The 53,665-nt window shown below is 70.3% G+C and carries 58 protein-coding genes and 2 pseudogenes (1 of these 60 cut by a window edge); 22 read left to right on the top strand and 38 right to left on the bottom strand.

Going from position 1 to position 53,665, the window contains the following annotated elements; all coding sequences use genetic code 11:
- From ABE505_RS09270 to ABE505_RS09245, 6 genes are all read left to right on the top strand, one after another.
- Positions 1-1,118: the 3' portion of an efflux RND transporter periplasmic adaptor subunit gene (locus ABE505_RS09270; protein ID WP_346443004.1), read on the top strand. It extends 412 nt beyond the left edge of the window; 1,118 of the gene's 1,530 nt are visible here — the last part of the coding sequence; the start codon falls outside the window, past its left edge; its stop codon occupies positions 1,116-1,118.
- Positions 1,115-1,882, top strand: coding sequence for an ABC transporter ATP-binding protein (locus ABE505_RS09265; protein WP_346443002.1), 768 nt, complete (start codon positions 1,115-1,117; stop codon positions 1,880-1,882). Before ABE505_RS09270 ends, ABE505_RS09265 begins: the two co-directional genes overlap by 4 nt.
- Entirely contained in the window at positions 1,879-3,117 is a 1,239-nt protein-coding gene (locus ABE505_RS09260) for an ABC transporter permease (protein WP_346443000.1), read from the top strand. The genes ABE505_RS09265 and ABE505_RS09260 overlap by 4 nt, the downstream gene beginning before the upstream one ends.
- Positions 3,118-3,164: 47 nt before the next feature.
- On the top strand, positions 3,165-3,836 hold the full coding sequence (locus tag ABE505_RS09255; protein WP_346442998.1) for a hypothetical protein: 672 nt from the start codon (positions 3,165-3,167) through the stop codon (positions 3,834-3,836).
- A 19-nt stretch (positions 3,837-3,855) separates the two neighbouring features.
- Positions 3,856-4,233 carry a VOC family protein gene (locus tag ABE505_RS09250; RefSeq protein WP_346442997.1) on the top strand — a complete coding sequence of 126 codons (378 nt, stop codon included), beginning with the start codon at positions 3,856-3,858 and terminating at the stop codon, positions 4,231-4,233.
- A 259-nt stretch (positions 4,234-4,492) separates the two neighbouring features.
- Positions 4,493-5,176 carry a LysM domain-containing protein gene (locus tag ABE505_RS09245; RefSeq protein ID WP_346442995.1) on the top strand — a complete coding sequence of 228 codons (684 nt, stop codon included), beginning with the start codon at positions 4,493-4,495 and terminating at the stop codon, positions 5,174-5,176.
- A gap of 120 nt (positions 5,177-5,296) precedes the next feature.
- Here ABE505_RS09245 and ABE505_RS09240 read toward each other — a convergent pair whose 3' ends face one another.
- Together ABE505_RS09240 and ABE505_RS09235 are read right to left on the bottom strand one after the other, a co-directional pair.
- A complete protein-coding gene (locus ABE505_RS09240; protein WP_346442993.1) occupies positions 5,297-5,815 on the bottom strand; it encodes a hypothetical protein in 519 nt (172 codons plus the stop codon).
- A gap of 70 nt (positions 5,816-5,885) precedes the next feature.
- Complete coding sequence (locus ABE505_RS09235) at positions 5,886-6,584, bottom strand: SGNH/GDSL hydrolase family protein (protein ID WP_346443093.1); 699 nt, start codon at positions 6,582-6,584, stop codon at positions 5,886-5,888.
- 231 nt (positions 6,585-6,815) lie between these two features.
- Between ABE505_RS09235 and ABE505_RS09230 the strand changes: the two genes are divergently transcribed.
- The 5 genes from ABE505_RS09230 to ABE505_RS09210 are packed head-to-tail and all read left to right on the top strand — an operon-like array spanning position 6,816 to position 10,262.
- Entirely contained in the window at positions 6,816-7,196 is a 381-nt protein-coding gene (locus ABE505_RS09230; RefSeq protein WP_346442992.1) for a diacylglycerol kinase, read from the top strand.
- A 52-nt stretch (positions 7,197-7,248) separates the two neighbouring features.
- Complete coding sequence (locus ABE505_RS09225; RefSeq protein WP_346442990.1) at positions 7,249-8,028, top strand: TerC family protein; 780 nt, start codon at positions 7,249-7,251, stop codon at positions 8,026-8,028.
- A gap of 4 nt (positions 8,029-8,032) precedes the next feature.
- Positions 8,033-8,923 (top strand): prolipoprotein diacylglyceryl transferase, encoded by an 891-nt coding sequence (gene lgt, locus ABE505_RS09220; protein ID WP_346442988.1) that lies wholly within the window; start codon positions 8,033-8,035, stop codon positions 8,921-8,923.
- 2 nt (positions 8,924-8,925) lie between these two features.
- A complete protein-coding gene (locus ABE505_RS09215) occupies positions 8,926-9,720 on the top strand; it encodes a thymidylate synthase (protein WP_346442986.1) in 795 nt (264 codons plus the stop codon).
- The gene (locus tag ABE505_RS09210) at positions 9,717-10,262 is read left to right on the top strand and encodes a dihydrofolate reductase (protein WP_346442985.1); all 546 of its coding nucleotides are present in this window, start codon (positions 9,717-9,719) and stop codon (positions 10,260-10,262) included. Before ABE505_RS09215 ends, ABE505_RS09210 begins: the two co-directional genes overlap by 4 nt.
- Here the strand turns inward: ABE505_RS09210 and ABE505_RS09205 are convergent.
- The 11 genes and pseudogenes from ABE505_RS09205 to ABE505_RS09155 all read right to left on the bottom strand — a co-directional run bounded on the left by ABE505_RS09205 (position 10,247) and on the right by ABE505_RS09155 (position 20,278).
- A complete protein-coding gene (locus ABE505_RS09205) occupies positions 10,247-10,864 on the bottom strand; it encodes a DUF1287 domain-containing protein (protein ID WP_346442983.1) in 618 nt (205 codons plus the stop codon). The two genes, ABE505_RS09210 and ABE505_RS09205, sit on opposite strands and share 16 nt — an antisense overlap.
- 2 nt (positions 10,865-10,866) lie before the next feature.
- Positions 10,867-11,697, bottom strand: a pseudogene (locus ABE505_RS09200) (symmetrical bis(5'-nucleosyl)-tetraphosphatase); the annotation flags it as partial.
- Positions 11,697-12,080, bottom strand: coding sequence for a Co2+/Mg2+ efflux protein ApaG (gene apaG / locus ABE505_RS09195; protein ID WP_047137325.1), 384 nt, complete (start codon positions 12,078-12,080; stop codon positions 11,697-11,699). The pseudogene ABE505_RS09200 and the gene apaG, both read right to left, overlap by 1 nt.
- Before the next feature lie 38 nt (positions 12,081-12,118).
- On the bottom strand, positions 12,119-12,928 hold the full coding sequence (rsmA, locus tag ABE505_RS09190; RefSeq protein ID WP_346442980.1) for a 16S rRNA (adenine(1518)-N(6)/adenine(1519)-N(6))-dimethyltransferase RsmA: 810 nt from the start codon (positions 12,926-12,928) through the stop codon (positions 12,119-12,121).
- A gap of 28 nt (positions 12,929-12,956) precedes the next feature.
- Entirely contained in the window at positions 12,957-13,304 is a 348-nt protein-coding gene (locus tag ABE505_RS09185) for a tRNA-binding protein (RefSeq protein WP_346442979.1), read from the bottom strand.
- Complete coding sequence (gene pdxA, locus ABE505_RS09180; RefSeq protein ID WP_346442977.1) at positions 13,301-14,281, bottom strand: 4-hydroxythreonine-4-phosphate dehydrogenase PdxA; 981 nt, start codon at positions 14,279-14,281, stop codon at positions 13,301-13,303. Before pdxA ends, ABE505_RS09185 begins: the two co-directional genes overlap by 4 nt.
- Positions 14,282-14,284: 3 nt before the next feature.
- On the bottom strand, positions 14,285-15,604 hold the full coding sequence (locus ABE505_RS09175) for a peptidylprolyl isomerase (protein WP_346442975.1): 1,320 nt from the start codon (positions 15,602-15,604) through the stop codon (positions 14,285-14,287).
- Positions 15,601-18,078, bottom strand: a complete 2,478-nt coding sequence (gene lptD / locus ABE505_RS09170; protein WP_346442974.1) for an LPS-assembly protein LptD — start codon at positions 18,076-18,078, stop codon at positions 15,601-15,603. The genes ABE505_RS09175 and lptD overlap by 4 nt, the downstream gene beginning before the upstream one ends.
- A 103-nt stretch (positions 18,079-18,181) precedes the next feature.
- Positions 18,182-19,093, bottom strand: coding sequence for a histone deacetylase family protein (locus tag ABE505_RS09165; RefSeq protein WP_346443091.1), 912 nt, complete (start codon positions 19,091-19,093; stop codon positions 18,182-18,184).
- 40 nt (positions 19,094-19,133) lie between these two features.
- Entirely contained in the window at positions 19,134-19,685 is a 552-nt protein-coding gene (locus tag ABE505_RS09160; protein ID WP_346442973.1) for a cob(I)yrinic acid a,c-diamide adenosyltransferase, read from the bottom strand.
- Between the two features lie 5 nt (positions 19,686-19,690).
- Complete coding sequence (locus ABE505_RS09155) at positions 19,691-20,278, bottom strand: hypothetical protein (RefSeq protein ID WP_346442971.1); 588 nt, start codon at positions 20,276-20,278, stop codon at positions 19,691-19,693.
- Between the two features lie 100 nt (positions 20,279-20,378).
- Between ABE505_RS09155 and ubiH the strand changes: the two genes are divergently transcribed.
- The 3 genes from ubiH (at position 20,379) to ABE505_RS09140 (ending at position 23,073) form a co-directional block, all read left to right on the top strand.
- Positions 20,379-21,587, top strand: coding sequence for a 2-octaprenyl-6-methoxyphenyl hydroxylase (gene ubiH / locus ABE505_RS09150; RefSeq protein WP_346442969.1), 1,209 nt, complete (start codon positions 20,379-20,381; stop codon positions 21,585-21,587).
- On the top strand, positions 21,584-22,762 hold the full coding sequence (locus ABE505_RS09145; protein WP_346442967.1) for an FAD-dependent oxidoreductase: 1,179 nt from the start codon (positions 21,584-21,586) through the stop codon (positions 22,760-22,762). The genes ubiH and ABE505_RS09145 overlap by 4 nt, the downstream gene beginning before the upstream one ends.
- Positions 22,763-22,851: 89 nt before the next feature.
- Positions 22,852-23,073 (top strand): hypothetical protein, encoded by a 222-nt coding sequence (locus tag ABE505_RS09140; protein WP_346442965.1) that lies wholly within the window; start codon positions 22,852-22,854, stop codon positions 23,071-23,073.
- A 22-nt stretch (positions 23,074-23,095) separates the two neighbouring features.
- Here the strand turns inward: ABE505_RS09140 and ABE505_RS09135 are convergent, their stop codons facing one another.
- From ABE505_RS09135 to ABE505_RS09105, 7 genes are all read right to left on the bottom strand, one after another.
- The gene (locus tag ABE505_RS09135; RefSeq protein ID WP_346442964.1) at positions 23,096-24,037 is read right to left on the bottom strand and encodes a DUF808 domain-containing protein; all 942 of its coding nucleotides are present in this window, start codon (positions 24,035-24,037) and stop codon (positions 23,096-23,098) included.
- A gap of 78 nt (positions 24,038-24,115) precedes the next feature.
- Positions 24,116-24,454 (bottom strand): hypothetical protein, encoded by a 339-nt coding sequence (locus tag ABE505_RS09130; protein ID WP_346442962.1) that lies wholly within the window; start codon positions 24,452-24,454, stop codon positions 24,116-24,118.
- 21 nt (positions 24,455-24,475) lie between these two features.
- Positions 24,476-25,573, bottom strand: coding sequence for a 23S rRNA (cytidine(2498)-2'-O)-methyltransferase RlmM (rlmM, locus tag ABE505_RS09125; protein ID WP_346442960.1), 1,098 nt, complete (start codon positions 25,571-25,573; stop codon positions 24,476-24,478).
- 1 nt (position 25,574) lies between these two features.
- Positions 25,575-26,135, bottom strand: a complete 561-nt coding sequence (locus tag ABE505_RS09120; RefSeq protein WP_346442958.1) for a nucleoside deaminase — start codon at positions 26,133-26,135, stop codon at positions 25,575-25,577.
- Positions 26,136-26,175: 40 nt separating this feature from the next.
- Positions 26,176-26,553, bottom strand: coding sequence for a hypothetical protein (locus tag ABE505_RS09115; RefSeq protein ID WP_346442956.1), 378 nt, complete (start codon positions 26,551-26,553; stop codon positions 26,176-26,178).
- Between the two features lie 94 nt (positions 26,554-26,647).
- On the bottom strand, positions 26,648-27,199 hold the full coding sequence (locus tag ABE505_RS09110; protein WP_346443089.1) for a CPBP family intramembrane glutamic endopeptidase: 552 nt from the start codon (positions 27,197-27,199) through the stop codon (positions 26,648-26,650).
- Positions 27,200-27,333: 134 nt separating this feature from the next.
- Positions 27,334-29,103 (bottom strand): glutamine--tRNA ligase/YqeY domain fusion protein, encoded by a 1,770-nt coding sequence (locus ABE505_RS09105; RefSeq protein ID WP_346442954.1) that lies wholly within the window; start codon positions 29,101-29,103, stop codon positions 27,334-27,336.
- A gap of 244 nt (positions 29,104-29,347) precedes the next feature.
- Here ABE505_RS09105 and ABE505_RS09100 point away from each other — a divergent pair, with 244 nt between their 5' ends.
- The 3 genes from ABE505_RS09100 (at position 29,348) to msrA (ending at position 33,215) form a co-directional block, all read left to right on the top strand.
- A complete protein-coding gene (locus ABE505_RS09100; protein WP_346442952.1) occupies positions 29,348-31,498 on the top strand; it encodes a diguanylate cyclase in 2,151 nt (716 codons plus the stop codon).
- Between the two features lie 64 nt (positions 31,499-31,562).
- Positions 31,563-32,495 (top strand): DMT family transporter, encoded by a 933-nt coding sequence (locus ABE505_RS09095; RefSeq protein ID WP_346442951.1) that lies wholly within the window; start codon positions 31,563-31,565, stop codon positions 32,493-32,495.
- A 66-nt stretch (positions 32,496-32,561) separates the two neighbouring features.
- Positions 32,562-33,215 (top strand): peptide-methionine (S)-S-oxide reductase MsrA, encoded by a 654-nt coding sequence (msrA, locus tag ABE505_RS09090; protein ID WP_346442949.1) that lies wholly within the window; start codon positions 32,562-32,564, stop codon positions 33,213-33,215.
- Positions 33,216-33,236: 21 nt separating this feature from the next.
- Here the strand turns inward: msrA and ABE505_RS09085 are convergent, their stop codons facing one another.
- The 4 genes from ABE505_RS09085 to ABE505_RS09070 all read right to left on the bottom strand — a co-directional run bounded on the left by ABE505_RS09085 (position 33,237) and on the right by ABE505_RS09070 (position 38,228).
- On the bottom strand, positions 33,237-34,157 hold the full coding sequence (locus ABE505_RS09085) for a LysR substrate-binding domain-containing protein (protein WP_346442948.1): 921 nt from the start codon (positions 34,155-34,157) through the stop codon (positions 33,237-33,239).
- Between the two features lie 94 nt (positions 34,158-34,251).
- Positions 34,252-35,832 carry an alkyl hydroperoxide reductase subunit F gene (gene ahpF / locus ABE505_RS09080; RefSeq protein ID WP_346442946.1) on the bottom strand — a complete coding sequence of 527 codons (1,581 nt, stop codon included), beginning with the start codon at positions 35,830-35,832 and terminating at the stop codon, positions 34,252-34,254.
- Positions 35,833-36,002: 170 nt separating this feature from the next.
- Positions 36,003-36,566, bottom strand: coding sequence for an alkyl hydroperoxide reductase subunit C (ahpC, locus tag ABE505_RS09075; RefSeq protein ID WP_346442944.1), 564 nt, complete (start codon positions 36,564-36,566; stop codon positions 36,003-36,005).
- A 699-nt stretch (positions 36,567-37,265) separates the two neighbouring features.
- The gene (locus ABE505_RS09070; protein WP_346445765.1) at positions 37,266-38,228 is read right to left on the bottom strand and encodes an alpha/beta hydrolase; all 963 of its coding nucleotides are present in this window, start codon (positions 38,226-38,228) and stop codon (positions 37,266-37,268) included.
- On the opposite strand from ABE505_RS09070, the gene prmC reads away from it, so the two are divergent.
- The 3 genes and pseudogenes from prmC to ABE505_RS09055 all read left to right on the top strand — a co-directional run.
- On the top strand, positions 38,227-39,066 hold the full coding sequence (gene prmC / locus ABE505_RS09065) for a peptide chain release factor N(5)-glutamine methyltransferase (protein ID WP_346445764.1): 840 nt from the start codon (positions 38,227-38,229) through the stop codon (positions 39,064-39,066). The genes ABE505_RS09070 and prmC overlap by 2 nt on opposite strands.
- Before the next feature lie 46 nt (positions 39,067-39,112).
- On the top strand, positions 39,113-40,054 hold the full coding sequence (gene pip, locus ABE505_RS09060; protein WP_346445763.1) for a prolyl aminopeptidase: 942 nt from the start codon (positions 39,113-39,115) through the stop codon (positions 40,052-40,054).
- 122 nt (positions 40,055-40,176) lie between these two features.
- A pseudogene (locus ABE505_RS09055) lies at positions 40,177-40,395 on the top strand (alkylphosphonate utilization protein); the annotation flags it as partial.
- 38 nt (positions 40,396-40,433) lie between these two features.
- On the opposite strand, the gene ABE505_RS09050 reads toward ABE505_RS09055, so the two are convergent.
- The 3 genes from ABE505_RS09050 to ABE505_RS09040 are packed head-to-tail and all read right to left on the bottom strand — an operon-like array spanning position 40,434 to position 42,601.
- The gene (locus ABE505_RS09050) at positions 40,434-41,000 is read right to left on the bottom strand and encodes an NUDIX hydrolase (RefSeq protein ID WP_346445761.1); all 567 of its coding nucleotides are present in this window, start codon (positions 40,998-41,000) and stop codon (positions 40,434-40,436) included.
- 54 nt (positions 41,001-41,054) lie between these two features.
- On the bottom strand, positions 41,055-42,011 hold the full coding sequence (locus ABE505_RS09045) for a 5'-3' exonuclease H3TH domain-containing protein (RefSeq protein ID WP_346445759.1): 957 nt from the start codon (positions 42,009-42,011) through the stop codon (positions 41,055-41,057).
- Positions 42,008-42,601 carry a nitroreductase gene (locus ABE505_RS09040; protein ID WP_346445757.1) on the bottom strand — a complete coding sequence of 198 codons (594 nt, stop codon included), beginning with the start codon at positions 42,599-42,601 and terminating at the stop codon, positions 42,008-42,010. The genes ABE505_RS09045 and ABE505_RS09040 overlap by 4 nt, the downstream gene beginning before the upstream one ends.
- 72 nt (positions 42,602-42,673) lie before the next feature.
- Here ABE505_RS09040 and ABE505_RS09035 point away from each other — a divergent pair, with 72 nt between their 5' ends.
- Positions 42,674-44,986, top strand: a complete 2,313-nt coding sequence (locus tag ABE505_RS09035) for a DUF1631 family protein (protein WP_346445755.1) — start codon at positions 42,674-42,676, stop codon at positions 44,984-44,986.
- Positions 44,987-45,028: 42 nt separating this feature from the next.
- Here the strand turns inward: ABE505_RS09035 and ABE505_RS09030 are convergent, their stop codons facing one another.
- The 7 genes from ABE505_RS09030 to ABE505_RS09000 all read right to left on the bottom strand — a co-directional run bounded on the left by ABE505_RS09030 (position 45,029) and on the right by ABE505_RS09000 (position 50,501).
- Positions 45,029-45,484 (bottom strand): DUF3106 domain-containing protein, encoded by a 456-nt coding sequence (locus tag ABE505_RS09030; RefSeq protein WP_346445753.1) that lies wholly within the window; start codon positions 45,482-45,484, stop codon positions 45,029-45,031.
- Between the two features lie 3 nt (positions 45,485-45,487).
- Positions 45,488-45,883, bottom strand: coding sequence for a hypothetical protein (locus ABE505_RS09025; RefSeq protein ID WP_346445752.1), 396 nt, complete (start codon positions 45,881-45,883; stop codon positions 45,488-45,490).
- Positions 45,880-46,494, bottom strand: coding sequence for an RNA polymerase sigma factor (locus tag ABE505_RS09020; RefSeq protein ID WP_346445750.1), 615 nt, complete (start codon positions 46,492-46,494; stop codon positions 45,880-45,882). The genes ABE505_RS09025 and ABE505_RS09020 overlap by 4 nt, the downstream gene beginning before the upstream one ends.
- A 207-nt stretch (positions 46,495-46,701) precedes the next feature.
- Entirely contained in the window at positions 46,702-48,099 is a 1,398-nt protein-coding gene (locus ABE505_RS09015; RefSeq protein ID WP_346445749.1) for an NAD(P)(+) transhydrogenase (Re/Si-specific) subunit beta, read from the bottom strand.
- Between the two features lie 112 nt (positions 48,100-48,211).
- Positions 48,212-48,511, bottom strand: coding sequence for an NAD(P) transhydrogenase subunit alpha (locus tag ABE505_RS09010; protein WP_346445747.1), 300 nt, complete (start codon positions 48,509-48,511; stop codon positions 48,212-48,214).
- Positions 48,508-49,623 (bottom strand): NAD(P) transhydrogenase subunit alpha, encoded by a 1,116-nt coding sequence (locus ABE505_RS09005; RefSeq protein WP_346445766.1) that lies wholly within the window; start codon positions 49,621-49,623, stop codon positions 48,508-48,510. Before ABE505_RS09005 ends, ABE505_RS09010 begins: the two co-directional genes overlap by 4 nt.
- A gap of 128 nt (positions 49,624-49,751) precedes the next feature.
- Positions 49,752-50,501: a sulfite exporter TauE/SafE family protein gene (locus ABE505_RS09000; RefSeq protein WP_346445746.1), complete on the bottom strand. Its 750-nt coding sequence runs from the start codon at positions 50,499-50,501 to the stop codon at positions 49,752-49,754.
- Positions 50,502-50,594: 93 nt separating this feature from the next.
- On the opposite strand from ABE505_RS09000, the gene ABE505_RS08995 reads away from it, so the two are divergent.
- Positions 50,595-51,500 carry a LysR family transcriptional regulator gene (locus ABE505_RS08995; protein WP_346445744.1) on the top strand — a complete coding sequence of 302 codons (906 nt, stop codon included), beginning with the start codon at positions 50,595-50,597 and terminating at the stop codon, positions 51,498-51,500.
- 20 nt (positions 51,501-51,520) lie between these two features.
- On the opposite strand, the gene ABE505_RS08990 is transcribed toward ABE505_RS08995, so the two are convergent.
- From ABE505_RS08990 to ABE505_RS08975, 4 genes are all read right to left on the bottom strand, one after another.
- Positions 51,521-51,988, bottom strand: a complete 468-nt coding sequence (locus ABE505_RS08990; protein ID WP_346445743.1) for a DUF2269 domain-containing protein — start codon at positions 51,986-51,988, stop codon at positions 51,521-51,523.
- Positions 51,969-52,652, bottom strand: coding sequence for a DoxX-like family protein (locus ABE505_RS08985; protein WP_346445742.1), 684 nt, complete (start codon positions 52,650-52,652; stop codon positions 51,969-51,971). The genes ABE505_RS08990 and ABE505_RS08985 overlap by 20 nt, the downstream gene beginning before the upstream one ends.
- On the bottom strand, positions 52,649-53,488 hold the full coding sequence (locus ABE505_RS08980) for an NAD-dependent epimerase/dehydratase family protein (RefSeq protein WP_346445740.1): 840 nt from the start codon (positions 53,486-53,488) through the stop codon (positions 52,649-52,651). The genes ABE505_RS08985 and ABE505_RS08980 overlap by 4 nt, the downstream gene beginning before the upstream one ends.
- Positions 53,489-53,500: 12 nt before the next feature.
- A partial coding sequence (locus ABE505_RS08975; RefSeq protein ID WP_346445785.1) for an integrase core domain-containing protein occupies positions 53,501-53,665 on the bottom strand: 165 nt, incomplete at its 5' end.

Here is a 53,665-nt window from a genome sequence, read left to right as displayed (position 1 = left end):
AGCTCGACTATCGACGCAAGGCCGATCTGGGCACCCAGCGACTGGTCGCGCAGAGCGATATCGACCTGGCCAAGGCCGCGCTGGACCAGGCGCGCGCGCAGGTCGCCTCGATGCAGGCGCAGATCCGCCAGCAGACAGCGGCGACGCAGACCACGCGGGTCAATCTGGATCGCACGGTGATCCGCTCCCCGGTGGACGGGGTGGTGCTGCTGCGCTCGATCGAGCCCGGGCAGACGGTGGCCGCGAGCATGACCGCGCCCGAGCTGTTCCAGATCGCCGAGGACCTGGCGAAGATGCGTATCGAGCTGTCGGTCGATGAATCCGACATCGGCCAGGTGCGCACGGGCCAGGCCGTCAACTTCACCGCCGACGCTTTTCCCGATCGCCAGTTCCGTGGCGTGGTCGAGCAGGTCCGGCTGTCGGCGACCACGACCAACAACGTGGTCACGTACCCGGTGGTGGTGACCGTCGACAACAGCGATGGCACGCTGCTGCCCGGGCTGACGGTCAACGCCGAGATCGAGGTCAGCAACCGCCGCAACGTGCTCAAGGTCGCCAGCGCGGCGACGCGGTACAAGCCGGCCGATGCGGCGCAGATCGCAATGGCGGCGCCGTCGGGCGCGCCGGGCGGTGGTCTGGTGCCCGACCTGGAGGCCGCAGCCGCGGACCTGGAATTGAATGCATCGCAGCAGGCCGCGTTCGATGCGGCGCTGGCCGCCATGCGCGCGCGCCAACAGGACCGCCCGCAGGCCGGGGGCCAGCGCGCGCCGGCGGGCGCGCGCGGCCCGGCAGCGGGTGGCCCCGGTGGCGGACCGGGCGGTGGCGCGCGCGCGCTCGATCCCCGTCTCCAGGCACAGATCCGGCAGCGCGTGACCGAGCGCGTCCAGCAGGATTTCGCCGAGTTTACAGCGCAGCTCGACGACACCCAGCGCGCGCAATGGCAGCGCACGCTGGCCTCGCTCGTGGGCGCGACGCGGACCACGCTCTATCGCCTGGTCGACGGGCAGCGCGAGGCGGTGCCGGTACGCATCGGCGCCAGCGACGGCAGCAGCGTCGAGATCTCCGGTCCGCTCGCCGAGGGCGATGCGATCGTCATCGGCGAACGCGCGCCGCGATGAGCACGTCCACGCCGGCGCCCGTCATCGAGACCCGCGCACTCAAGAAGATCTACGCCGAAGGCAGCGAGGCGGAGGTCGTGGCCTTGCGCGGCGTCGACCTGCGCATCCGGCGCGGCGAGTTCGTCGCGATCATGGGCCCGTCGGGGTCGGGCAAGTCGACACTGATGAATCTCATCGGCTGCCTCGACACGCCCAGCGATGGCGTCTACTTGTGCGATGGCATCGACGTCGCGACGCTCGACCGCGAGGCGCTGGCGGCCCTGCGCCGCGACACGATCGGGTTCGTCTTCCAGGGCTTCAACCTGCTGCCGAGAATGAGTGCGCTCGACAACGTGGCGATGCCACTGGGATACGCGCGCGTGCCGCCGGCCGAACGGCGGGCGCGGGCGCAGGCCGCGCTCGAGGCGGTCGGGCTGGGCGCGCGAACCGCGCACCGGCCCAGCGAGCTGTCCGGCGGCCAGCAGCAACGCGTCGCGATCGCGCGCGCGTTGATCAACCGGCCGCCGGTGCTGCTCGCCGACGAACCCACCGGCGCACTCGACACCCGCACCGGCGAGGAGATCCTCGCGCTGTTCAAGCAACTGCGCGACGATGGCCATACGGTGGTGCTGATCACCCACGACCCGGAGGTCGCCGCGCATGCCGACCGCACCTATGTGATGCGCGACGGCGAACTGCACGAAGAGCCGGGTTCCGGCGATCGCGGACCGGATGCCGGTTCCGATGCCGGGCTCTCGAGTCAGCGCCCGGGAGTGGGACCATGAACTTCCTCGACATCCTGCGCACGGCGATCTTCGCGCTGCGCGGCAACTGGATGCGCAGCGCGCTGACCTCGCTGGGCGTGATCATCGGTATCGCAGCGGTGATCGTCATGGTGTCGGTGGGGCAGGGCACCCAGGCCGAGATCGATCGCCAGTTGTCGGGCCTGGGCGCGCAGAAGCTCGACATCGGCCCCAGCGCCGGCCGTTCGCCGGGCGGTGCGCGCATGAGCGCATCGAGCTTCTTCACCCTCAACGAGGGCGATATCGACGCGATCCGCCAGGAGATTGCGGAGGTGCAGTACATCTCCGGTTCGTTGCGTGGCAGCAGCCAGGTGGTCTACGCCGAACGCAACTGGAACAGCAGCTGGCGCGGGGTCCAACCCGATTTCCTGGAGATCAACGGCTGGACGATCGCCAATGGCAGCGTGCTCGAGCCCCAGCACTTCACCGGCGCCGAGCGCGTGGTGCTGCTGGGCGAGACCGTCCGCCGGGAGCTGTTCGGCGAGGCCAGCGGCGTCGGCGAACAGGTGCGCATCGGCCGGACGATCTTCACCGTACTCGGCACGCTCGACAGCAAGGGGCTGAGCGGTTTCGGCAGCGATCAGGATGAGATCCTGATCGTGCCGCTGGACACCGCGCGACGGCGCCTGATGGGGGCGATGGGCCTGCCGGCCGGCGCGGTCATGGATGTGTCGCTGACCGTCGCCGATGCCGGCGACCTGGGCTATGTGCAGAGCGAGGTGGAGTCGCTGCTGCGTCAGCGCCATCGGATCGGACCGGGCGAGCCGGACGACTTCCAGGTGCGCAATGTCTCCCAGCTGGTCGCCACCCGCAACCAGACCACGCGCCAGATGTCGTGGCTGCTCGGCGCGGTCGCGACGATCTCGCTGATCGTCGGCGGCATCGGCATCATGAACATCATGTTGGTCTCGGTGACCGAGCGGATCCGCGAGATCGGCCTGCGCATGGCGGTCGGCGCCGGGCCGTCGGACATCCGCCGCCAGTTTCTCGCCGAGGCGATGCTGCTGTCGCTGGGCGGCGGTGTGCTGGGCATCGCGCTGGGCGTGATCGGTGCATTGCTGGTCGGGCACTACAACAGCGAGTTGCCGATCCAGCTCAATGGCAACGTGGTCGCGCTGGCGGCCGGGTTCTCGGTCGCGACCGGCCTGTTCTTCGGCTACTACCCGGCGCGCAAGGCGTCCGAACTCGATCCGATCGAGGCGCTGCGTCAGCAGTAGTGCGGCTGGGCGTCCTGCGCGCACGGGGTGAGGCTATGCTCCGGGCCATGCCTGCCTCGCGTTCCGATGCCACCAATGTCGAGCTGTCCGGAGCGCCGGCGATCGACGCCGCCCTGCTGCGTCGCTTGCGCGCGCAGGCGGCGCGCCTGAGTCGACGTGCGGCGGATGTCGACGATCTCGTGCAGGAGGTCCTGCTCGCCGCGATCCTGGCAGGCCGCACCGATGCGGCATGGCTGGCGGGCACCCTGCGCCGACAAGCGGCCCTGGCTGCGCGCGGTGCGGTGCGACGGCGCCGCCGCGAAGATGCGGTCGGCGAATGCCTGCATGCGCGCCAGGCCTGCGATGTGCCGGCCTTGCCGGCACTGCCGCCGATGCCGCCCGCGGCCCAGCGCGTGGCCCGGCTCGTCCTGCACGGGCTCGATGCCGCCGAGATCCGTTGGCTGCTCGGCATCTCGCCGCAGGCGTTCCGGCAGCGGTTGGTCTCGGTCCGCAAGTCCGTCGCCGCGGCGCCCGCAGAGGTCCGGGCGGCGCTGCGGGCGTTCGCCGCGGCCCCGGTGCCGCACCGCGCGCCGATGCCACGACCGATGGGGCCGGCCCGCCGCGTGCTGCAGAGTGCGGGGGTGGGCGGTGCGCTCGGGACGCATGATCCCAGTGGGCATCTGCTGTTGATCCGGCGCGGTGCTCACATTCCGGCCTCCGGCGGCAACGTATCGGCGTAACCCACCTTCAGGAACCGCCATGCTCGCAAATGCTCGACTCGAAACGCTTGTGTTCTTCGTCACCGACCTGCCGCGCAGTGCGGCCTTCTACCGCGACGTGCTCGGCCTGGCGCTCACGGTCGAGGACAGCCACGAGGGCCCGATGGCCACCGCCCAGGCCGGCAGCGTGACCCTCGTGTTGCTCGAACGTACTGTCCGGGTGGGCGAAACCCCGATCCCGGTGTTCTCGCTCGATGGTGGCATCGACGACTGCGCCGATGCGCTTGTCGCCCACGGCGTGGAGATCGTGACGCCCGTCAGCGAGGCACCCGACGGTGGCCTCACCCTCGACTTCCTCGATCCCGACGGTACCGTGTTGAGCCTGCATCAGCCCATGGGGGCTGCCCGCCGACGCTGATCGGTCGAGCCCAGGAGCGGCGCGCTGGCGCTGCAGGACGGCCTGCGGCGCTGCACGCAGGCCGATCGCCCGTTGCGGTGCCGCGGACATCGTGTCGCCGTGGCGATGCCGCCCACGGCCTGGCCGGGGCGTGCGATGAATAGGGCGAACCCTTTCGCTAGGGTCGATCCCAGATTGAGCGCACAGGCCGGGGCGGCGACAGTGCATACGTCCGCCCCAGTGCCCTGGGGCCTGCCAGACGTCCTTCCGGAGGCTAGCGATGACCGCGATCGGCAGCACCTCGTCCCATCACATCGCCTGGGGCGATACCCTCAGTGCACTGGCCGTCCGCTATGGCACCTCGGTCGATGCCCTGATGTCGGCCAACAGCCAGATCCGCGACCCCAACAAGATCTACGCCGGCGACACGCTCAACATCCCCGGTGCCGCAGGCGGCGCAGGCGGCAGCCAGGGGAACGGCGGCGTCGGCGGCACGGGCGCGGTCGGCGATACAGGGGCGGTCGGCGACACGGGGGCGGTCGATGCGCGCAACCCGGCCGCGATCGCCGAGCAGTTCATCGGCCGTAACGCAGGCGAACTCAAGTACAGCGACGAGCTCCCGATGCAGTCGTGGGTGCCCAACAACGTCAACTGTGCAAACTTCGTCTCGGCGGTGCTGCAGAAGGCCGGTGTCATCGACGCCGGGCAGGCCAGCGCCTCGGTCGATCAGTTGGCCAGCAACCTCAAGGGCGACGGTTGGCAGACGGTGTCGCTCGCAGATGCCCGGCCTGGCGACGTCGTATTGATGCAGAAGAACGGCCAGTCGCATGTGGTGCTGTTTGCTGGCTTCGAAGGCGGCAAGCCGCAGTTCATCGGCTCCAACAACGTCAACGCCGACGGCTCGCAGCGCATCAGCTGGGGCGGTGCCTCGGACAACTACGAGATCATCACCCCGCCGCGCTGAGGCGTCGTTGCGACGACCCGCACAAGGCCGGCAATTGCCGGCCTCCGTGTCTGTGTGGCATTCGTCCGTGTGCTCAGGGGCGCGCAGCGGCCCCCGGCGGTGCGCGCCCGCTCGCCGACGCTAAAACCCGAACAGCTGACGCGGGGCCGCGTGCGTTTCCGGCCACGTCAGCCAGGCCACATCAGACGGCCCGATCGCGTGGTCGAGCACCGTCCATCGGGGCGTAGGGGGATCCAGCTCCGTCGATGCGCCGTCGTCGGTCGGCGCCTCACGCGCGTCCTCATCGCCGCTGCTCTGTGCGGGCTGCGCGCGCAGCAAGGCCACATAGACATCGGACATGCCACCGGCCGCGGCACGCTCGGCGTAAGGCGTGCCGGCATAGTCCGGACGACCGCCCCCGGGCGCGCGCAGCGTGCCTTGCAGGAACGCCCAGTCGCCCAGCCGGTCCAGGCGCTCGACCTCGACGACCACGCGATCACCGAGCGCGCTGCGCAGTGGCGCGGTGGCGGCGTCGAGCAGCACGTCGTAGCCCGGCGCACCCGGGTGTTGCGGCGCAACGGTCGATTGTGCGAATGCGTGCGACATGGGAACTCCCAGGGTCAGCGCGGCCAGCAGGCCGGCGGCGAGGCGGTGGCGCATGGCCGTGCTCCGGGTCGATACCGGTCGCAGTCTGGTCCGACCCGCATTCGGGCCGGGTGAACGCCCGGTATCAACGGACCAGATAGGGGCCGATGATGTCGCGCCACAAGGCGTAGCCGGCAGCGTTCATATGCAGGCGATCTTCGATGAACAGGTCTTCGCGCGGCACCCCGTTCGCATCCAGCATCGGGGTGAAGACATCGATGTAGGCGACGTTGCGCTGGGTCGCGGACCAGGCGCGCAGTGCGTCGTTGGCCTGACGCTGGATGCCCAGCAGGTTCGCGCGCGACGGGCTGGGCTTGATGCCGAGCAGCGCGATCTGAGTGCCCGGCAGTTCGGCGTGGATGCGCCGGACGAAGGCCTGCGTGTCGGCCAGTACCTGTTGCGCCGAACGTCCGTCGGCGGTGTCGTTATCGCCGGCGTAGAGCACGATCTGCCGCGGCCGGTAGCGCAGCGCGATCTCATCGGCGTACCACAACGAGTCACGCACCTGCGAGCCGCCGAAGCCGCGGTTGAGCACCGGCACGTCGGGAAAGTCCGTCGCCAGCGTGTCCCAGAAGCGCACCGATGAGCTGCCGGTGAACACCACCGGCCGTTCCGGTGGCGGCGCTGCGGCATCCTGGGCGGCGAACCGAGCCATGTCGGCCGCCCATTCGGGTGACGACACCGGATCCAGGCCTGCGGTGAAACTGCGCGAGCTGGCGCAGCCGGCCAGCAGCACCGCCACGAGCGACAGGACGGCGGCGGCGCGGAGACGGGCGAAAAACAGTGCGTACATCGGGACAGGACCGGGTTCGAACGAGCCGCCAGTCAAACAGCCCCTGTCGCGCGATGCAAACCGCGGCCGGCCCGGGGCCAGGGATGTGGCAGAATCGCCCGGTCGCGACTGTCCCTCCCGATCCGGTCTGTCATGCTTTCGACCCCTCCGCGGCCTGTGCTCCGCGTCCTGCCGGTGCGCATCCGGCGTTCGGCGACGGCTCGCCGGGCGCGGGCGTGAGCGATGGCCGACGACACCGGACATTGGCCGCGCGGGCCGGCACGCATGCTCAAGGCCACGGTGTGGTCCTGCCAGGGCCTGCGTGCGGCCTGGCTGCACGAGTCGTCATTCCGGCTCGAGGTCTGTGTGCTGGCGGTCCTCACGCCGCTGGCCCTGTGGCTGGGCGACACCGGCGTGGAACGGGCGCTGCTGCTCGGCAGCTGCCTGCTGGTGCTGGCGATGGAGTTGTTGAATTCGGCGATCGAGGCGGTGATCGAGCGCTACGGCGCCGAGCACCACGAGCTTGCCGGACGGGCCAAGGACATGGGATCGGCCGCGGTGTTCGTGACGATGATCAATGTGGTGGCGGTATGGACGCTGATCCTGCTGCCGCGCTGGCTGTAGACGCCGCCGCGAGCCCCGCGGTGGCTGGACCCCAAACGAGGATGCCCTCCCCATGATGGAACTGCTGACCGACCCCCAGGTCTGGATCCTGCTGATCACGCTCAGTGCGATCGAGATCGTGCTGGGCATCGACAACCTGGTCTTCATCTCGATCGCCGTCGGCAAGCTGCCCGTCGAGAAGCGCGAGTTCGCGCGCAAGTTCGGTATCGCCGTGGCCTGCATCACGCGCATCGGCCTGCTGTTGACGCTGGCCTGGCTGGCGCGGCTGACCGATCCGCTGTTCGAGTTGTTCGGTCGTGGCATCTCGGTGCGCGATCTGATCCTGATCCTCGGCGGCTTGTTCCTGATCGTGAAGGGCGCGATGGAGATCCGCGAGCAGCTCAAGGGCGAGGATCCCGAAGCCCACGGCAGCATCGGCAAGGCGACTGCGTCGTTCGGTGCGGTGATCGCGCAGATCGCGGTCATCGACATCGTGTTCTCGCTCGACTCGGTGATCGCCGCGGTCGGCATGGCCGGCGAGTACGTGCCGGTGATGGTCTGCGCGATCCTGCTGGCGGTGACGGTGATGCTGCTCGCGGCGCAGCCGCTGGGCAAGTTCATCGACGCCAACCCGACGGTGAAAATGCTGGCGCTGGCGTTCATCGTGCTGATCGGTGTCTACCTGCTGCTCGACGGGTTCGGCCTGCACATTCCCAAGGGGTACATCTACGGCTCGATGGGATTCTCGGCGTTCGTCGAAATGCTCAACCTGTGGGCCAAGCGCAACGCGATGCGCAATCGCGGCGAGGTGACGCCGCCGGTCGACGCGCCCACGCATCCGCTGCCGCGCTGATCCGATGATCATCCTTCACCAGATCGATCCGATCGCGCTGCAACTGCCGCAGATCGGCCCGTTCCATCCGTCGGTCCACTGGTACGGCGTCATGTACCTGCTGGGCTTCGGTATGGCCTGGTGGCTGGGGCGGCTGCGCATCCGCGCCGGCCGCCTGCCCGGCGTCGATGTCGAGCGCTTCGGCGACCTGCTGTTCAACGGCATCCTCGGCGTGATCCTGGGTGGCCGCATCGGCTACGTGCTGTTCTACACGCCGGGCGAGCTGATGGCCGACCCGTTGATGCTGTTCAAGGTCTGGGACGGCGGCATGAGTTTCCACGGCGGCCTACTCGGCGTGCTGGTGGCGGCCTGGTGGTGGGCGCGGCGCCAGCGCCTGCACTTCTTCGACGTGATGGACTTCGTGGCGCCGCTGGTGCCGCCGGGCCTGGGCTTCGGCCGGCTGGGCAACTACATCGGCGCAGAGCTGTGGGGCAAGTACACCCAGGCCGGCTGGGGCGTGGTGTTTCCGACCGATCCGGCCTTCGCGGGTTGGTCGGCCGAGCGCCTGCAGGCCGAGTTTGCGACCGGTGCGCTGGATCAGTTCGCACGCCACCCCTCGCAGCTCTACCAGGCGTGCCTGGAGGGGCTGGCGATGTTCGTCATCCTGTGGGTGTTCTCGCGCAAGCCGCGTGCGCGCTACGCGGTCTCGGGGATGTTCGCGTTGCTCTACGGCGTGTTCCGGATCCTGGTCGAGTTCGTGCGCGTGCCCGATGCGAACATCGGCTACCTGGCGTTCGGCTGGGTCACCCAGGGCCAATTGCTGTCGCTGCCGCTGGTCGCGCTGGGCCTGTTCCTGCTGTGGCGCTCGCGCAGCGCGCCAGTGCTGCAGCCGGCCGTGCCCGTGCAGGCGGGCTGAGCATGCGCCAGTACCTGGATCTGCTGCGCCACGTGCTTGAGCACGGCAGCGACAAGGCCGACCGCACCGGCACCGGTACGCGCAGCGTATTCGGCTGGCAGATGCGCTTCGATCTGGCCGATGGCTTTCCGCTGGTCACGACCAAGAAGCTGCACCTGCGCTCGATCGTCCATGAGCTGCTGTGGTTCCTGAAAGGCGAGACCAACATCGGCTACCTGAAGGCCCACAAGGTCGGCATCTGGGACGAGTGGGCCGACGCCGACGGCGAACTGGGACCGGTCTACGGCAAGCAGTGGCGCCGCTGGACCGGCAGCGACGGCCGCGAGATCGACCAGATCCGCTGGGTCGTCGATGAGATCGTACGCAATCCCGACTCGCGCCGGCTGATCGTCAGTGCCTGGAACGTCGCCGACCTGCCGCAGATGGCGCTGATGCCCTGCCACACGATGTTCCAGTTCTACGTGGTCGACGGCCGCCTGAGCTGCCAGCTCTACCAGCGCAGCGGCGATATCTTCCTCGGCGTGCCGTTCAACATCGCCAGCTATGCGCTGCTCACGCACATGGTCGCGCAGGCGACCGGGCTGGGCGTGGGCGATTTCGTGCACACGCTCGGCGACGCGCACCTGTACGCCAACCACTTCGAGCAGGCGCGCGAGCAGCTCACGCGCATGCCGCGCCCGCTGCCGCGGCTGCGCTTGAACCCGGCGGTGAGCGATCTGTTCGCGTTCGGCTACGACGACATCGCTTTCGACGGTTACGACCCGTTGCCGGCGATCAAGGCGCCGGTCGCGGTATGACCGAGCGGCAGTCGGCCGTGTCCGGCATGGCGGCCGAACGCGACACGCCGCGAATCGTGTTGATCGCCGCGCTCGATCGCAATCGCGCGATCGGCGGCGGCAATGCGCTGCTGTGGCATCTGCCCGACGACCTGAAGCGCTTCAAGGCGTTGACGCTGGGCCAGCCGGTGCTGATGGGGCGACGCACCGCCGAGTCGATCGGCCGCGCGCTGCCCGGTCGCCGCAATCTGGTGCTCACGCGTTCGGGCCGTGCGCCGTTCGACGGCATGGAGGCGGTCGCGTCGCTCGATGCGGCGCTCGCGCTGGCCGCAGGCGACGGCGCCCAGGCGCTGTGCGTGATCGGCGGCGGCGAGGTCTACGCGCTGGCGTTGGCGCGCGCCACGCACCTGTCGCTGACCTGCGTCGATGCCGAGGTCGACGGCGCCGATGCCTGGTTTCCGGCGTTCGATGCCGCCGACTGGATCCAGACCGCGCGGCAGGAGCACGCCGCCGACACGCGCCACGCGCACGCCTTCGCATTCGTCGACTACCGCCGCGCCTGAGCGTCCGGCACCGGCGCGACCGCCGGTCGGTAGTGACCGATGATGCGCCAGCGCAGCAACACGTTTTCCTCGCGCGTGCCGCGGGCGATGTTGTGCAGCACCAGGGGCGTGCCGTCGCCGGCCTTGCGGTCGGACACGATGCCGATGTGCAGCAGGCCGCTGTCCAGGCGCCAGGCGACGATGTCGCCCGCTCGGTAATCGCCGCGGGCTTGCACGACGGGCCGCGACCAGCCCTGGCGCGCGAACCAGGTCGTCTGGTTGGGGACGCGTCGATGGTCGATGTGCGGGTCGGCGGCCAGGTGCCGCCACTGGCGCGGGTAGGCCTGCGGATGGGCGCGCTTGTCCTGATGGATGCGCTGCTGCAGATCGATGCCCTGCGTGCGCAGCGCGCGCACCACGACATCGGTGCAGACGCCGCGGTCGGCCGGCACGTCGCCGCCGGGATAGTCCAGGCGCACGTAGGCCGGGTCGTAGCGGACGGTGACGCCGACCTGACGCCGGGCCGCGTCCGTCAGCGGATGCGCGAAGGCCGCCGCCGACAGCAACAGTCCGGCCAGTGCGAGCGCCGCCAGTGCGGCGTGCGGGCCCGGACGCCGCCTCATCTCACCGGTGGCGGCACGTCGCGTCCGGGCACCTGCACGATGCGCAGCGTCTCGGCATCGAGCTGCAGTGCGGTCAGCTTGCCGCCCCACACCGCGCCGGTGTCGAGCGCGTGGATGCCGTGGCCGATGAACAGGCCCAGCGTCGACCAGTGACCGCAGACGATCTTCAGGTCGCGCTCGGCACGCCCCGGGACCTCGTACCAGGGATAGAGTCCCGGTTGCTGGGTGCCGGGCGCGCCCTTCTCTTCGAATGCGATGCGGCCCTTGGGCGCGCAATAGCGCATTCGGGTGAAGATGTTGATGATCGCGCGATCGCGATCAGGCCCGGTCAGGTTCGGCGACCACGCCGGGCGATCGCCGTACATGTTGCGCAGCAGCTTGCGATAGCCGGGGCTGCGCAGCTTGCGTTCGATCTCGGCGGCGTGCTTCTCGGCCAGTTGGGTGGTCCAGCGCGGCGCAAGACCGGCGTGCAGCATCATCCAGCCCAGCGCGCGGTCCACGTGCAGCAGCGGACAGGCGCGCAGCCAGTCGAGCAGCACGTCGCGGTCGTGCGCGAACAGCACACCGCGCAGATCGGGATTGACCTTGCGCTGGTCCTCTTCGCGACGCTCGGCGATCGCCAGCAGCGACAGGTCGTGGTTGCCCAGCACGCTGACGACGTTCTCGCGCAGCGAGTGCACCAGCCGCAGCGTCTCGACCGATTCGCCGCCGCGATTGACCAGGTCGCCGCAGAACCACAGCCGGTCGACGGCCGGATCGAAGCGGATCGCCTCGAGCAATCGCGCGGTCGCACCGTAGCAACCCTGCAGGTCGCCGATCGCCCAGATCGCCATCAGTGCAGGGTACGCGGGACCGACAGCGTGAACGGCGGGATCGGGGCGTCGAAGTGCGCGCCGTCGTCGCCGACCATGTCGTAGCTGCCCTCCATCGTCCCGACCGCCGTCGACAGCACTGCGCCGGAGGTGTAGGTGAAGGCCTCGCCCGGCTCGAGCCGCGGCTGTTCGCCGACGACACCGTCGCCATGCACTTCCTCGACGCGGCCATTGGCGTCGGTGATGATCCAGTGGCGCGAGACGAGCTGGGCCGGCAACCGGCCGACATTGCGGATACGGATGGTGTAGGCGAAAACGTAGCGATCGTCGTCGGGGGTCGATTCCTCGTCGAGGAAGCGCGTCGCGATCTGGATTTCGAGGGTGTAGTCGGCAGTCTCGTCCATGGCGCGCTCAGTGTAGCGGGCGGCAATGAATGCTTCGACTATGTCGTGGCCGTATGGTTGGCCAGGCGCACGAAATCGGCGACCGACAACTGCTCGGCGCGCTGCTGGGGGTCGATGCCGGCCGCGATGATCGCCTCGGCCTCCATCGTGCCGCCCAGCGCATTGCGCAGCGTCTTGCGGCGCTGGCCGAAGGCCGCGCGGACGATGTTGGCAAAACGCATGGGATCGTCGATGCCGATGCGTTCGGGCGCGCGCGGGACCAGTCGCACGACCGCCGAATCGACTTTCGGCGGCGGCCGGAACGCGCCCGGGCCGACCACGAACAATGCAGTGACATCGCAGTAGGCCTGCAGCATCACGCTCAGTCGCCCATAGACCTTGCTGCCCGGCCCGGCGGCCATGCGCTCGACCACTTCCTTCTGCAGCATGAAGTGCATGTCGACGATCGCGGCGGCATGCGCCAGGGCGTGGAACAGGATCGGCGAGGACAGGTTGTAGGGCAGGTTGCCGACCAGCCGGATCGGCGTGCCGTCCGCGAGGGCGGTCAGGTCGACGTCGAGCACGTTGGCATGGACCAGGGTCAACGCGCCATGCGCAGCCGCCTGCGCAGTCAGCGGCGCCAACAGGTCACGGTCGAACTCGATCGCCGTCAGGCTGCCATGGCGGTCGAGCAGCGGGAACGTCATCGCGCCCTGGCCGGGCCCAATCTCGACCAGGCGCTCGCCGGGCTTGGGGTCGATCGCCAGCACGATCTTGTCGACGACCCCGCGCTCGTGCAGGAAGTTCTGGCCGAGCGATTTCTTCGGCGGTTCGGTGAAGCTGCCGGAGGCGGCGGAGGATCGGATCATGGGACGGGTCGCAAAAAAAGAAGGGAGCTCACAGCAGCCGGGTGCCGGGCGCGATGTCGCCATCGGGAACGCACAGCCGGACCTTGCCTTCGGCGTCATGGAAACCGGTGATCAGGCACTCCGACATCAGCGGCCCGATCTGCTTGGGCGGGAAGTTCACCACGCCCACGACCAGCCGGCCGACCAATGTTTGCGGCGCATAGTGGTCGGTGATCTGCGCGCTGGACTTGCGCACGCCGATCTCCGGGCCGAAGTCGACCTGCAGCACATAGGCCGGGCGCCGCGCCTTGGGGAACACCTCGGCAGACACCACGCGGCCCACACGCAGGTCCACGCGCAGGAAATCGTCCCAGCCGATCGGCGTGCCCGCGGTCATGCCGCGGCCCTGCGGTGGCGGGCGAGCGCCGCGCACTGGTCGATCGCGCAGAACAGGCTCGACGGGTCGGCGCGGCCGCTGCCGGCGAGTTCGAGTGCCGTCCCGTGGTCCACCGCGACCCGGGGATAGGGCAGGCCCAGGGTCAGATTGACCGCCGATTCGAAGCCGTTGTGCTTGAGCACTGGCAGGCCCTGATCGTGGTACATCGCCAGCACCGCGTCGACATCGGCCAGACGCATGGGCAGGAAGGCGGTATCGGCCGGCAGTGGGCCGTCGAGGGCGAGGCCTTCGGCACGCAGGCGCGCCAGCAGGGGGGCGATGATGTCGCGCTCCTCCAAGCCCAGATGGCCGTCCTCGCCGGCATGGGGATTGAGGCCGAGGACTGCGATCCGCGGTGCCTGCAGCCCGAAGTCGCGACGCAACGCAGCATCGAGGATGCGCAACACGCGCTCGAGCGTGGGCGCGGTGATGGCATCGGGGACGGCGCGCAGTGGCAGGTGGGTGGTCGCCAGCGCCACGCGCAGTTGCGGATTGGCGAGCATCATCACCACATCGCAGCCGGCGTCGTCGGCCAGCAGTTCGGTCGTGCCGGTGTAGGGCACGCCGCCGGCATTGATCGCCGCCTTGTGCACCGGGCCGGTCACCAGGCCGTCGAAGCGGCCTTCGCGGCAGCCGGCCGCAGCATGCAGCAGGGCATCGACGATGCTGCGTGCATTGCGCGGATCGGGCGTGCCGAAGGCGGGGACGTGCGCATGCGGGAATTCGATCAGGCGCAACGTGCCCGGGGGGACCTGTGGGGCCTGGGCATCGGCGAAAGCGATCGGCAGCGCGATCGCATCGGCGGCTCGGCGCAAGGCCTCACGATCGCCGATCGCGACCAGGTCGGCCCCGCAAGCGCGCCAGGCGGCGCGCACGCACAGCTCCGGGCCGACGCCGGCCGGCTCGCCCGGCACCAGCGCCAGCCTGGGCCGGGTCATCGCTCAGCCGCCGCCGCCGATCTCAGGATCGGGATTGGGGCCGATGCGGACGCTGACGTAGGCCTCACCGCGCATCTCGCGCACGTAGCGGTCCCACTCGTCCTCGAGCTTGCGTTGGCCGATGGCCTCGCGCGCCTGTGCGCGCCGGTTGTTGTCGTTGCCGGCCGACTGGCGGCTGGCCATGCGCTGGACGATATGCCAGCCAGCCTGCGTGCGGAAGGGCTGGGAGACATCGCCGTCGCCGAGCGCGGCGACCTGGCCGCCGAAGTCCGGGCCGAACTCGTCCTGGGTGAACCAGCCCAGGTCGCCGCCGTTGGCCTTGGTGGCATTGTCCTCGGAGCTGTCGCGGGCGATCTGCGCGAAATCGGCGCCGCCCACGATGCGCGCGCGCAGCGAGTCGGCGCGCGCCTTGGCGGCGCTGTCGTCCTCGCCCTGAGCGCGGATCAGGATGTGGCGGGCCTGGTACTCGGTGACCGTGCCGGCGCCGCCACTCTGGCTCGCGTCGCGCACGTCCACCAGCTGCAGCAGCTGGAAGCCGCTGGGGCCACGGATCGGGCCGATGACCTGGCCGGGCTGCAGCGACGTGACCGAGGTCGCGAACGCCGCCGGGATCTCGTCGGTCCGGCGCCAGCCCAGGTCGCCGCCTTCCAGCGCGTTCGGGCTGTCGGAGTAGCGCACCGCTGCGGCCGAGAACTCCATCTCGCCGCGGTCGATGAGGCCCTTGATGCCGTCGATCTTCTGCTGGCCGGTCTGGATCTGCTCGGGCGTGGCGCCCTCGGGCAGGGCGACGAGGATGTGCGCCAGGCGGTACTGGGCGCCGGTGGCCTGCGCCGACAGGGCGGCATCGACCTCGGCGTCGCTGACCGAGATGCGGGTCTGCGCGAAGCGCTGGCGCATGCGCTGGATCAGCAGCTCGTCGCGCAGCGAGGCGCGGAAGTCGTCGAACGACATGCCGTCGCCGGCCAGCTGGCGACGCAGCTGGTCCATCGAGAAGTTGTTCTGCTGCGCGATCGCGGCGATGGCCTGGTCGACTTCTTCGTCGCTGACGCGCACGCCCGTCTGCTGGGCGCGTGCGGTCTGCAGGCGCAGCGTGATCAAGCGCTCGAGCACCTGCCGCTCGAGGATCTCCTGCGGCGGCAACTGGTCCTGGCGGGTCGCGTACTGCGCGCGGATGTTGTTCACCGCGCGGTCGAGTTCGCTGGCGAGGATCACGTCCTCGTCGACGACCGCGGCGATGCGATCGAGCGGTTGCAGGGTCTGGGCATGCGCGGCGGCGGCGCACAGCACGATGGCGGCCGCGAGGGAACGGATCAGTGTCTTCATTGGCTCAGGCCGGGAGTGATGGAGTCATCGTCGTCGCTGTTGCGCAGTTCCGACGGCGGCACGAGATAGAGGTCGTCACGGTAATAGCCGAGAATAGCACGGCGCAGACGGCCTTCCGTGTCCGGTCCGGCCGACCCCAGGCCCTTGAGTTCGACTTCGAACATGATGGCGTTGTTCATCTCGCCCTGGCGGTTGCGCAGGTAGCGCCGGCCGACCACGCGGGTCGCCAGGCAGCAACTGTCCCACTGCACGCCGGCCACCGCTTCGAGCAGCTGGTTGTCGGCGAGCGAGTAGTAATAGCGCCCGACCAGGCTCCAGGTCGGGTTGATCGGATACAGGAACGACAGGTCGGCCTGCTCGATGAGGTTGCTGCGCCGGCGGTAGGCAAAGTTGACGATGCCGTCGTCGCCGATCAGATACCGGGTGCGGACACTGGCCAGGTCCTCGCGGCGGAGCTTGGGGTCCCACTGGTAGCCGGCGCTGATCGTCCAGCGGTCGTTGATCGCGTAGGTCGAGTCGGCGACCCAGGCCGAGCGCCCGCGCTCGATCTGGGTCTCGTTGCCGACCGTCACCCGCGAGTCGTCCAGGTACACGATCTGGCCCAGGCTCGCGCTGAGTTTCTCGCGGCCATCGGACTCGCGGATCAAGCGCGTGCTCACCGCCAGCGTCACCTGGTTGGCGTCGGCCTGGCGGTCGGCGCCCGAGTAGCGATTGTCGCGGAACAACTGGCCCCAGCCGAAGGTCAGCGGGCTGGTGTCGAACAACGGCAGTGCCGACTGGTCGCGATACGGCGAGTGCAGGTAGTAGAGCCGCGGCTCGAGGGTATGCAGGTAGTCCTCGCCACGGAACCGGGTGTTGCGGTCGAAGAACAGCCCCGCATCGAGCGATGCGATCGGCTGGCTGCGGCTGGGCGCGGTGTCGCGCAACTGGCCGAAGGCCGCCTGGTACTGGCCCTGCAGTGCGTCGGGGATCGGGACCCCGCCACCGATGCCCAGCGCGCCGCGCGCGCGCTGGTCGGCGATCGAGTCAGCCAGCTCCCGGTCCAGCCCGTAGGCGGTATGCCGCCAGGCGAGGGTGGGGCGCAGGAACCAGCTCGGGCCTTCGAGCGGCATCGAGATGTAGGGCTTGAGGTCGACCCGGCTGCCGCCGGGCTTGGTGACGTCGTCAACGTGCGAGAACCGGGTCGCGGTGGCGTTGACGCCGGCGGTGAACCAGCGGCCGTACGGCCGTTCCCAGCTGAAGTAGGCGTGCGGCAGGCGGTTGTAGGGCAGGATCGACTCGGGCAGCGTGTAGTCGGTCAGCATCTGGTAGTCGGCCAGCACGCCGGCGTTCCAGTAGCCTTGCGGGCCCGACCGGCCCTGGCCGAACACGCCGAGCTGGCTGACGCCGCTGATCGACGAGATGCCGTCGACGTTGTTGCTGGCGTCTTCCAGATACCGCGGGTCGCTCATCCAGGTCAGGTTCGCACGAGCCTGCCAGGTCGGATTGAGGTCGGCAGAGCCGCTGAAGCTCAAGAACCCGCGGTCGTCCTTGCGGCGGTTCTTGGCAATCGGCACCTGGGTCTGCTCGAGCTCGCGCTCGCGGCTGGCGAGCTTGTCGGACGGCAGATAGGCCACGTCGAGCACGCCGCGGGTGGCGTCGGTCATGAACCGGAACTCGGTGCCCAACTGCAGACCGCGTTTGCTCATCCAGCGCGGCTCGAGCGTCATGTCGTAGTTCGGCGCCAGGTTCAGGTAGATCGGCTGCGAGTAGTCGAAGCCGTTGCGGCTGGACTGCGAGATCCGTGGATAGAGCAGGCCGGAGATGCGGCGCTCGTCGATCGGGAAGCGGAACCACGGTACGTACAGCACCGGGACCTTGCCCACGCGCAGGGTCGCGTTGCGCGCGGTGCCCATGCCCAGGTCGGTGTTGACGTCGATCTGCTGGGCCTTGAGCTCCCACCAGCGGTCGCTGGGCGGGCAGGTCGAGTAGGTCGAGCCCAGCAGCGCCCCCTGCGCGCCCTCCATGCGGATGTGGTCGGCACCGCCGTTGCCCCGCCGGGCCGTGAGCTGGTAGCGCACGTTGTCCATGCGGTAGGCCTCGGACAAGGTGTCGCCCTGCAACGTGTCGGCGACCACGCGCATGCCTGCATCCTGGTAGCGGACGTTGCCGCTGGCAACGAACGTGCCGTCCTCCTCGGAGTAGTCGAGATCGTCGGTGCCCAGGAACTGGTCGCCGCGCCGCAGCGTCACATTGCCCGAGAAGCTGCTGCTCTCGCCGGTGACCCCTTCGAAAGCGTCGCCGTCGATGTCGGTCGGCTGACTTTCGCGGTCCTCGACCGAGCCCACCGGTGCCTGGGCGTCGGCGAAGGCCGGGACGGCATCCTCGACCGGGCACAGCGCCCAGTAGTTGGGGCGTGGCAGGTCGTCGGCCTGGGCCGTGAGCGACAGCGCGATGCAGAACGGAAGGGGCAGCAGGCGGAGGGCGGGGCGCACGGTCGATCCGTTCGGCCAAAACGGGCGCCAGCATGCCGCATCCCATGTGTAGCGGCAATGCAGCCCCTCGACCTTCCGTTCACGTCCGCAGGCGCGGCCCCGCTCAGCCTGCCAGTGCCTGAAGGTGGGCGACGGCGCACTCGCGCAGCGCTTGCAGGTCGTAGCCGCCTTCGAGCATCGACACCAGGCGCCCCTCGGCGTGGCGGTCGGCCAGTGCGACCAGTTCGCGGGTCAGCCAGGCGAAGTCCTCGGCCTCGAGCTCGAGTTGGGCCAGCGGATCGAGGCGATGGGCATCGAAGCCGGCCGACACCAGCACCAGTTGCGGGGCGAAGGCATCGATCTCGGGCAGGATCCGCTCCCGCCAGGCCTCGCAGAAACGGGCGCTGCCGGTGCCCGGCGCCAGTGGGATGTTGACGATGTTGCCGACCCCGCGCTCGCGGCGCAGGCCGGTATCGGGGAACAGCGGCAACTGGTGCGAGCTCAGATACTGCACCCGCGGCTCCTGCTCGAAGATCGCCTGGGTGCCGTTGCCGTGGTGCACGTCGAAATCGACGATCGACACCCGCATCAGCCCGTAGCGGTCCAGTGCGTGGGCCGCGGCGACGGCGATGTTGTTGAACAGGCAGAACCCCATCGCGATGTCGGCGGTGGCGTGGTGGCCGGGGGGGCGCACAGCGCAGAACGCCCGGCGCAGTTCGCCGTTGCAGACCAGATCGACCGCGGCGACACCGGCGCCCGCGGCATACAGCGCGGCCTGGGCCGAGCCGGGCGAGAGCACGGTGTCGGCGTCGAGTGGGATGCGGCCGGTCGGCTGCGATTCGAGCACCGTCTGCAGCAGGGTCTCGTCGTGCACCCGCAGCAGTTGCCCCCGGGTCGCGGCCGGGGCCTGGCGCAGATCGAGGTCGGGGAACGCGGCCCGCAGCGCCTCGATCACCGCGACCAGCCGCTGCGGTCGCTCGGCATGGTCGGGGCCGGTGTCGTGGTCCAGGCACGCGGCATGCGAGAACACCGGCACCTGCCGGTCGTCGCCGCCGAAGCCGATCGGGTGGTGCATGTCAGGCGTGCCGCCGGGGTTGCCACAGCACCTCGCCGTGGCCGTCGCCCCGGGCGAGCACCCGGGCCAGCACGAACAGCAGGTCAGACAGGCGGTTGAGATAGCGCAGTGCCTGCGGCCGGACCGTCTCCACGCGCGACAGCGCGACAGCCTCGCGCTCGGCGCGGCGCACGATGGTGCGCACGAGGTGGCAGCGCGCCGCGGCCTCGCCGCCGCCGGGCAGGATGAAGTCCCGCAATGGAGGCAGCGTGTCGTTGTAGCGGTCGAGCTGCGCTTCGAGTTCCGCGATGTCCGCGTCTTCGATCGCGGCGTGGCCGGGGATGCACAGTTCGCCGCCCAGGTCGAACAGCCGGTGCTGGAGCGCGGTCAGCAGCGTGCGCACGTCCTCGGGCAGCGGCGTGGCGAGCAGCAGGCCGAGGGCCGAATTCGCCTCGTCGACAGTGCCGTAGGCCGCCACCCGCAGCGCGTCCTTGCCGGTCCGGCTGCCGTCTCCCAGGCCGGTCGAGCCGTCGTCGCCGGTGCGGGTGTAGATCCTGGAGAGGCGATGGCCCATTGCGCTCAGTCGGCGCCGAGGGTGTGGGCCGCGGCCGGTCGCGGCAGAACGCGGGCCAGCAGCATGTGGGCCATGACGGCGGCGGCGACGTAAAGCGCGGTCGTCCACAGGTAGGCCGGCAGCCAGTCAGTGTAGTTCTTCCACCAGCCGGCCAGGGTCGGCGACGTGACGCTGTCGCTGATCCAGTAGAAGCTGCCCTGGGCCAACAGGTGGCAAAGCGCGACCGATACGATCAGCGCGGCTGCAAGCCTGGCCAGCGCGACGGATGCGCGTCTCCCGCGGTACCCGCCCAACCAGGCGCCGCCCATCCACAGCGCGAAATGGGCCGGGATCAGGCACCAGTAGGCCGGCGATACGCAGTAGTGCTGCCAGAACGACAGCCCCTGGGCGTGGATGACGAGGGCATCGATCGCCACGGCCAGGATCATCAGTGCCGGAAATGCCAGGCGCGTCCATGGCCGCAAATAGAGACCGCCGAGGAAGAACACCGCCCAGGAGGCATCGGGAACCGCCGCGAAGTGATGCACGCGGGTTGCGGCCATGAGCAAGGCCAGCGAGGCGAGGATCATGGCGCGGCGGGCGGTGGCGGACATGCTGCTGTTCCCGGCGGAGACGGACGTGACCGGCATTCTATCGGAGCGCCGGCAAGCCGGCGTGGCGCGGAGCACCGGGCCGAACGCTTATCATCGCGCCATGAACCATGCACATCAGGTCCTGATCGTCGGTGGCGGGCTGGTCGGTGCCAGTCTGGCGATCGCACTCGATCGCGCCGGCGTCGACACCGGGCTGGTCGAGGCGACGCCGCCCGAAGCGATGCCGGCGGTGTTCGACGAGCGCAATCTCAGCTTCGCCGAGGCCACGGTCAACGCGCTGACCGCGCTGGGCGTGCTGCAGAAACTGCAGATGCCGCCGGGCCCGATCCGCCGCATCCACGTCAGCCGCCAGGGCGACTTCGGCCGCCTGCGGCTGGACGCCGCCGACTACGGCCGCGACCAGTTCGGGCAGGTCGTCGTCGCCCGCGACTTCGGTCAGGCGCTGGAGGCGCGGCTGGGCGAACTGTCGCATCTGACCCGCTACCGGCCCGCGCGCTTCATCGGGCTGGAGCCGGAGGCCGATGGCCGTCGCATCGCGCGCATCGCGGGCAGCGACGGCGAGCAACGGATTGGTGCGGCGCTGGTTGTCGCCGCCGACGGCACGGCGTCCGCCGTCCGTGCGGCATTGGGCATCGACACCCAGGAACACGACTATCGCCAGGACCTGTTCGTCGCGCGGCTGCGCACGGCGCGGGCGCCGGACGGCAGCGCGTTCGAACGCCTGACCGACAGCGGCCCGACCGCGCTGCTGCCGCGTGGAGATCGCCACTACGGTCTGGTGCACGGCGTCGATCGCGACGCCGCCGACGCGGTCGCCGCACTCGACGAGGCCGCGTTCCTGGCCCGCGTGCAAACGGCGTTCGGCTGGCGTGCGGGTCGGTTCGAGACCGTCGGCCCGCGGAGCCGCTACCCGCTGCGCCGCGTCGTCGCCGAATGCACGGCCGCTGCACGCGCGGTGCTCGTCGGCAATGCGGCGCAGACCCTGCACCCGATCGGCGCGCAGGGGTTCAATCTCGGGCTGCGCGATGCACTGACGCTGGCCGAACTGGTCGCCGACGGCGACGATTCCGGTGCGCCTGCGCTGGTGGCGGCCTGGGCGGCGCGCCGCCATGAGGACCGCACGCGCACGCTGGCGTTCTCCGACGGCCTGGCGCGGCTGACCGCGAATCCGTCGCCGCTGCTGCGCCCACTGCGCAGCGCCGGATTGCTGACGCTCGATGCCGACCGCAGCCTGCAGGCGATGCTCGCCGGCGGCGCGATGGGCTACCGCGGCGACGTGCCGGCGCTGTGTCGCGGAGCCACGGCATGAGCCGGCGCGGCGTGCGCGATGTCGTGGTCGTCGGCGGTGGCGTGGTCGGTGCGGCCTGTGCGTTGGCGCTCGCTGGCCAGGACCTGGACGTGGTGCTGGTCGAGGCCCGGCCGCCGGCCGGCTGGACGCCGGCCGAGCCGGACCTGCGCGTGTATGCGTTCGCGCACGACAACGCGCGCTTGCTGGCGCAGGTCGGCGTCTGGGACGCGGTGCGCGCCGCACGCGCCCACCCCTATCGGCGCATGCGGGTCTGGGACGCCGGCGGCGGCAGCGAACTGGACTTCGACGCCGATGCGCTGGGCATGCGTGAGCTGGGCTGGATCGTCGAGCACGGCCTGCTGGTGGATCGGCTCTGGGCGCAGTTGGCCGCGGCCGGGGTCGAGGTGCGCAGCCCGGCGACGGTCGAGGCGCTGGAAACGGCCGCAGGTTCGGTCGCGCTGCGGCTGGCCGACGGCCGCCGGATCGAGGCGCGGCTGGCGATTGCGGCCGACGGCGCTGGCTCGGCGCTCCGCCGGCTGGCTGGAATCGGTGCGCAGGCCCACGACTACGGCCAGAGCGGCGTGGTGGGATATGTGCGCGGTGAGCGGCCGCACGAGGACACAGCCTGGCAGCGCTTTCTGCCGACCGGCCCGCTGGCGTTGCTGCCTTGCGGCGACGGCACCTGTTCGATCGTCTGGACGCTGCCGGCCGACGAGGCCGCGCGCGTGCGCAGCCTGGGCGACGTCGCGTTCGCCGACGCGCTGACGCGCGCCGCGGAAGGGCGCTTCGGGCACCTGACGCCGGTCTCGGCGCGGGCGGCCTTTCCGCTGCGCCGCCAACTGGTCGACAGCCAGCGCGCCGGGCGCGTGCTGGTGATCGGCGATGCCGCGCATGTGGTGCATCCGCTGGCCGGCCAGGGCGTGAACCTGGGGCTGCGCGATGTCGCAGGCCTGGCGGAGGCGGTGGCACAGGCCCGCCGCCGCGGTGCAGCCTGGGATGCGCCGCATCGACTGGCGCGCTGGGCGCGCACCCGGCGCAGCGACAACACCGTCGCGGCCTACGCATTCGAGGCCATCAACCGCGTCTATTCGACCGACGCGCTGGCACCGACGCTGCTGCGCAGCCACGCGCTGGGCATCGCGCAGGCGCTGCCGCCGCTGCGCAATCTGCTGTGGGCGCGCGCGGCCGGTCGCTGAGCCGACGCGGCGTCGCCGGCCTGTGGGCGGCGGCCTGCGCGGCAGCGTGGCTGGGCGCGGCGCCTGCATTCGCGCTGCGACAGTGTCCGATGGTCAGCGACGATGCGGGGCTGTTCGCGTTTCTCGGCGTCGCCTGCCTCGTGTTGGCGGTCGTCGTCGGCAGCGCAGTGCCCTGGATGACGTTCCGCAGGCTCCGTGGGCGGCGGGCCGCAGTTGTCGCCGTGGGCATGCTGCTGGCGGTCGTTGCGATGCTGGCGATCTGGGGCGCGGGCATCTGGGTCTGGGGCGCCTGGGCGGTCATGCGCTGCTGACCAGGCGGCGCCCGTTGTCGTGTCAGCCCGCCGGTGGGTGCGCCTTGTCCGGACGCAGGCGGCGGACGCCCGACACCACTGCGACTGCCAGGCCGCCGGCAACCACGCCCACGACCGCATTGATCAGCGTCGGGACCAGCGCGTCGAGCACGGTGCCGATCGTCGGCAAGGCACCCAGGCCGGTTGCGGCCTCGTCGATCCAGGTCGCCAGATCGTGGATGGCGTGGGTGATGATGCCGCCGCCGACCAGGAACATCGCGGCGGTCCCGACGATCGCCAATCCTTTCATCAGCCAGGGGGCGGCACGCAGGATCGCGCGGCCCGCCGCCTGCGCCGTTGCCGAGGCGCGACGGGTCAGCGCCAGGCCGGCGTCGTCGAGTTTCACGATACCCGCGACCAGGCCGTAGACCCCGGCGGTCACCAGCGCCGAGATGCCGACGAGCACGCCCAACTGGGTCGCGAAGGGTTGACCGGCGACGGTGCCCAGGGCGATCGCGATGATTTCGGCCGACAGGATCAGGTCGGTACGCACCGCGCCGCGGATCTTGTCGCGCTCGAACGCCACCGGATCGACATCGGCCGCAGCCAGCGCTGCGGTGCGTGCGGGCTTGTCGGCATCATCGCGCGCGCGGTGCACGAGCTTGTGCAGAACCTTCTCGAAGCCCTCGTAGCACAGGAACAGGCCGCCGGCCATCAGCAGCGGGGTGACCAGCCACGGTAGCCAGGCGCTGATCGCCAGGGCGCCGGGCACCAGAATCAACTTGTTGCGCGCCGACCCTTTGGCGACCGCCCAGACGACCGGCAGTTCGCGGTCGGCCTGCACGCCGGTGACCTGCTGCGCGTTGAGGGCCAGATCGTCGCCGAGCACGCCCGCGGTCTTGCGCGCGGCGACCTTGGTCATCAACGCGACATCGTCGAGCACGGTCGCGATATCGTCGAGCAGGGTCAGCAGGCTGAAAGCCATCGCAAGGGCGCCAAAAAAGAGAGGTCGGCGCGCAGTATCCGTCAGCGCGGTGAGCGCGCGATCACGCGCCCCGGGACGTCACCGGGCCAGCGCGTAGGCGGCGAGCGCGAAGGCCAGCGCCGCGGCGGTCGCAGCGGCCACGGCCAGCCGGTTGGACAGCACCAGCCGCCGCTCCAGGCGCTCGGCGCCCAGTTGCAGGACCTCGATGGTCTTCTGCATGTCGGCGGCGAGTTTGGCGATGGAGTCGGCGTTTTGGCTCGCCGCGTCCTGCAACTCGCCGATCTGCGCGTCGATCACGTCCATCCGCCGCTGCTGGCCAAGATCGGCCTGGGGCGGGGTGCGGGTGAAGATCGGCCGTGCCAGGCGCACGATCTCGGGCAGGTACGGGGCGACGGCGGTGATCCAGCCTGCGGCCATGGGAAGTCCTCCAGTGCGCGCCTACTCGACGCTGGCGTAGACCGTGATCTCTTCGCGGTCATGGTAGAGCTGGCGGGCACGGACCGTCAGCGTCGCATGCTCACCTGCGTTGTTGGCGAACAGGTCCAGCGCCAGCAGTGTTTCCTGCCAGCGCTTCTTCATCGGCAGCTTGAGATTGAAGATCGCGTGCCGGCACCAGCCCTCGCGGAACCAGGTGGCCATGCGTTCGGCCACGCGGCGCGGCTGCTCGACCATGTCGCAGACCAGCCAGTCGACCGGACCGACGGGTTGATAGCGGAAGCCGTCGACGCGGTGGTGATCGACCAGGCCGGTGTCGAGCAGGTCGGCCTGCATCGGCCCGTTGTCGACTGCGACCACGCGCATGTGCTCGCGCGTCAGCACCCAGGTCCATCCGCCGGGGGCCGCGCCCAGATCGACCGCGCGCATGCCCGGCTTGATGCGCGCATTGCGCTCGCGCTCGGTCAGCAGGGTCATGAAAGCCTCTTCGAGCTTCAGCGCCGAGCGCGACGGCGCCTCAGTGTGGGTGCGCAGGCGCGGGATGCCCATCTCCCAGGGCGCGCTGTCGCCGACGACCGATTGCGCGATGAACGCGTGGGTCCCGCTGACGAAGAAGACATGCAGGCGCGGGAAGCGCGCTTCGTCCTTCTGGCTCAGGAAGCCGCGCTTGCGCAGCGCAGGGCGCAGCGCGTTGCCGAAACTGCGCGCCAGGCCGGCGAGCTGCTTGCCGTCGTCGGAATCGGGATGCTCGACGATCAGCTCGCCATGACGTCCGCGGCCGGCCAGGGCTTCGAAGATCGGCGTGATCCGATCGCTCGGGTCCAGGTCGCGCAGTTCGGCCAGCAGCATCAGCTTCTGGCGCGCGAAGATCAGTTCGCGGAACGGCAGTTCGTGAGTCAGGGCCGGGCCGTTGTCGGAATGGAACAGCACATAGCCGTCGCCGCGCCGGGTCTGCGCATAGCCGGCAACGCGCACGCCAGCGGCGCGATCGGTCAGCTCCGCGGCCAGGTCGGACTCGAAACCGGGGCGGCAATAGCACAGCAGGCCGCTGACCGGCGGGACGGTGCCGGGGTCCGGCTGGGCCGGGTCGATGTCGCGCATGTCAGTACTTCGCTCCTTCGGACTCGCCGTAGGCACGCAGCACCGTGCAGGCCTCGTCGCGCAGCAGGTCGCGCACGACCGCGATGCCGCGCTCGGTCAGTGCGCCGACCCAGTCCTCGGGCAGCGGGCCTTCGTCGAACGACGTCAGCGCCTCGACATCCTCGGCGCGGGCGCCGATCAGCAACCGGTCGATGCCGGCCCACACGGTGGCGCCGTAGCACATGCAGCACGGCTGCGACGAGGTCGCCAGGGTGACCGGGCCGATGCGCTCGTTGAGCCGCGGCGTCTGCAGCCGTTGCTGGGCCAGCATGTAGGCCATGGTCTCGGCGTGGGCGACCGAGCAGGTGTGGGGCATCACCCGGTTCACGCCGACCGCCACGATGCGGTCCTGACCGTCGAAAACCGCGGCGCCGAACGGGCCGCCGCTGGCGGCCTCGACATTGCGCTGCGACAGCGCGATCGCGAGTGCGACCTTGGCCTCGTCGCCGGGATAGGCGCGCGCGGTGTCGACGTGCTCGTGGACCCAGGCGGGCAGGGTGAGGTGGACTTGTGCGTACAGCATTGCGGATCCCTTGGAAGAAGACAGGCGGCGAAGGCCGCGGTCAGCGCGTGTGCACGCGCATCGGCGCCGCTTCGCAGCGGTTGGAGACGCAGCGACAGGCCTCGATCTGCCGGAAGCCGCAGACCGATGCCAGGCCGCGCGCGGCGCAGTCGGCGGCGACGGCCTGCGGATCGACCGCAGCGTCGCGATGGACGCAGGCCGGATAGACGCCGCAGCAGTTGCCGACATTCTTGACTGCGCAGTCGGCATCGACGTTGCAGCCGGTGTCGGGGGCCAGCGGATTGCCGGCCCCGGCCGACAGAGCGGGAGGCGCGCCGGCCGGCGGCGATGTTGGCGTGTGCGGCGCCGCGCAGGCTGCAAGCGCGAGCAACGAGACCAGGGCGCAGAGGCCGAACAGCAGGGAGCGCAAACGATTCATCGGCGCGATGGTACCGCTCCGGCCCCGTCAGCGTGTCGAGCGCGCGCTGTGCTCGCGTGTCGGGCGCAGGCGCGGCGAGCGAACCGGCGTCGCCTCAGACCCAGCCCAGGTACAGCGTGGTCACGCCCCAGGTGTCGATCAGACCATGCGCCAGCACCAGCGCCCAGAGGTTGCGGCCCGAGCGCAGGTAGGCCGCGCAGAACAGCCCGCCCACCAGGCCAGTCAGCACGATTCCCGCCAGCCCCTGATCTGCATGCATCAGACCGAACACGACGCCGCCGGCCAGGATCGCGAGGGCGTCGCCGGCGCGCGTGGTACGCAACAGCGCCGTGAGCTGATGCATCAAAAAGGCACGGAAGACGAGCTCTTCGCCCAACGTCGCGCTGAGCCAGGCGCCCAGAACTAGGTCGCGCGCCATCGGGAGGTTGCCGCGCAGCGCGCCGTAACCGCTGTAATCCACCGGCGTCCCGGTCAGTCGGTCGACCAGCGGTTCGAGCACCGGGTCGACGATGCCTGCGACCAGGACGACCAGCGCAGCCGTCCAGCCGAGCGTCGCCCACAGGCGCTGTCGCCCGACGCCGGCGGCCGGCCAGCGGCGCGTCTCGACCAGCACCCAGGTCACGGCGAGCGCGCCGACGATCGGCATCCGCCAGGGAAAGGTCAGCCACGGGATGTCGGCCAGCGACAGCACCGTTGCGATCGCCCCGAGGCGAACGAGCGGGTGCGTCATCCACGGCGGACTGGCGTGCACGTCCGGCACCGACGTGGGCGTGTCGGCGATCAGCCGCCGGGCTTGGCCGATGTCCAGACGTCGCGCAAGGTGACGCTGCGGTTGAACACCGGCCGGTCGGTGGCGTGGTCGTAGCGGTCGGCGACGAAGTAGCCCAGACGCTCGAACTGGAACGCCTGCTCCGGCGCGGCCTGCGCGGCGGCCGGCTCCACGTAGCCGGTGGTGCTGCGTTTGGAATCGGGATTGAGATGGTCGCGGTAGGTCTTGCCGGCGGATTCGTCGTCCGGCTTCTCGACGACGAACAGGCGGTCGTAAAGCCGCACTTCGGCTTCGACTGCATGCGCCGCACTGACCCAGTGGATCGTGCCTTTGACCTTGCGGTTGGCGCCTTCCATGCCGGGCCGCGACTCGGGATCGAGCGTGCCGCGCAGTTCGACAATCGCACCGTCGGCGTCCTTGATCACTTCGTCGACGCGCACGATGCCGGCGCCCCGCAGGCGGACCTCGCCACCGGGCACCAGTCGCTTCCAGCCCTTGGGCGGCACTTCGGCGAAATCCTCGCGCTCGATCCACAGCTGGCGCGAGAACGGCACCTCGCGCGTGCCCTGCGCCTCGTCCTTGGGATGGTTGGGGAAGGTCAGCGTTTCGGCATGGCCCTCGGGCAGGTTGCTCAGCACCAGCTTGAGCGGGTCGATCACCGCCATGCGCCGCGGCGCGCGCGCATCGAGGTCGTCGCGCAGCGCACCTTCGAGCACCGAGAAGTCGATCACCGAATTCTGCTTGCTGATGCCGACCCGGTCCACCAGCAACCGCAGGCTCGAGGGTGTGTAGCCGCGGCGACGCAGCCCCTGCAGCGTGTACATGCGCGGGTCGTCCCAGCCGTCGACCAGGCCGTCGGCGACCAGTTGGGTGAGCTTGCGCTTGCTCATCACGGTGTAGTTGATGTTCAGGCGCGAGAACTCGATCTGGCGCGGCTTGCCCGCCACCACCGGCAGGCCGCGTGCGCTCAAGGAGGCGAGCAGTTCGGGATGTCCGGCCAGGTCGACCCGGTCGACGACCCAGTCGTAGAGCGGCCGATGGTCTTCGAATTCCAGCGTGCACAGCGAATGGGTGATGCCTTCGACCGCATCGCCCAGCGCGTGCGCATAGTCGTACATCGGATAGATCGGCCAGGCATCGCCGGTGTTCTGGTGGGCGAGGTGCTTGATCCGGTACAGCGCCGGGTCGCGCAGGTTCATGTTGCCGCTGGCCATGTCGATCTTCGCGCGCAGCGTGCGCGTGCCGTCGGCGAACTCGCCGGCGCGCATGCGCCGGAACAGGTCCAGGTTCTCGTCCACGCTGCGGTCACGGAACGGCGAGTTCCGGCCCGGCTCGGTCAGGGTGCCGCGGTACTGGCGGACCTGCTCGGCGGTCAGGTCGCAGACGAAGGCATCGCCCTGCGCGATGAGCTTCTCGGCGGCCAGGTAATAGACCTCGAAGTAATCCGAGGCGTGGCGCAGTTCAGCCCAGTCGAAGCCCAGCCAGCGCACGTCGTCCTCGATCGCGCGCACGAACGCCAGGTCTTCCTTCTCCGGGTTGGTGTCGTCGAAGCGCAGGTTGCAGCGCCCGCCGAACTCGTCGGCGATGCCGAAGTCCAGGCAGATCGCCTTGGCGTGACCAATGTGCAGATACCCGTTGGGCTCAGGCGGAAAACGGGTCCGGACCGTGGTGTGCCGGCCGCTGGCGAGGTCGTCGCGGACGATCTGCCGGATGAAGTCCTGGCGGACCGGAGCGGCGGCATCGGTGGGCGGGGCGGCGGATTCGATCGGACCTGCGGACATGGGGCGGACGGCTCGGGAGAGGCGGAATGAACTGCGCAGTGTAGCGGACCGGTCGGCGGAGACTGCGGTGGCGGGAGCTGCCCGCAGTGCCGCGCTTCTGTGACCGCCAATGACATAATAGTGTGACGGAGTACGGATTTCCGACGGGAAGGAGCAGGATGCAGCGCGACAGCGACAACGCGCGCGGGCGACGCGTGGGCGACGATGCGTCGGCCGCGCGCTGGCGTGTGCGAGAGGGCCGCCGATGACGAGCAGCGAACGTGCGCGTGCGATTCCCGGCCATGGTTGGGTGCTGGCCGGCTGCCTGCTGTTATTGCTGGGCCTGTTCGTCGCGTTGGTCGCCTCCACCCAGTTGCGGCCGGGTGAGCGCCGCGCGGTCGAGATCCTGGCGCCCGCGCCCGATGCGGCCCCCGAGGTCGAGGCGCGCTTGCGCTTCACGCTGCCCAGCGGCGATGCCGCCGGCGGACGCTGGGCGCTGTGGTTTCCCCGCGAGATGGTCGAGGGGCTGCAGTTGTACGCAGCCGATGGCTGGCACAGCGAGCCGCGCGGCTTCTTTCGGGTCGGCGATGACGAGGGCATGTTGCCGACCGGCTACGGCTTCGTGTTGCCGGACTGGCAAGGCCCGGTGGAACTGACGCTGCATGCCGACCGGCCGCTCCCGGCGACGATGCGGCCGGTGTTGGCCCGCGCCGTCGATGTGCGACGGATCGAGCGCTCGGGCGTCGCGCTGGCCGGTGCGGTCTACGGCGGGCTGATGGCGCTGGCGGCGATGGCGCTGGCACTGGCGCACGCCTCGCGCGACCGCCTGTTCGTCGGGTTCTTCGGCTATGTGGTCGTGTTGGTGCTGCTGCTGCAGGCACGCAACGGGCATCTGTACGGGTTGCCCGGCGCGTCGCTGCTGGGGGCGTGGCGCGAGCAGGGCGTCTCGGCCCTGGCCCTGCTGTATGCCGCGGTCTGGCTGTCGCTGGTGCGTGCCTACGCGATGCCCGGGCGCGGCGATCGTCTGGTGGGCATCGTCCGCGTGTTGGGAGGCGTGTTGACGGCGCTGGCCGTAGTCTGTGCCCTGCGCCTGCCGGCGCTCGATGGCGTCATGGAACGCATCACCGCGTACGGCTGGCTGCTGGCAGGCGTTGCTGGACTGGCAATGCTGGTCGACGGCGCCCGCCGCGGTGTCGTGCTGTCCGGCTGGCTGCTGGTGACCGCGCTGGTGCCCGTCGTCGCCGGCGCCTGGGCGGCGCTGGTCCGGCACGGGCTCGTCCCCGACGTACCGCTGGTCCATCTGGGGTATCAGGGCGGCGCGGTGGCCTTCGTGCTGGTGTTGGGCCTGGCGCTGGTGCAGCGCATCGGCGACTACCGCGACCAGCGCGACCGCGACCGGATCGCGCGGCTGGAGACCGAGCGCCGCATGCGGCGGGAGGCCGCCCGCGCGAACCTGTCGGCCGCCCTGCAGGCCCAGCTTGACGGACTGGACGCGGTGGACCTGCCGGCCTGCGGCTTTCGCTTGCTGGTCGAACACCTGATGCCCTTGGTGCCTGCCGAGTCGTGCGCGGTGATGCTGCGTGGCTATCTTGGCGTGGACCGGGTGTTCGTCGAGCCGGTCGGTGTGGCCGCGCGCGTCGAACGCAGCCTGGGCTCGCGCGAGCAGGCCCTGCGCCGGCTGGCCGTGGCAGGTGTGGCGACCCAGCAACCCGCGCCGGAAGAGGGACGCGGGCCGGCGATCGAGGCGTGGGTGCCGTTGCAGATGCGTACGCCGGTCTGGGGCGTGCTGGTGATGCGTCGTGCCGGCGACGCTGGATTCCTGCCCGAGGACATGGCGCTGATCGCCGAGCTGCTGCGGCTGGTGCAGCAGCACGTCGACCAGGCGGCGGCCGCGCTCAAGCTGCGCCGTTCGGCGGAGATGGACGCACTGACGGGGACGATGAACCGCCGCATGCTCGATCAGTGGGTGGCGCGGATCTTCGCCGATGCGGTCCGCGACGAACGGCCGGTGTCGGTGCTGTTCGTCGATCTGGACCACTTCAAGTCGGTCAACGACCGGTATGGCCATGCCTGCGGCGACGACTGCCTGCGCCGGGTTGCTGCCGCGCTGCAGGGCGCGTTGAGCGACGGCGCGGTGTTCGGCCGCTACGGCGGCGAGGAGTTCATCGTCGTGCTGCCGGGCCTGGAGGGCGCAAGGGCGCGGATCATCGGCGAGCGCATGCGCATGGCGGTCGAGGAGGTCGATGTCCGCCACGAAGGCGCACGCGTCGGGCTGTCGGTCAGCATCGGCATCGCGACCCGACGCCGCGGCGAGCGCACCGCCGCCGAGACACTGGCGCGCGCAGACAAGGCGCTCTACGCCGCCAAGCACGAGGGCAGGAACCGCGTCCGGATGGCGCCGGCGGTGTTCGCCTGAGGTGCTGGCCGGGAGCAGGGCGCTGCTACGCTGCCGTTCCCCCCCCCATCGTCGGATTGGTGCCATGCAGGAGGTTCCCGCCGGCCGAGCCGCGCTCGCGAGCATGCTGGCCGGCGCCGTATTGATCGGCAGCAATGGCCTGATGGTGCGCCTGGCCGGCACGCCGCCGACGATTTCGGCGTTCTACCGCATGCTGTTCGCTGGCGCGCTGCTGATCCTGTGGGTCGCGCTGCGCCGCGATTGGCGGCCCATTCCTGCGCGACTGTGGTGGCTGGCATTGCTGCCTGCCGCCGCGTTTGCGGCCGATCTGTGGTTATGGCATCGCAGCATCCTGCTGATCGGCCCCGGTCTGGCGACGCTGCTGGCGAACGCGCAGGTGTTCTTCATGGCGCTGGCCGGCATGCTGCTGTTCGGCGAACGCCTGGGGCCGCGCTTTTTGGGCGGCATCGTGCTCGCGTTCGCGGGGCTGTGGCTGCTGCTGGGCGCCGACTGGGCCACGCTGCCGGCCGACTACCGCTGGGGCGTGTGGCTGGGGCTGGGAACCGGGCTGTGCTACGCGGTCTACAACATCGGTCTGCGCCAGGTGCAGCGCGCCGGGCTGCGGTTGGCGCCGCTGCGCGCCGCGCCGATCGCGCAGGTGCTGGCGCTGGTGTCGTTGCTGTGTGCGGTGCTGCTGGGCCTGGCGGGTCTGGCCGAGGGCGTGTCGTTTGCGATTCCCGGCTGGCGTGCCCTGGCCTGGTTGCTGTTGCTGGCCGGGCTCGGGCACTGCCTGAGCTGGATGCTGATCTCGCGGGCGATGCAGCAGTTGCCGGTCGCGCTGGTGGGCCTGTTGTTGCTCGCCCAGCCGGTCTGCGCGTTCGTGCTCGATCTGGTGGTGCTGCAGCGACCGACGGTGCCGCGCGAATGGCTGGGGCTGGCGTGTACCCTGGCCGGCATCTTCCTCGCCGGGCTGAAGGGCCGCGATCGCGCACGGGCCTCGCAGCCGCAGCGCCCTTGAACCCCGGGTCGGGATGCCGCATCCATGAGGGGCGGCGACCGGCCGCATCCGCAGGAGGGTTGGACGATGCTGGGAATCGGAGCGTGGAAGCAGCGCCTGCCACGGGCGCAGGACGCACTGCCCGGCCGCGACACGCCGCTGCCGCTGCACAACGCGCATGCCGTGCATGGCCGTCCGCTGCGCGATGCCTTCGACGGCCTGGAGCAGGTGCAGTTCGGCATGGGCTGCTTCTGGGGCGCGGAGCGCAAGTTCTGGTCGCTGCCCGGCGTGGTGACGACGGCGGTCGGCTACGCCGGCGGGCTGACCCCCAACCCGACCTACCGCGAGGTGTGCTCGGGCCAGACCGGGCATGCCGAGGTCGTGCTGGTGGTCTACGACCCGGCGCAGGTCGCCTTCGAGCATCTGCTGCAGCTGTTCTGGGAAGGCCACGATCCCACCCAGGGCATGCGTCAGGGCAACGACGTCGGTACCCAGTACCGCTCGGCGATCTACTGCACCACCGCCGACCAGCATGCGCTGGCGGTGCGCAGCCGCGATGCCTACCAGGCGGGGTTGCAGGCCGCGGGCTTTCCGGCGATCACCACCGAGCTCGCGGGGCCGCCCGCGCCGACGTTCTACTACGCCGAGGACGAGCACCAGCAGTATCTGCACAAGCATCCGGGCGGCTACTGCGGGCTGGGCGGCACCGGCGTCGCCTGCCCGGTGGGCGTGGCGCTGTAGCGTCGCCGACGCGCGGAAAGCTCAGGCGGCGCGCGGCGCCGCCGGGTCGAGCAAGCCGGCCGGCAGCGCGCGCAGCGCCTCGGCCAGTCGCAGCAGGAATTCGTGCATCGCCGAGCTGCGGCGCCACACCATCGCGATCCGCCGCGTCGGGCGGGTATCGCTGAAATCGAGCAAGTGCAGGTGCGGCGACGGCGCCACCGGTGGTTTGGTCGCGAGCACCGGCAGCAGGGTCACGCCGACGTTTGCGGCGACCATCTGGCGCAGCGTCTCCAGGCTCGTGGCGCGGAACTCCGCGTGCTCGGCGGCGCCCGACAACCGGCACACATCCAGCGCCTGCTCGCGCATGCAGTGCCCGTCCTCGAGCAGCAGCAGCTTCTGCTGCGACAGCGCCGGCAGGTCCAGGCGGTCCTGCGCGGCCAGCGGATGACGGTCGGATACCGCGAGCACGAAGGGCTCTTCGAACAGGAACTGCGTGTGCAACTGCTCATCGTCGAGCGGCAGGGCGAGAATCGCCGCGTCGAGCCGGCCGTCGTGCAGCCGAGACAGCAGCACGTCGCTCTTTTCCTCGATCAGCAGCAGCTCGAGTTCGGGGAAGCGTGCGCGCACCAGCGGCACGGCGTGCGGCAGCAGATAGGGACCGAGCGTGGGAAACACGCCGAGCCGGATCGAGCCGGCCTCGGGGTCGGCGCTGCGCCGCGCGACGTCCTTCATCTGTTCGATGTCGGCGACGATCCGACGCGCGCGCTCGGCGATCTGCTGGCCGGTCGGCGTCAGCATGACCTTGCGCGGCGCCCGCTCCACCAGCGCCACGCCCAGTTCCTCTTCCAGCTTGCGGATCTGCGTCGACAGCGTCGGCTGGCTGACGAAGCAACTGGCGGCGGCGCGGCCGAAATGCCGATGTTCGGCCAATGCGACGAAGTAGCGCAGATCCCGCAGGTTCATCGCTGTGCGCTCCAATTGCCCTGCGCCGACGCGCTGCCCGGTCGCCGCGATGCGAAGATCGGGCAGGCCGCATGGTGCGCGGGCGCGCCCATGCTCAGGCGGCCGCCGCCTGAGCGGCCGGCGCCGAGTGCCGGATCAGATGGTCGAACGCGCTCAGTGCCGCCTTCGACCCTTCGCCCATCGCGATGACGATCTGCTTGTAGGGCACGGTGGTCGCATCGCCGGCGGCGAACACGCCCGGCACGCTGGTCTGGCCGCGGGCATCGACGACGATCTCGCCGCGCGGACTCAACTCGACCACGCCCTTCAACCATTCGGTGTTGGGCAGCAGGCCGATCTGCACGAACACGCCTTCGAGCTCGACACGGTGGTCGCTGCCGCCAACGCGGTCGCGGTACACCAGGCCATTGACGCGGCTGCCGTCGCCGAGCACCTCGGTCGTCTGCGCGCTGGTGACGATGCGCACGTTCGCCAGGCTGCGCAGCTTGCGCTGCAGCACCTCGTCGGCGCGTAGCTGCGCGTCGAACTCGATCAACGTGACGTGGGCGACGATGCCGGCCAGGTCGATCGCGGCCTCGACGCCGGAGTTGCCGCCGCCGATCACCGCCACGCGCTTGCCCTTGAACAGCGGCCCGTCGCAATGCGGACAGTAGGCCACGCCCTTGTTGCGGTATTGATCCTCGCCCGGCACGTTCATCTGCCGCCAGCGCGCGCCGGTGGCCAGTACCACGCTGCGCGAGCGCAGCGAGGCGCCGTTCTCCAACTGCACCTCGATCAGCCCGTCGTCGCCGGCCGGCACCAGACGCGTCCCGCGCTGCAGGGTCATGATGTCGACCTCGTACTCGCGCACGTGCTGCTCGAGCGCAGCGGCGAGCTTCGGGCCCTCGGTCTCCTTGACCGAGATGAAATTCTCGATCGCCATCGTGTCGAGCACCTGGCCGCCGAAACGCTCTGCGGCGATGCCGGTGCGGATGCCCTTGCGCGCGGCGTAGATCGCCGCAGCCGCGCCGGCCGGGCCGCCGCCCACGACCAGCACCTCGAACGGTGCCTTGTCGGCGATCTTCGCGGCCTCGCGCTTCGCCGCACCGGTGTCGAGCTTGGCGACGATCTGCTCGAGCGTCATCCGGCCCTGATCGAACTTCTCGCCGTTGAGGAACACGGTCGGCACCGACATGATCTCGCGTGCCTCGACCTCGTCCTGGAACAGGGCGCCGTCGATGGCCACGTGGCGGATGCGTGGATTGAGCACCGCTGCCAGATTCAGCGCCTGGACCACGTCCGGGCAGTTCTGGCACGACAACGAGTAATAGGTTTCGAACAGGTAGTCGCCCTCGAGCGCGGCGACCTGCTCGAGTGTCTCCTGCGCGGCCTTCGACGGATGGCCGCCGACCTGCAGCAGCGCCAGCACCAGCGAGGTGAACTCATGCCCCATCGGCAGGCCGGCGAAGCGCAGCGAGATGTCGTGACCGGGTGAGGTCAGCGCAAACGACGGGCGCCGCGCATCGTCACCGCCCACATCGATCGTGATGCGATCGCTGGCTTGGGCGAGATCGTCGAGCAGACTGCGCAGCTCGTCAGACTTGGGGCTGTCGTCGAGCGAGGCCACGATGTGGATCGGGCGCACGGCGCGGGCCAGGTAGCCCTTGAGCTGGGCTTTGAGGTCGGCTTCCAACATGGACGGCTCCTGGAGGCAGGGTGGGCGGCGCGCGACGCGCCGTGATCGCGCATCGGGCGGCGGGAGGGAGGCGAACCGGAAACCGCGCGTTGTGCACGGGCTCCGGTTCGCCTCCATCCCCGAGGCGGGGATGGAGGCGGCCGCGGCACGCGCCGCGGCCGGCACGCGGATCAGATCTTGCCGACCAGATCCAGCGACGGTGCCAAGGTCTTCTCGCCTTCCTTCCACTTGGCCGGGCAGACCTCGTTCGGATTGGCGGCGACGTACTGCGCGGCCTTGAGCTTGCGCAGGGTCTCGGTGACATCGCGGGCGATGGCGTTGTCGTGGATCTCCAGCGTCTTGATCACGCCGTCGGGGTTGATGACGAAGGTACCGCGCAGCGCGAGGCCTTCTTCCTCGATGTGCACGCCGAACGCGCGGGTCAGCTGATGGGTCGGGTCGCCGACCAGCGGGAACTGCGCCTTGCCGACGGCAGGCGAGGTCTCGTGCCACACCTTGTGCGAGAAGTGCGTGTCGGTGGTGACGATGTAGACCTCGGCGCCGGCCTTCTGGAACTCGGCGTAATGCTCGGCGGCGTCCTCGACCTCGGTCGGGCAATTGAAGGTGAAGGCGGCCGGCATGAAGATCAGCACCGACCACTTGCCCTTCAGGCTCTCGTTGCTGACTTCGACGAACTCGCCGTTCTGGAACGCAGTGGCCTTGAACGGCTTGATCTCGGTGTTGATGAGGGACATGGAAACTCCTTGGGTGAAGAGGGTGCGGCCGTGAACGGCCGGCGGCCGGAGAGACCGGCTGGGCATAGGTTAGGCGCGCTCTATCGATATGTAAAATCGATAAGTTGAATCCTATCGATAGGTTCAGGCTATCGTTTGCGGATGGGCGGATTTGCCCATGAAAACGCTTGCAATGGCTGTTGCACTGCAGCAATATCAGGCGCAAGGGGCCGGTCGACGCAATATCGGTGACTCGCCCAGGCGGTCCAGGCCGCACACTCCGTTCCGTGTCCGTACCTCCCTCCCACACGTGTCACGGAATCTTTGAAGGCGGCTTCGGCCGCCTTCATTTTGTCTGTCTGCAAGCGCGAGGACGGGCTTTGCTCCGGACGAGCAGCCGCCTGCTGGCCGGAAACCGCTCTCCCCTCGGCAAGGCCACTGCACGGTCCGGCCACGCGACAACACGACCCGGCTCGATCCGTCAGGATAAAACCGGGGTCAGAGTGCAATTTTCGCCCCGCGAAATTGCACTCTGACCCCGGTTTTGGACCCCCGGTTTTGTGAGGTGCGCGCGGCCGAGTCAAGCATGCGAACGCCACGCGTGCGTCGCGTTGCCGGACCGCGAAGCGGCCCCGAAAGAGGGGAAAGCGGCTTCTGTCGGCGGGCAGTGGCCGGTCTGAACTGGAGAATTAGTCTTCCCTCCCCCCCAAAAGAAGACCCTCAGTTGGTCAGCGCGCCCGCCGCGTTGCGGGCAGCATCTGGTCCGGACGCTGATGTCGGCCTCGTCGTGGATACGAAGTCCAGCACCGCGGGCAGCACCGTTGGCGCTCGCGCCGGGTTGTAGAACGCCGCTGCGGGCGCGAAATGATGCGCGCCGGGCAAGACCCGCAGCGTCGAGGCCTCGCCGTGACCGCGTAGCGCGGCGTCCAGGCGCCGGCTGTTGTCCACGTCGACCGTGCGGTCGGCATCGCCGTGCACCAACAGGAATGGCGGCTCGTCGCCATCGACGAACCGCAGCGCCATCGCGTCGGGCCATTGCGCGCGCGGTCCGAACACCGGCGCCAGGCGCGGGCCGATCGCAAAGTCATAGGGGCCGGCCAGGCCGATCACCCCGGCCAACTCGCGCGGTGCCATGCCGACCGCCGCAAGATGGCGCGCATCGGTGCCCAGCAGCGCCGCGATCTGCGCGCCGGCCGAGTGCCCGGCGACGAACAGCCGTCGCGGATCGCCGCCGTACGCCTGTACGTGATCGCGGGTCCAGCGCACCGCCCGCGCCGCGTCGCCGACGAAATCGGGAAAGCCGGCCGCCGGATACGTGCGGTAGTCGGCAACGATCGCGACGATGCCGTGCTGCGCCAGCCGGCTGCCGACGAAGCGGTACTGCGCCCGGCGGCCATGCCGCCACGCACCGCCATAGAAGAACACCACGACGGGTGCGCCGCTGACCGGTGCGGCCGGCCGGTAGATGTCGAGCGACAGCGCGCGGTCGACGTCGTAGACCGCGCTGGCCGCGGGGCGTTCGCTGTGTCGGTTGACCACTGCGAAGAACGCGCTCTGGCAGGCGCAGAGCGTGAGCGCGAACAGCGCCGCAAGGCAGATGCGCAGCGATGAAGGCATCGGCGGTCGCTCAAGCGAGAAGGCGGCCACCATGCCGGCGTCCGCACCGCTACGATGTGAAGTCATGGCTACGTCTTCTCCCCGACTCGATGCGCTGCTGCGCGCCGCCGCGTCGCGTATCGACGCCACCGACGCCCGCTGGCTGCTCGCGCATGCCGTCGAGCGCTCGCACAGCTGGCTGTTCGCGCACGGCGACGCCCCCATCGAGCCGGCGCAGGCCGCGCGCTTCGAGGCGTTGGTGGCGCGCCGCGCTGCGGGCGAGCCGGTCGCCTACCTGATCGGCCGTCGTGGGTTCTGGCGGTTCGACCTGGCGGTGTCCCCGGCGACGCTGATTCCTCGACCCGAGACCGAGCGGCTGGTCGAACTGGCGCTGGCACGGCTGCCGGCCGGGCCCGGCGCCGCGGTCGCCGACCTGGGCACCGGCAGCGGTGCGGTTGCGCTCGCGCTTGCGGTCGAGCGTCCGGACGTCGAGGTGGTCGCGACCGATTCAAGTGAAGACGCACTCGCCGTCGCGCGCGCCAATGCCGCCGAACTGGAGCTGGCGCGCGTGACGTTCCTGGCCGGCGACTGGTACGCGCCGCTCGCAGGCCGCCGCTTCGATGTGTTGGTCAGCAACCCGCCGTACATCGAGGCGGACGATCCCCACCTGGCCCGCGGCGATCTGCGCTTCGAGCCGCCAACCGCGCTGGCCTCCGGCGACGACGGCCTCGATGCGATCCGCGTGCTGGCCGGTGGCGCCTGTGCGCATCTGCGCCCCGGCGGCTGGTTGCTGGTCGAACACGGGCTGGCGCAGGGTGCGGCAGTGCGCGCGCTGTTCGAAGCGGCCGGGCTTGGCGAGGTGGAGACCGCGCGCGATCTCGAGCAGCGCGACCGCGTGACCTTCGGACGCGCCGGAGGCACCTGACCGCGGCTGTTAGAATGGCGGCCGGTTCCTTTTCGGATGCCCGTGCATGCGACAGCTCTATCCTGCCATCGAACCCTACGACACCGGTTCGCTGGCCGTCGACGATCGACACGTCCTCTACTACGAACAGTGCGGCAACCCGAAGGGCAAGCCGGTCGTGCTGCTGCACGGCGGTCCGGGCGGCGGTTGCAGCCCGAAGATGCGCTGCTTCCACGATCCGGCGAAGTACCGCATCGTGCTGTTCGACCAGCGTGGCGCGGGACGCTCGACGCCGCATGCCGATCTGGTCGCCAACACCACCTGGGATCTGGTCGCCGACATCGAGCGCCTGCGCGAGCACCTGGGCATCGAGCAGTGGCAGGTCTTCGGTGGCTCGTGGGGGTCGACGCTGGCGCTGGCCTACGCCCAGCGTCACGCGCGCCGGGTCACCGAACTGGTCCTGCGCGGCATCTTCATGCTGCGTCGCGACGAACTGGAATGGTTCTACCAGGAAGGCGCATCGCGGCTGTTCCCGGAGGCCTGGCAGCAGTACATCGCCGCGATTCCGCAGAACGAGCGCGGCGACCTGATCGCTGCATTCCACAAGCGCCTGACCAGCGACGACGAGGGCGTGCGCCTGGACGCTGCGCGCGCGTGGAGCATCTGGGAAGGCGCCACGAGCTTCTTGCACATCGACGAGGACTTCGCCGACAGCCACGCCGATGCGCAGTTCGCGCTCGCGTTTGCGCGTATCGAGAACCACTACTTCGTCAACGGTGGCTTCTTCGAGGTCGACGACCAACTGCTGCGCGACGCCTACCGCATCGTCGACATCCCCGGCGTCATCGTGCACGGCCGCTATGACGTCGTCTGCCCGGTGCAGAACGCCTGGGACCTGCACCAGGTCTGGCCGAAGGCCGAGCTGGTGATCACGCCGGCGTCGGGTCACTCGGCGTTCGAGGCGGAGAACATCGACGCGCTGGTCCGCGCGACCGACCGCTTCGCCTGATCCACTGCGCGCCCGCAGCCGCGGGCGCACGTGCTCTTGCCCACGCATCCGCGTGCGGCACGCCTCCATCGATGCGCCGGACACCGGCGCGCACCACGGGACATCGCACCATGTCGGAAGAAGACACCCTCATCGTCAAGGACAGCAACGGCACCACGCTCGCCGATGGCGACTCGGTCACGCTGATCAAGGACCTCAAGGTCAAGGGCACCAGCGTCACGCTCAAGCGCGGCACGCTGGTCAAGAACATCCGTCTCACCGACGACGCCGACCTGATCGAGTGCAACGCCGAGAAGGTCAAGGGCCTGGTGCTGCGCACCGAGTTCCTCAAGAAGGCCTGAGCGCAGACGGTGCCGGGCGCAGGCCCGGCCGGTGGCCGTCAGTCGACCCGGGTGCCGTCAGGCTCGTGATCGACCATCCAAAGCCCTGCCCAGAGTTTGAGGTCGAGCTCATAGCCTTCGGCATGCTTGCGCATCAGCCAGGCCGGCGCACTGGCGCGCGGTACGGCGTGGACGATGATGTCCTCGTCGTCGATGCCGCCGCCGGCGCCGACCCGGGTCAGCTCGCGGGCACGGACGAACGCCACGCGCTCGCTGCTCATCCCCGCCGTCGTCGGGCCGGTCAGCAGCACATCGATGCGGCCGGCCGACCAGCCGGTCTCTTCGATCAGTTCGCGCCTGGCCGCGTCTTCGAGTGCGTCGGAGCTACCGCGGTCGCCGACCAGACCGGCCGGCATCTCGATCGTGCGCGCTCCCAGCGGCACCCGGAACTGCTCGACGAACAGCACCTCGTCGTCCGGCGTGACCGCAATGATCAGCACCGCCATGCCGTTGCCGCCGTGGGTGCGCTCGCACGATTCCCACTTGCCTCGGCGCACCAGCCGCAGCCAGTCGCCCTGGTAGAGCACCTCCGCCGCTTCGGCGGGTCCCGCGTCCGGATTCGTCATGCGCCGATGGTAGTCGCCTCGCCATGGCGCCGGTAGCAGGGCGATGATCGACGCTCAGGCATCGGCGAGCGGCGCCCACTCCAGACCGGCGGCCGCATGCAGCCGCCGCCGGGTCAGGGGGCCGAAGCGCAACGCGGCGCACAGCGCCGACAGCGCCTGCGCATCGCCGTCGCGCCGCGCGAAACCGTTCGCGCCCTCGCCCAGCGGCGCATCGCAGGCGATCGTCGTCAGCTGGCGGAACAGCCGCGCGGCGTCGGCGTGCAGGCGCAGCTTCGCACCCGCCTGGGCGGCGCCGCGGAAGCGCAGGAACGCGATTTCGTCGCTGCGCGCCAGCAACGCATCGAGCGTGCCGAAGTGGTGCAGCAGGCTGGCGGCGGTCTTGCAGCCGATGCCCGGTACGCCGGGGATGTTGTCGATCGCGTCGCCGCACAGTGCCAGGTAATCGGCGATCTGATGCGCCTCCACGCCGTGGCGCGCACGCACGCCGGCCGCCGTCCAGCGCTGGCCGCGGGCGTAGTCCCACTGTTCGTCGGCGCCTTCGAGCAACTGCGACAGGTCCTTGTCGGCCGAGACGATGATGCCGTGGTGCGCGTGGCGGCGGCCGGCCTGTAGCGCGCTGCCGATCAGGTCGTCCGCCTCGTACTCGGTGTCGGCGAGCACGACCAGGCCGAGCGCGCGGCACAGCGCCTTGCAGTGGGCAAACTGCCGGCGCAACGCGTCGGGCGCGGGCGGGCGGTTGGCCTTGTAGGCCGGATACAGGCGGTTGCGGAAACAGCTGTCGAGCGCTTCGTCGAAGGCGATCGCGATGTGCCGTGGACGTTCGCGCTCGATCAGTTCGGCCAGGAATCGGGCGAAGCCCTGCACGGCATTGGTCGGCCAGCCCTCGGCGTCGTGGAACTCGTCGGGCATCGAGTGCCAGGCGCGGAACACGTAGAGGCTGGCGTCGACCAGATACAACGGCGCGGTGGACGACGGAGCGGGCGACTGCACCGCGGGGGGCGTCAGGCTCACGGCGCGACCCAGTCCTGCAGCAGCGCGGACGGGTCCGGTCGCTCGCGCTCGGGTGGGTCGAGCCGCGGGCTGCCGATGTGGATGAATCCGGCGATGCGCTCGTGCGCGCCCAGGCCGAGGGCGGCGAGGATGTCGGGGTCGTAGGCCGGCCAGCCGGTCAGCCAGGACGCGCCGAAGCCGCAGGCCTGCGCGGCCTGCAGCAGCGCGAAGCACACGCTGCCGGCGGTCAACAAGCGTTCGACCTCGGGAATGGCGGTGTCCTGCGGGTCCAGGATCGCGACGACCGCGATCACCAGCGGCGCGTGCGAGAACCGGTGCCGGTCCTTGTCGAGCGCGCCGGCGCCGATCTCCGGGTCGCGCGCACGGGCGCGGGCGACCAACTGTTCGCCGAGCGCGTGGCGCGCATCGCCGGCGATGCGCAGGAAGCGGAACGGGACCCGCTTGCCGTGGTCGGGGACGCGGACCGACGAGCGCAGCATGCGCAGCACGGTCGCGTCGTCGGGTCCGGGCGCGTCGAGCTGGCGCGCCGGCACCGAGCGCCGCGCATCGAGCGCGTCGAGAAGGCGTTCAGCATTTGGGAGTATCGTCACGGACTTGTGCCTCTGGTTTCGGAAAGCTAACTGCGGGGGCACTGTGCCCCCATCCCCCGATTCTCCCCCAAGATGACGCATCCCCACGACATCGGTCCGGTGCCGCATTCGCATCGACCTGCGCCGGGCGAGCCCGAGAGGGTGTTCGACGCGCTGCGACGCGAGGCGGTGACGGCGCTGGGCGACGTGCTGCCGGCACTGTGGGACGAGGTCGAGGCCGAGGTCGAGCGCGACGCGCTCGGCGCCGCCGCCGATTACATGGCCGCTCAGGACGCACGATTGGCCGCACGCGCGTTGCGCATGCGTGCCCCGGTGCTGGCAGCGAGTTTCCGCGCCGCGATCGAGTCGGCATTCGAGCGGTGGCGCCGCGCCGCGCCGCCGCGGCCGGCCCACGATGCGATGGCGCTGATGTCCGAGGGCCAGCTGGAATTGCATCTGGCGGTCCAGCAGCAGGTCGAGCTGCTCGAGCACCAGTGGCTCGGCCCGCTGCGCATGCTCGACGGCCGGATGGCAGTGCTGGCCTCGCGCCTGGGCGTCGCCGACGGCGCCGCGCACCCGCTGCGTCCGGCCGTGCCGGTCCAGGCGTTCGCCGGTCTACTCGATCCCGATGCGCTGCCGCGCGATCTGCGCGCCCGGCTGTTCGAGCAACTCGCTGCAAGGCTGCCGGCGGTGCTTGCCGGGCTCTACGCCCGCGCCGATGCGCTGCTCGACACCGCGTTCGGGCCGGTTTCGGTGACACCGGCCGCGCCCGGTGGCGGTCGCGCGCCTGCGTGGCAACCCGAGGGCGGGCTGGCCGAGGCGCGGGCGGATGTGACCAACGCCCCGCATGACGCCGCCCGGCTCGCGCAGGGGCCGTTGTCGGCGGATCTGGCGCGGCTGCTGGCCGCCGGCGCTCCGGACACGACCGATACCGATCCGCAGGGCGCCGAGCTCGCGCTGGTCCGGGCGCAGTTGCATCGGTGGCGGGCGCAGCTCGCGCGTACGCCGCCGTCCCACCCGCAGGATGCGCCCGCGCGCGATGCGCCGCCTCGTGCAACACCGGCCGTCGAGGCGGCGAAGCTGCTCAGCGTCGCGCGGCTGCTGCAGGGCGACGACCCCTCGCCGTATGCCCGGGTGCTGGCCGGGGACGACCGGCGGCGGCTGAGCGAGGTGATCCGGCTCGAACTCGCGCGCGGCCTGCGTGGCGTCGGCATCGATCCCGACCGAGCGCCGCTGAGCGGCGACGACGAAGACGCGATCGACCTGGTCGGCCTGCTGTTCCAGGCGCTGTTCGAGGCCAATGACTTGATGCAGCAGGCGCGCGATCTCTACGGCCGGCTGGTCATGCCCTGCCTCAAGGTCGCCTTGACCGACGAATCACTGTTCAGCCAGCGCAGCCATCCCGCGCGCCGGCTGCTGGATGCGGTCACCGAGGCCTGCGACGGCAATACCGGCGACACCGCGGTCGACCGCGACCTGCTCGAACATGCCGGGCGGCTCGTCGACCGGGTCGTCGAGGAATACGAAACCGACCAGGCGGTGTTCGCGCTCGCGGCCGAGGAACTGCGCGAACGGCTGGACCAGCAGCGCCGTCGCACGGAGGTCGCCGAGCGCCGCGCCGCCGAAGCGATCCATGGCCGCGAACGCCTGCAACAGGCACGCCGCGGCGTGGCCGCTCTCGTGACCGAGCGCATGAGTGCGCAACCGCTGACCGAGGCGGTCGCCCGGTTTCTCGATCAGCACTGGCGCCACCATCTCACTCAGACCTGGCTGCGCGACGGCCCTGATTCGCCGCGCCACCGGGCCGCGGTCGCGATCGGCGATGCGATGATCGGCATCGACCTCGACGCCGCAGCGGCCGATGGCGCCGCGGTCGCCGGCTCCTTGCGCGCGTTGCAGGGGCCGCTGGCCGATTGCTATGCCAGCGGTGGCCTCGATGCGGCGGCCGCGCGCGAGGAGATCACGCGCATCGTGGCCGCGCTCGCGCGCTGCGATGCGCCCAGGCGCATGCAGATCCCGCTGCCGGAGGACGAAGCGCTGGACGACGAGCCGTCCGATCCTGTGCTGCGCCTGGTCGATGGCACCGCGACGCCGGCATTCGATCCGACCATCGCCGCGCGCATGCGCCAACTGCGGCCGGGCCAGGGCCTGCGGCTGATCGACGAGCATGGTCGTCAATCGGTGGCCCGGGTGGCGTGGATCAGTCCGCTGACCTCGCGGCTGCTGATCGTCAACCGTCGCGGCGTGCGCCGGATGGTCGTCTCGCCCGAAGAACTGGCCGCGCTGGTCGGGGCAGGGCGTGCCCTCGTGCGCTCGATCGATGCCCCGTTCGACGAGGCCATGAAGCATCTTTGGCAGCACCTGAGTGCGGCCAACGACGACGGCGACAGCATGGCTGTGGGCTGATCGCCGCGGCGAGCTTGCCTACTTCGTGTGTCGGGGCCGGTGTCAGTGCGGCGGCCCTGCGGCCTCATGGTGCGGTTCGGGGGCGGGATTGGCCTGTGCCCAGTGGCGGCGCTGTTCGGGCGTCATCTGCTGCCAGCGCTCGCGCAGCGCGGTGCGCTCGGCGTCGGGCAGCGTGCGCAGCTTGGCGTACAACGCGCGGGCTTCTTCACGCTGCTCGGGCGGCAGCCGCTTCCAGCTGTGCATGCCGTGGCGGGCGTGCTCGCGTTCGGCCGGCGTCATCGACTGCCAGCGCTGGGCGTGGCCGAGCATCCGTCGACGTTTGTCGGCATCGGCGTCGTTCCAGCGGTCGCGGATCGGCGCGACGAGCTGGTCGCGCTGCTCGGGCGTGAGCCGGTCCCAGCCGGGCAGGGCCGGGCCGGGCTGGGCGGCTGCCAGGCTGGTCACCGACAGGCTGCCCAGCAGCAGGACCGTGCGCAGGAAGCGGGAAGGCAGGTGCATGGGTCACTCCATCGCAAGCAAGGTGGACTCGTTGGCGGCGAGCCACAGGTAGAAGTCCGGCGATTCCTCGTACGTCGCCAAGGCGTCGGCCATGCCGTCGTCGAGCGCGGCAGGGCCGTCGGCCTCGGCCAGGACCGGCGTGGACGCGGACGCGGCACTCGACGGAGCCGGTGGAGCGAGCGATTGCACACCGATCGCCAGCGCCAACACCGCGGCCAAGCCAGCCGCGGCCGGCCAGGCCCAACTGCGCCGTGCCGGCGCAGCAGTCGTGGCCACATGACGCGCGCGATGCAGACGCGCGGTGGTGCCGGCCGAGATCTGCGTCTGGGCACGGCCGTAGAGCGCACGCAGTGCGGCGTCGTCGTCCGCGGCGGTGCGCGGGTCGTTCGGCGGGATCATCGAAACTCCTCCAGTTGCCTCTGCAGCGCCTCGCGGGCGCGGAACAGATGGGTTTTTACCGAGCCTTCGCCGCACCCCATGATGCGGGCGGTGGTCCCGACGTCGAATTCCTCCAGCACCCGCAGCGTGAACGCCTCGCGCTGGCGTCGCGGCAGCTGGCGCAGCGCCTGGGCCAGACGCTGCCAGGCCTCGCGACCGTCGTGCGAGCGAGACGGATCGGGGCCGGCATCGGCCCAGTCGATCTCCTCGCCCTCTTGCGTGCGGGCGTCGGTGAGCCAGCTCAGCCGGAACGTGCGCCGGCGCTGGGCGTCGACGATCCGGCTGCGCAGCACCGTCCAGAACAGCGGCGTCCATTCCGACGCAGGGCGGTCGCGATAGCCGAGCATCCGGGTCATCGCGTCCTGCACCGCATCGAGCGCATCGTCGCGATGGCGCAGGCCGAGTTCGGCGAAACGGAAGGCCCGGCGCTCGACGTTCGCCAGGAACGCCTCGAGCGTGGCCGTCGGCGCGGCGTGGTGGGCGGCCGTCGCCGCGGGCAGGGAAGCGCTCACCGGCGCCAGCCTACCGCGCACGGCAGGCGTCTGCGGGTCGAACGGGCGGCTGCCATCCATCGTCGGGTCGTTGCGCCACGGGCGGGGGGTGTCATGGACAACGTCTCGCGGCGTCGGCGGTTGACGCGGGCGCTGCGGATCGTTCGATGCGCCACCCCTGTTCATCGGCGATTGCGGCGCCCGGCCTGGCGTGTGTCCGCACGGCGCCCGGACCTTCGCGCCGGCCGATGCAGGAGCGCGCGGCGTTCGCTGGGTCGGCGGCGGGGCCTAATGGCCGCCGTCGAGCGCCTTGAGCTCGGCGACCAGGGCGCCGGCCGCCTCGGCGCCATCGCCGTAGAGCATGCGGGTGTTGTCGGCGTAGAACAGCGCGTTCTCGATGCCGGCAAAGCCCGTGCCCTTGCCGCGCTTGATGACCACGACGTTCTTCGAATCGATCACGTCCAGGATCGGCATGCCGTAGATCGGGCTCGCCGGATCGGTCTTGGCGACCGGGTTGACGACATCGTTGGCGCCGATGACCAGCGTGACGTCGGTGCTGGCGAACTCGGGGTTGATGTCGTCCATGTCGACGATCAGATCGTAGGGCACACCGGCCTCGGCCAGCAGCACGTTCATGTGCCCGGGCATGCGACCGGCGACCGGGTGGATGGCGAACTTGACCTTGACGCCGCGCTCGATCAGGCGTTGGCTCAGTTCGCGGATCTTGTGCTGGGCCTGGGCCACGGCCATGCCGTAGCCGGGCACGATCACCACCCGCTCGGCGTAGGCCATCATCGCCGCCACATCGCCGGCCTCGATCGGTTTCTGCGTGCCCTCGATCGCCTGCCCCTGCCCACCGCCGCCGAAGCTGGAGAACAGCACGCTGCGGATCGAGCGGTTCATCGCCTTGGCCATCAGACGGGTCAGCAGCATGCCGGCCGCGCCGACCATCGTGCCGGCGATCATCAGCGCCTCGTTGCCCAGCACGTAGCCTTCGAAGGCCACCGCCAGGCCGGTCAGCGCGTTGTACAGCGAGATCACCACCGGCATGTCGGCGCCGCCGATCGGTAGCGTCATCAGCATGCCCAGCGCGAGCGCCAAGGCGAAGAACGCGACGATCGCCGGCAGCTGGAGCGCATGCACCACCAGGCCGCCGACCAGGAGCGCGGCGACGAACACTGCGAGGTTGAACAGTTGCTGGCCGGGGAAGGCGTAGCGCTTGTCCATGCGCCCGTCGAGCTTGGCCCAGGCGATGACCGAACCCGACAATGCGATCGCGCCGATCAGTGCGCCCAGCGTCGCCAGCACCAGCGGCACCGAGGCGGGCACGATGCCGTGCTGCGACCAGCGCAGCAGTTCGACCGCGCCGATCGCCGCCGCCGAGCCACCGCCCAGACCGTTGTAGAGCGCGACCATCTGCGGCATATCGGTGATCGCGACCTTCTTGCCCGACACCCAGGCCAACACCGTGCCCAGCGCGATCGCCGTCGCCATCAGGCCGAGGTTGTGCAGGCCGGGCACGAAGAACGTCGCCGCGGTCGCGAGCAGCATGCCCACGCCCGCCCATTGGATGCCCGAGCGTGCGGTCTTGGGCGAGGCCATGCGTTGCAGGCCGAGCAGGAACAGCGTTGCGGCGACGAAGTAGCTCGCCGCGATCAGCCCCGTGCGCAGGTCGAGGCCACTCATCGCGTCGTCGCCATCGTGGTGCCCCGGTCATGGGAGCGAAGATCGTGCCGCCATTGGGCCATCGTGCGGGCCGGGGGCAGGCGCCGCGACGGCGGCGAGGTGGATAGGTCGGTCACGGCGCGTCGCTCCGCTTGGCGGCGGGCTTGAACATCTCCAGCATCCGCTCGGTGACGACGTAGCCGCCGGCGGCGTTGCCCGCGCCCATCAGCACCGCAAGGAACCCGATCGCCTTCTCGAGCGTCGTGTCGGCATGACCCAGCACGACCATCGCGCCGATCAATACGATGCCGTGGATGAAGTTCGACCCCGACATCAGCGGCGTGTGCAGGATCACCGGCACGCGCGAGATGATCACGTGGCCGGCGATCGCGGCCAGCATCACGATGTACAGCGCGACGACTCCATCGATCATGCGGGACCTCCGGGTGTGGGGGCGATGGCCGGCACCTGCGGCCATACCGTCCGGGCCAGCAGTTCGTCGTTCCAGTCGAAGGCGAGGGCGCCATCGGCCACCAGCAGCGACACGAAATGCTGGACATTGCGTGCGTACATCTCGCTGGCATGGGTCGCGCCCAGGCTCGCCAGATCCAGCGGGCCGGCGACCGTCACGCCCGCGATCTCGACGGTCTGGCCGGGCACGGTCGCCGCGCAGTTGCCGCCGGTTTCGGCGGCCAGATCCACGATCACGCTGCCCGGCCGCATGCCGGCGACCATGTCGGTGTCGATGATCGTCGGCGCCCGCCGGCCAGGCACGGCGGCAGTGCACACCACGACATCGATGCCGGCCAGGTGCGCAGCCAGGCGGCGCTGTTGCTCCGCGCGCTCCTCGTCGGTCAGGGCGCGGGCATAGCCGCCTTCGCCGGCGGCGCTCACGCCCAGGTCGAGAAAGCGGGCGCCCAGCGATTCGATCTGCTCGCGCGTCTCCGGCCGCACGTCGAAGCCCTCGACCTGAGCGCCCAGGCGGCGCGCGGTTGCGATCGCCTGCAGTCCGGCGACACCGGCGCCGACCACGAGCACCTTCGAGGGCCGGATCGTGCCGGCGGCCGTGGTCAGCATCGGGAAGAACCGCGGCGCCAGCTGCGCGCCGATCAGGACCGCCTTGTAGCCGGCCATGCCGGCCTGCGAACTGAGTACGTCCATCGCCTGCGCGCGCGTGGTGCGCGGGAGCCGTTCGAGCGGAAAGGCGAGAATGCCGCGCGTGCGCAGCGCCTCGGCGCGCGCCGGTTCGGCCTCGGGTTGCAAGGTGCCGATCAGGGCGGCGCCCGGCTTGAGCCGGGCGATCGTGTCGATGGGGGGCGCCTGCACGCACAGCACCAGGTCGGCCTGCGGCAGCGCCTCGTCGCCAACCAGCTGGGCGCCGGCCTCGACATAGGCGGCATCGGCAAAATGCGCGCCTTCGCCCAGGCCGCGCTGCGCGAGTACGGTGGCCCCGGCGGCGGTGAGCTTCCGCGCCGTTTCCGGCGTCAGCGCCACCCGGCGTTCGCCAGGTGCGGTTTCCTTCATCGCAAGCACGACGACCGCCATCACCACTCCCCGTGGGTCGAGGACACCGAACGAAGTCATCCGGGCCGGGCACGCTGTTGCTGTCGCCGATCCTAACCTGAATGCTGCTCCAGGTCAGCGGGTGCGTGCGGACGTGGCAATGCAGTCGGTCAGCGCCAGGGGCGCGAGGCGAGTTCCAGGCCGAGCAGCAGCAGGCAGACGAGGAACCAGACGCGAAAGCGCGCCGGTGGGATGCGCTGGCGCAGCCGCCCGCCGAGCCACATTCCGGCCAGCGCGGGCACCACCGCCAGCGCCGACAGACCGGCCTGTTCGAACCGGAACGCGCCGTGGGCGCCCAGCCCGATCGCCAGTGCCAGCGTCGAGATCGTGAACGACAGGCCCAGGGCCTGCACCAGCGTGTCGCGCTGCAGCCCCAGCGCCTGCAGGTACGGCACGGCCGGAATCACGAACACGCCCGTGGCACCGGTGACCGCGCCGGTCGCGACGCCGACGGTCGGCGACCACCAGCGCTCCTGGCGCCCAGGCACGGTCAGCGGCGGGGCGAACAGGGCATGGCCGGCATAGCCGATGAGCGCCAGCCCGAGTGCGAACCCCGACCAGGACGGATCGGTCGTGGCCAGTGCGCCGGCACCGGCGATCGTGCCGACCACGAGGCCCAGCAGCATCGGCCAGAGCCGGCGCATCAGGGGGCCGAGCGCCGGGCCGGCGGCCAGTTGCCAGACATTGGTCACCATCGAGGGCGCCACCAGCATGGCCGCCGCCGCCGCGGGCGGCATGCCCAGCCCGAGCAGTCCCATCGCGATCGTGGGCAGGCCCATGCCGGTCAGGCCCTTCACCGCGCCTGCGAGCAGGAAGATGCCGACCAGTGCTGCGAGGGGGATAGTGATTGCCGTGTCCATGGCGCCATTGGGCGCCGGGCCGGCGGCGGGCACAATGCGGTTTTGGCCGCGCTACCCTTCGGCCAACCCGAAGGGCGTGTCCTGAGAGATCCCGTGCGAATCGACCTGTCCGACCTGCGCCTGTTCCTGCACATCGTCGATGCCGGCAGCATCAGCCAGGGCGCGGCGTGTGCGCACCTGGCACTGGCTTCGGCCAGCGAACGGTTGCGACGGATCGAGTCCGATGCCGGCATCGCATTGCTCGAGCGACACGCCCGCGGTGTCCGTGCGACCGAGGCCGGCGAGGCGCTCGCGCATCATGCGCGGCGCATGCTGCGACGACACGGCATGTTGCGCGACGAACTGCAGGCGTTCGCCGCCGGCGCGCGCGGGACCTTGCGGCTGTACGCCAATACCGCGGCGATGACCGGTTTCCTGCCCAGGGTGCTTGCGCCGTGGTTGGCGGCGCGTCCGGCGGTCCGCATCGAGTTGAAGGAACGCACCAGCCTGGAGATCGTGCGTGCGGTCGCCGCGGGCCGCATCGAGGCTGGTGTGGTCGCCGACAGTGTCGACCCCGGCGGTCTGCAACTGGCGCCGGTGGCCGAAGACCGCCTGGTGCTGATCGTGCCGGTTGGGCATCCGCTTGCCCCGGTGCGCGAGGCGACGTTCGGCGATGCGCTCGCCTTGCCGTTTATCGGCCTGGCATCGGGCAGCGCGTTACAGGATCATCTCGACGTGCACGCCGCTGCCGCCGGTCGCGCGTTCGCGTTCCGGATCCGCGTTCGGACCTTCGAGGACCTGTGCATGTTGGTCGCGCAGGGGGTCGGCGTAGGCATCGTGCCGGTCGGCGCTTCGCAGCGTTACCGCCGCTCCCATCCCCATCGTGCGATTGCGCTCCGCGAGCCCTGGACGCGTCGCCGGCTCTGCGTGTGCGTGCGCGGTTGGCGAGCGCTGGCGCCGCCGATGCGCGACCTGATAGCGCATCTGGGCGCCGGCCCGTCGCCCGAGGCCGACGGCTGATCTGCCGCGGACTGCGTCGCTCAGAGTGCTGGCTTGGCGGTCATCAGGTAGAAGATCACCAGGAACGAGAACAGCGCCGGCACGCCCATCGCCGCCCAGGTCCCGAGGTGCCGGTCGTAGGCAGGGGGTAGCGGCTGGCCGCTGGCGGCGGCCCGCTGCGCGATGTCGCGCAGCCGGATCTGGATGCCGACCACCGGCAGCCAGCACAGGCCGGCGATCACGAACAGCACGATCGACCAGTACAGCCACGCCGTCGACAGCGGAATGTGCAGCCGGTACGCCAGATAGACGCCGGTCAGCGGCTGCACGACGATCGTCGTGGCCGTGAACAGCCAGTCGGCGGCGACCACCAGCCGGGCGACCGCGGCGACCACCACCGGGTCGCGCTGGCGGCTCGCGAACAGCAGGTAGAACGCGGTGCCGACGCCGGTGCCGAACAGGAACGTCGACGACAGGATGTGCAGGAACTTAACGAGGGCGATGTCCATCAGGTGCGTCCAGTTTCGACAGGGCGTAGATCAACGCGAACACCGGCAGGTTCTTCAGCACCGGTCCATAGGGATGCGCCCAGTACTCGGGTAGCCAGAGACTGATGACCAGCGTGTAGAACGCGATCAGCGCCAATTGCGCGCGGTAGGCGGCGCGTCGCCAGCGGGGCCGCCAGACCGCCAGCCCGAGCAGCACGTCCAGCGCCGCGGCCCCATAGAGCGAGGGCAGGGCGAGCGCCTCGGGCACTTGCGCGCGCTGCAGCAGCTCCAGACTGGCCTGCACCGGGTAGACGACTGCCGACACCCAGGCGGTGGCCAGCCACATCAGCGAATTGGCCGTCCGCAGGACCGGAACCAGCGCGCGCAGGTGGGCCGCACGGCGCACGTCGGCGCGCGCGCCTGCCGCGAGGAAGCGAGTTATTGGGCGCAGTGGCCGGGCGAGCAAGGCCTGCCAGGCCGTCGCGTCGCCATGATTGCCAGCTTCGAGCATGCGCAGCGCATCGGCGTCCAGAATCTGGGCAAGCCCGGGAATGGGCCACCGCAACGCCATCCGCACCGCCCAGGCCGGCGCGGTCAGCACGCGCAGCCGTTGGCCCATTTGCGTCGCCAGGGCCCGCAGGTAGTCGGCGAACGCCAGCGGCGCAGGCCCGACCGCCTCGATCATCTGCGTGGGTCGGGATGCTCGATCAGGGCGGTCACGCCGTCGAGCAGATCGTCGAGGTGGATCGGCTGGACGACCTGCCCGCCGCCGCCCGGCAGGGCGATGATCGGTTGTGCCGCCAGCGTCAGAAACAAGCGCGTGCTGGCGCCGCACTCGGCGAAGACCAGCGACGGACGGATCACGATACTGCGGCCGGGAAATGCCGTCGCACAGGCGTCGCCTGCTGCCTTGCTGCGCCAGTAGGCCGTCGCAGCCTGTGCGTGGGCGCCCAGCGCCGAGATCTGCACGATCCGTGTCACGCCGGCCGCTGCCGCGAGCGCGGACAGCCTGCGCGGCCCGCTCACGTGGACCTGCTCGAAACTGACGTCGTCTGTTTCCCGGAAGATGCCCGCGGCATTCACCACGACATCGACCGTCCGCAGCACGTCCATCCACTGATCCGGGCACGGCCGTGCGAGATCGAGTGCGACGCGTCGTCCGGGGCCGGCATCGTCTGTCACATGCCGCATGGCGCGGATCACCGCATGGCCTGCACGCTCGAGCCGTTCCGCGAGCGCGCTGCCGATCAGCCCGTTGGCGCCCACCACCAGTACGGTCAGCGGCGGCGCGGTCGGATTGCCTTCATGCCTGCGCTGCACGCCGGCGCGGCAGCCAGGCTGTTCTTCACCGTGAGGGTGTCCTGGCGCAGTCATCGGCGCATCCGCGCGCCGGCGGCGGGAACCAATGCCACCAGCCAGTGGGTTTGGGGGCAGGCGTCGCACTGCCCTGGTTGCTGAAACGAAGGTCCAGACGCGGATCCTCTCGCGCAGCACAAGCCGGTCGGCTTGCGTGTCCGCCACCGTGTCACGGGCCTAGCTGTGTAAAGCCAGCACGTTGTTCACAGTTATCGGAATTCTGGAGATAGGCGGGTTGTAGCCGAGGCTGGCATGGGGTCGATGCCAGTTGTAGGTGTGCAGCCAGTGGGGCAGTTCAGCAGCCCGCTGGTCGGAAGTGTCGTAGCTGCGGGCGTAGGCCCA

Origin of the sequence: Luteimonas sp. TWI382 (genome assembly GCF_039674545.1) — a bacterium.
In the GTDB taxonomy this organism is placed as follows: domain Bacteria; phylum Pseudomonadota; class Gammaproteobacteria; order Xanthomonadales; family Xanthomonadaceae; genus Luteimonas.
The sequence above is the reverse complement of the archived record's forward strand: the minus strand, read 5'-3'. Positions and strand labels throughout refer to the sequence as shown.

Excerpts from the sequence above, each read along its gene's own strand:
- ABE505_RS09095 (WP_346442951.1), top strand. The coding sequence starts at position 31,563 with ATGCAGGAGGTTCCCGCCGGCCGAGCCGCGCTCGCGAGCATGCTGGCC.
- ABE505_RS09240 (WP_346442993.1), bottom strand. The coding sequence starts at position 5,815 with ATGCGCCACCGCCTCGCCGCCGGCCTGCTGGCCGCGCTGACCCTGGGA.
- ABE505_RS09260 (WP_346443000.1), top strand. The coding sequence starts at position 1,879 with ATGAACTTCCTCGACATCCTGCGCACGGCGATCTTCGCGCTGCGCGGC.
- ABE505_RS09210 (WP_346442985.1), top strand. The coding sequence starts at position 9,717 with ATGACCGAGCGGCAGTCGGCCGTGTCCGGCATGGCGGCCGAACGCGAC.
- ABE505_RS09245 (WP_346442995.1), top strand. The coding sequence starts at position 4,493 with ATGACCGCGATCGGCAGCACCTCGTCCCATCACATCGCCTGGGGCGAT.
- pdxA (WP_346442977.1), bottom strand. The coding sequence starts at position 14,281 with ATGACCCGGCCCAGGCTGGCGCTGGTGCCGGGCGAGCCGGCCGGCGTC.
- lgt (WP_346442988.1), top strand. The coding sequence starts at position 8,033 with ATGATCATCCTTCACCAGATCGATCCGATCGCGCTGCAACTGCCGCAG.
- ABE505_RS09265 (WP_346443002.1), top strand. The coding sequence starts at position 1,115 with ATGAGCACGTCCACGCCGGCGCCCGTCATCGAGACCCGCGCACTCAAG.
- ABE505_RS09010 (WP_346445747.1), bottom strand. The coding sequence starts at position 48,511 with ATGATCGATGGAGTCGTCGCGCTGTACATCGTGATGCTGGCCGCGATC.
- msrA (WP_346442949.1), top strand. The coding sequence starts at position 32,562 with ATGCTGGGAATCGGAGCGTGGAAGCAGCGCCTGCCACGGGCGCAGGAC.
- ABE505_RS09160 (WP_346442973.1), bottom strand. The coding sequence starts at position 19,685 with ATGGGCCATCGCCTCTCCAGGATCTACACCCGCACCGGCGACGACGGC.
- ABE505_RS09135 (WP_346442964.1), bottom strand. The coding sequence starts at position 24,037 with ATGGCTTTCAGCCTGCTGACCCTGCTCGACGATATCGCGACCGTGCTC.
- ABE505_RS09030 (WP_346445753.1), bottom strand. The coding sequence starts at position 45,484 with ATGCACCTGCCTTCCCGCTTCCTGCGCACGGTCCTGCTGCTGGGCAGC.
- ABE505_RS09020 (WP_346445750.1), bottom strand. The coding sequence starts at position 46,494 with ATGGATGGCAGCCGCCCGTTCGACCCGCAGACGCCTGCCGTGCGCGGT.
- pip (WP_346445763.1), top strand. The coding sequence starts at position 39,113 with ATGCGACAGCTCTATCCTGCCATCGAACCCTACGACACCGGTTCGCTG.
- rlmM (WP_346442960.1), bottom strand. The coding sequence starts at position 25,573 with ATGCGCGACATCGACCCGGCCCAGCCGGACCCCGGCACCGTCCCGCCG.
- ABE505_RS09085 (WP_346442948.1), bottom strand. The coding sequence starts at position 34,157 with ATGAACCTGCGGGATCTGCGCTACTTCGTCGCATTGGCCGAACATCGG.
- rsmA (WP_346442980.1), bottom strand. The coding sequence starts at position 12,928 with ATGATCCGATCCTCCGCCGCCTCCGGCAGCTTCACCGAACCGCCGAAG.
- ABE505_RS09035 (WP_346445755.1), top strand. The coding sequence starts at position 42,674 with ATGACGCATCCCCACGACATCGGTCCGGTGCCGCATTCGCATCGACCT.
- ABE505_RS09140 (WP_346442965.1), top strand. The coding sequence starts at position 22,852 with ATGGTCAGCGACGATGCGGGGCTGTTCGCGTTTCTCGGCGTCGCCTGC.
- ABE505_RS09155 (WP_346442971.1), bottom strand. The coding sequence starts at position 20,278 with ATGTCCGCCACCGCCCGCCGCGCCATGATCCTCGCCTCGCTGGCCTTG.
- ABE505_RS09215 (WP_346442986.1), top strand. The coding sequence starts at position 8,926 with ATGCGCCAGTACCTGGATCTGCTGCGCCACGTGCTTGAGCACGGCAGC.
- ABE505_RS09070 (WP_346445765.1), bottom strand. The coding sequence starts at position 38,228 with ATGACTTCACATCGTAGCGGTGCGGACGCCGGCATGGTGGCCGCCTTC.
- ubiH (WP_346442969.1), top strand. The coding sequence starts at position 20,379 with ATGAACCATGCACATCAGGTCCTGATCGTCGGTGGCGGGCTGGTCGGT.
- ABE505_RS09130 (WP_346442962.1), bottom strand. The coding sequence starts at position 24,454 with ATGGCCGCAGGCTGGATCACCGCCGTCGCCCCGTACCTGCCCGAGATC.
- ABE505_RS09145 (WP_346442967.1), top strand. The coding sequence starts at position 21,584 with ATGAGCCGGCGCGGCGTGCGCGATGTCGTGGTCGTCGGCGGTGGCGTG.
- ABE505_RS09250 (WP_346442997.1), top strand. The coding sequence starts at position 3,856 with ATGCTCGCAAATGCTCGACTCGAAACGCTTGTGTTCTTCGTCACCGAC.
- apaG (WP_047137325.1), bottom strand. The coding sequence starts at position 12,080 with ATGGACGAGACTGCCGACTACACCCTCGAAATCCAGATCGCGACGCGC.
- ABE505_RS08985 (WP_346445742.1), bottom strand. The coding sequence starts at position 52,652 with ATGATCGAGGCGGTCGGGCCTGCGCCGCTGGCGTTCGCCGACTACCTG.
- ABE505_RS09100 (WP_346442952.1), top strand. The coding sequence starts at position 29,348 with ATGACGAGCAGCGAACGTGCGCGTGCGATTCCCGGCCATGGTTGGGTG.
- ABE505_RS09000 (WP_346445746.1), bottom strand. The coding sequence starts at position 50,501 with ATGGACACGGCAATCACTATCCCCCTCGCAGCACTGGTCGGCATCTTC.
- ABE505_RS09225 (WP_346442990.1), top strand. The coding sequence starts at position 7,249 with ATGATGGAACTGCTGACCGACCCCCAGGTCTGGATCCTGCTGATCACG.
- ABE505_RS09115 (WP_346442956.1), bottom strand. The coding sequence starts at position 26,553 with ATGAATCGTTTGCGCTCCCTGCTGTTCGGCCTCTGCGCCCTGGTCTCG.
- ABE505_RS08990 (WP_346445743.1), bottom strand. The coding sequence starts at position 51,988 with ATGGACATCGCCCTCGTTAAGTTCCTGCACATCCTGTCGTCGACGTTC.
- ABE505_RS09255 (WP_346442998.1), top strand. The coding sequence starts at position 3,165 with ATGCCTGCCTCGCGTTCCGATGCCACCAATGTCGAGCTGTCCGGAGCG.
- ABE505_RS09175 (WP_346442975.1), bottom strand. The coding sequence starts at position 15,604 with ATGAAGACACTGATCCGTTCCCTCGCGGCCGCCATCGTGCTGTGCGCC.
- ahpC (WP_346442944.1), bottom strand. The coding sequence starts at position 36,566 with ATGTCCCTCATCAACACCGAGATCAAGCCGTTCAAGGCCACTGCGTTC.
- ABE505_RS09050 (WP_346445761.1), bottom strand. The coding sequence starts at position 41,000 with ATGACGAATCCGGACGCGGGACCCGCCGAAGCGGCGGAGGTGCTCTAC.
- ABE505_RS09015 (WP_346445749.1), bottom strand. The coding sequence starts at position 48,099 with ATGAGTGGCCTCGACCTGCGCACGGGGCTGATCGCGGCGAGCTACTTC.
- ABE505_RS09205 (WP_346442983.1), bottom strand. The coding sequence starts at position 10,864 with ATGAGGCGGCGTCCGGGCCCGCACGCCGCACTGGCGGCGCTCGCACTG.
- ahpF (WP_346442946.1), bottom strand. The coding sequence starts at position 35,832 with ATGTTGGAAGCCGACCTCAAAGCCCAGCTCAAGGGCTACCTGGCCCGC.
- ABE505_RS09005 (WP_346445766.1), bottom strand. The coding sequence starts at position 49,623 with ATGGCGGTCGTCGTGCTTGCGATGAAGGAAACCGCACCTGGCGAACGC.
- ABE505_RS09230 (WP_346442992.1), top strand. The coding sequence starts at position 6,816 with ATGGCCGACGACACCGGACATTGGCCGCGCGGGCCGGCACGCATGCTC.
- ABE505_RS09110 (WP_346443089.1), bottom strand. The coding sequence starts at position 27,199 with ATGCCGATCGTCGGCGCGCTCGCCGTGACCTGGGTGCTGGTCGAGACG.
- ABE505_RS09105 (WP_346442954.1), bottom strand. The coding sequence starts at position 29,103 with ATGTCCGCAGGTCCGATCGAATCCGCCGCCCCGCCCACCGATGCCGCC.
- ABE505_RS09025 (WP_346445752.1), bottom strand. The coding sequence starts at position 45,883 with ATGATCCCGCCGAACGACCCGCGCACCGCCGCGGACGACGACGCCGCA.
- ABE505_RS09185 (WP_346442979.1), bottom strand. The coding sequence starts at position 13,304 with ATGACCGCGGGCACGCCGATCGGCTGGGACGATTTCCTGCGCGTGGAC.
- ABE505_RS09120 (WP_346442958.1), bottom strand. The coding sequence starts at position 26,135 with ATGCTGTACGCACAAGTCCACCTCACCCTGCCCGCCTGGGTCCACGAG.
- prmC (WP_346445764.1), top strand. The coding sequence starts at position 38,227 with ATGGCTACGTCTTCTCCCCGACTCGATGCGCTGCTGCGCGCCGCCGCG.